The sequence below is a fragment of the Streptomyces kunmingensis genome (genome assembly GCF_039533535.1).
Classification (GTDB): Bacteria; Actinomycetota; Actinomycetes; order Streptomycetales; family Streptomycetaceae; genus Streptomyces; species Streptomyces kunmingensis.
Map to the genome: position 1 here is coordinate 451451 of NZ_BAAATS010000028.1, position 56744 is coordinate 508194.

At 69.6% G+C, this 56744-nt stretch carries 50 protein-coding genes and 5 pseudogenes (2 of these 55 running past the window's edge); 30 read left to right on the forward strand and 25 right to left on the reverse strand.

Annotation, left to right across the window (positions count from 1 at the left end; genetic code table 11):
• On the forward strand, window positions 1-504 hold the 3' portion of the coding sequence (locus ABD366_RS33035) for a GNAT family N-acetyltransferase (RefSeq protein ID WP_324770823.1). It extends 384 nt beyond the left edge of the window; 504 of the gene's 888 nt are visible here — the last part of the coding sequence; the start codon falls outside the window, past its left edge; its stop codon occupies window positions 502-504.
• A 38-nt stretch (window positions 505-542) separates the two neighbouring features.
• Window positions 543-725, forward strand: a pseudogene (locus ABD366_RS33040) (transposase); the annotation flags it as partial.
• On the opposite strand, the gene ABD366_RS33045 reads toward ABD366_RS33040, so the two are convergent.
• Window positions 703-1305 (reverse strand): TetR/AcrR family transcriptional regulator, encoded by a 603-nt coding sequence (locus tag ABD366_RS33045; RefSeq protein WP_324770822.1) that lies wholly within the window; start codon window positions 1303-1305, stop codon window positions 703-705. The pseudogene ABD366_RS33040 and the gene ABD366_RS33045 sit on opposite strands and share 23 nt — an antisense overlap.
• 118 nt (window positions 1306-1423) lie before the next feature.
• Between ABD366_RS33045 and ABD366_RS33050 the strand changes: the two genes are divergently transcribed.
• Window positions 1424-2176 (forward strand): SDR family NAD(P)-dependent oxidoreductase, encoded by a 753-nt coding sequence (locus ABD366_RS33050; protein ID WP_324771035.1) that lies wholly within the window; start codon window positions 1424-1426, stop codon window positions 2174-2176.
• 12 nt (window positions 2177-2188) lie between these two features.
• A complete protein-coding gene (locus tag ABD366_RS33055) occupies window positions 2189-2938 on the forward strand; it encodes an SDR family oxidoreductase (protein ID WP_324770821.1) in 750 nt (249 codons plus the stop codon).
• Window positions 2939-3009: 71 nt separating this feature from the next.
• Here the strand turns inward: ABD366_RS33055 and ABD366_RS33060 are convergent, their stop codons facing one another.
• The gene (locus ABD366_RS33060; protein ID WP_324770820.1) at window positions 3010-3465 is read right to left on the reverse strand and encodes a hypothetical protein; all 456 of its coding nucleotides are present in this window, start codon (window positions 3463-3465) and stop codon (window positions 3010-3012) included.
• Between the two features lie 371 nt (window positions 3466-3836).
• On the opposite strand from ABD366_RS33060, the pseudogene lepB reads away from it, so the two are divergent.
• Together lepB and ABD366_RS33070 are read left to right on the forward strand one after the other, a co-directional pair.
• A pseudogene (gene lepB / locus ABD366_RS33065) lies at window positions 3837-4550 on the forward strand (signal peptidase I); the annotation flags it as partial.
• Window positions 4551-5402: 852 nt separating this feature from the next.
• Window positions 5403-5876, forward strand: a pseudogene (locus ABD366_RS33070) (methyltransferase domain-containing protein); the annotation flags it as partial.
• A 99-nt stretch (window positions 5877-5975) separates the two neighbouring features.
• On the opposite strand, the gene ABD366_RS33075 reads toward ABD366_RS33070, so the two are convergent.
• Both ABD366_RS33075 and ABD366_RS33080 read right to left on the reverse strand, forming a co-directional pair.
• Window positions 5976-7121 (reverse strand): hypothetical protein, encoded by a 1146-nt coding sequence (locus tag ABD366_RS33075; RefSeq protein ID WP_324770818.1) that lies wholly within the window; start codon window positions 7119-7121, stop codon window positions 5976-5978.
• A 339-nt stretch (window positions 7122-7460) separates the two neighbouring features.
• Complete coding sequence (locus ABD366_RS33080) at window positions 7461-8444, reverse strand: GNAT family N-acetyltransferase (protein WP_324770817.1); 984 nt, start codon at window positions 8442-8444, stop codon at window positions 7461-7463.
• A gap of 287 nt (window positions 8445-8731) precedes the next feature.
• Here ABD366_RS33080 and ABD366_RS33085 point away from each other — a divergent pair, with 287 nt between their 5' ends.
• Window positions 8732-9337 carry a dihydrofolate reductase family protein gene (locus ABD366_RS33085; protein ID WP_324770815.1) on the forward strand — a complete coding sequence of 202 codons (606 nt, stop codon included), beginning with the start codon at window positions 8732-8734 and terminating at the stop codon, window positions 9335-9337.
• A gap of 207 nt (window positions 9338-9544) precedes the next feature.
• Here ABD366_RS33085 and ABD366_RS33090 read toward each other — a convergent pair whose 3' ends face one another.
• Entirely contained in the window at window positions 9545-10240 is a 696-nt protein-coding gene (locus tag ABD366_RS33090) for a glycoside hydrolase family 3 C-terminal domain-containing protein (protein ID WP_344443012.1), read from the reverse strand.
• Window positions 10226-11206 (reverse strand): annotated as a pseudogene (locus ABD366_RS33095) (glycoside hydrolase family 3 protein); the annotation flags it as partial. The gene ABD366_RS33090 and the pseudogene ABD366_RS33095, both read right to left, overlap by 15 nt.
• Window positions 11207-11260: 54 nt before the next feature.
• Here ABD366_RS33095 and ABD366_RS43620 point away from each other — a divergent pair.
• Window positions 11261-11458, forward strand: a complete 198-nt coding sequence (locus tag ABD366_RS43620) for a tannase/feruloyl esterase family alpha/beta hydrolase (RefSeq protein WP_425576996.1) — start codon at window positions 11261-11263, stop codon at window positions 11456-11458.
• 1221 nt (window positions 11459-12679) lie between these two features.
• Here ABD366_RS43620 and ABD366_RS33100 read toward each other — a convergent pair.
• From ABD366_RS33100 to ABD366_RS33120, 5 genes are all read right to left on the reverse strand, one after another.
• A complete protein-coding gene (locus ABD366_RS33100) occupies window positions 12680-14845 on the reverse strand; it encodes an FtsX-like permease family protein (RefSeq protein ID WP_324775139.1) in 2166 nt (721 codons plus the stop codon).
• Window positions 14842-15663, reverse strand: a complete 822-nt coding sequence (locus ABD366_RS33105) for an ABC transporter ATP-binding protein (protein WP_324775137.1) — start codon at window positions 15661-15663, stop codon at window positions 14842-14844. Before ABD366_RS33105 ends, ABD366_RS33100 begins: the two co-directional genes overlap by 4 nt.
• Window positions 15664-16048: 385 nt before the next feature.
• Window positions 16049-16429, reverse strand: coding sequence for a hypothetical protein (locus ABD366_RS33110; RefSeq protein ID WP_324775135.1), 381 nt, complete (start codon window positions 16427-16429; stop codon window positions 16049-16051).
• Between the two features lie 496 nt (window positions 16430-16925).
• Window positions 16926-18095, reverse strand: coding sequence for an alpha/beta hydrolase (locus ABD366_RS33115; protein ID WP_324775132.1), 1170 nt, complete (start codon window positions 18093-18095; stop codon window positions 16926-16928).
• Window positions 18096-18615: 520 nt separating this feature from the next.
• Window positions 18616-20595 carry a protein-arginine deiminase family protein gene (locus ABD366_RS33120; RefSeq protein ID WP_324775130.1) on the reverse strand — a complete coding sequence of 660 codons (1980 nt, stop codon included), beginning with the start codon at window positions 20593-20595 and terminating at the stop codon, window positions 18616-18618.
• A gap of 331 nt (window positions 20596-20926) precedes the next feature.
• On the opposite strand from ABD366_RS33120, the gene ABD366_RS33125 reads away from it, so the two are divergent.
• The 3 genes from ABD366_RS33125 (at window position 20927) to ABD366_RS33135 (ending at window position 22881) form a co-directional block, all read left to right on the forward strand.
• Window positions 20927-21661, forward strand: a complete 735-nt coding sequence (locus ABD366_RS33125) for a dienelactone hydrolase family protein (protein WP_324775128.1) — start codon at window positions 20927-20929, stop codon at window positions 21659-21661.
• 159 nt (window positions 21662-21820) lie between these two features.
• On the forward strand, window positions 21821-22258 hold the full coding sequence (locus ABD366_RS33130; protein ID WP_324775126.1) for an ankyrin repeat domain-containing protein: 438 nt from the start codon (window positions 21821-21823) through the stop codon (window positions 22256-22258).
• 458 nt (window positions 22259-22716) lie between these two features.
• Window positions 22717-22881, forward strand: coding sequence for a hypothetical protein (locus ABD366_RS33135; protein WP_324775124.1), 165 nt, complete (start codon window positions 22717-22719; stop codon window positions 22879-22881).
• A 668-nt stretch (window positions 22882-23549) separates the two neighbouring features.
• On the opposite strand, the gene ABD366_RS33140 is transcribed toward ABD366_RS33135, so the two are convergent.
• Window positions 23550-25001 (reverse strand): transcriptional regulator, encoded by a 1452-nt coding sequence (locus ABD366_RS33140; protein ID WP_324775122.1) that lies wholly within the window; start codon window positions 24999-25001, stop codon window positions 23550-23552.
• A gap of 266 nt (window positions 25002-25267) precedes the next feature.
• Here ABD366_RS33140 and ABD366_RS33145 point away from each other — a divergent pair, with 266 nt between their 5' ends.
• Window positions 25268-25891 carry a hypothetical protein gene (locus ABD366_RS33145; RefSeq protein WP_324775120.1) on the forward strand — a complete coding sequence of 208 codons (624 nt, stop codon included), beginning with the start codon at window positions 25268-25270 and terminating at the stop codon, window positions 25889-25891.
• 260 nt (window positions 25892-26151) lie between these two features.
• Here the strand turns inward: ABD366_RS33145 and ABD366_RS33150 are convergent, their stop codons facing one another.
• Entirely contained in the window at window positions 26152-27648 is a 1497-nt protein-coding gene (locus ABD366_RS33150; RefSeq protein ID WP_324775118.1) for an alpha/beta fold hydrolase, read from the reverse strand.
• Window positions 27649-27793: 145 nt separating this feature from the next.
• On the opposite strand from ABD366_RS33150, the gene ABD366_RS33155 reads away from it, so the two are divergent.
• Entirely contained in the window at window positions 27794-28756 is a 963-nt protein-coding gene (locus ABD366_RS33155) for a helix-turn-helix domain-containing protein (protein ID WP_324775147.1), read from the forward strand.
• Window positions 28757-29061: 305 nt separating this feature from the next.
• Here ABD366_RS33155 and ABD366_RS33160 read toward each other — a convergent pair whose 3' ends face one another.
• Window positions 29062-29799: an SDR family NAD(P)-dependent oxidoreductase gene (locus tag ABD366_RS33160; RefSeq protein ID WP_324775116.1), complete on the reverse strand. Its 738-nt coding sequence runs from the start codon at window positions 29797-29799 to the stop codon at window positions 29062-29064.
• 84 nt (window positions 29800-29883) lie between these two features.
• On the opposite strand from ABD366_RS33160, the gene ABD366_RS33165 reads away from it, so the two are divergent.
• From ABD366_RS33165 to ABD366_RS33175, 3 genes are all read left to right on the forward strand, one after another.
• Window positions 29884-30525, forward strand: coding sequence for a TetR/AcrR family transcriptional regulator (locus ABD366_RS33165; protein ID WP_324775114.1), 642 nt, complete (start codon window positions 29884-29886; stop codon window positions 30523-30525).
• Window positions 30526-30859: 334 nt separating this feature from the next.
• Window positions 30860-31171 (forward strand): hypothetical protein, encoded by a 312-nt coding sequence (locus ABD366_RS33170; RefSeq protein WP_324775111.1) that lies wholly within the window; start codon window positions 30860-30862, stop codon window positions 31169-31171.
• Between the two features lie 485 nt (window positions 31172-31656).
• Window positions 31657-31815: a hypothetical protein gene (locus ABD366_RS33175; RefSeq protein ID WP_324775109.1), complete on the forward strand. Its 159-nt coding sequence runs from the start codon at window positions 31657-31659 to the stop codon at window positions 31813-31815.
• Window positions 31816-32053: 238 nt separating this feature from the next.
• Here the strand turns inward: ABD366_RS33175 and ABD366_RS33180 are convergent, their stop codons facing one another.
• From ABD366_RS33180 to ABD366_RS33200, 5 genes are all read right to left on the reverse strand, one after another.
• Entirely contained in the window at window positions 32054-32953 is a 900-nt protein-coding gene (locus tag ABD366_RS33180; protein ID WP_324775107.1) for a lasso peptide biosynthesis B2 protein, read from the reverse strand.
• Window positions 32950-34860 carry an albusnodin/ikarugamycin family macrolactam cyclase gene (locus ABD366_RS33185; protein WP_324775105.1) on the reverse strand — a complete coding sequence of 637 codons (1911 nt, stop codon included), beginning with the start codon at window positions 34858-34860 and terminating at the stop codon, window positions 32950-32952. Before ABD366_RS33185 ends, ABD366_RS33180 begins: the two co-directional genes overlap by 4 nt.
• Window positions 34861-34877: 17 nt before the next feature.
• The gene (locus ABD366_RS33190) at window positions 34878-35081 is read right to left on the reverse strand and encodes a lasso RiPP family leader peptide-containing protein (RefSeq protein ID WP_324775103.1); all 204 of its coding nucleotides are present in this window, start codon (window positions 35079-35081) and stop codon (window positions 34878-34880) included.
• Window positions 35082-35477: 396 nt separating this feature from the next.
• Complete coding sequence (locus ABD366_RS33195) at window positions 35478-36671, reverse strand: ROK family transcriptional regulator (RefSeq protein WP_324775101.1); 1194 nt, start codon at window positions 36669-36671, stop codon at window positions 35478-35480.
• Window positions 36672-37084: 413 nt separating this feature from the next.
• On the reverse strand, window positions 37085-37909 hold the full coding sequence (locus ABD366_RS33200; protein ID WP_324775099.1) for an MBL fold metallo-hydrolase: 825 nt from the start codon (window positions 37907-37909) through the stop codon (window positions 37085-37087).
• 339 nt (window positions 37910-38248) lie between these two features.
• On the opposite strand from ABD366_RS33200, the gene ABD366_RS33205 reads away from it, so the two are divergent.
• From ABD366_RS33205 to ABD366_RS33250, 10 genes and pseudogenes are all read left to right on the forward strand, one after another.
• Window positions 38249-38569 (forward strand): VOC family protein, encoded by a 321-nt coding sequence (locus tag ABD366_RS33205; protein WP_324775097.1) that lies wholly within the window; start codon window positions 38249-38251, stop codon window positions 38567-38569.
• A gap of 19 nt (window positions 38570-38588) precedes the next feature.
• Window positions 38589-39011, forward strand: coding sequence for a hypothetical protein (locus ABD366_RS33210; RefSeq protein WP_324775095.1), 423 nt, complete (start codon window positions 38589-38591; stop codon window positions 39009-39011).
• The gene (locus ABD366_RS33215) at window positions 39008-39265 is read left to right on the forward strand and encodes a DUF7660 family protein (protein ID WP_324775093.1); all 258 of its coding nucleotides are present in this window, start codon (window positions 39008-39010) and stop codon (window positions 39263-39265) included. The genes ABD366_RS33210 and ABD366_RS33215 overlap by 4 nt, the downstream gene beginning before the upstream one ends.
• Window positions 39266-39339: 74 nt before the next feature.
• Entirely contained in the window at window positions 39340-40119 is a 780-nt protein-coding gene (locus ABD366_RS33220) for an aminoglycoside phosphotransferase family protein (RefSeq protein WP_324775091.1), read from the forward strand.
• A gap of 42 nt (window positions 40120-40161) precedes the next feature.
• Window positions 40162-40329: pseudogene (locus ABD366_RS33225) on the forward strand (IS5/IS1182 family transposase); the annotation flags it as partial.
• Between the two features lie 196 nt (window positions 40330-40525).
• A complete protein-coding gene (locus ABD366_RS33230) occupies window positions 40526-40939 on the forward strand; it encodes a hypothetical protein (RefSeq protein WP_324775145.1) in 414 nt (137 codons plus the stop codon).
• A gap of 736 nt (window positions 40940-41675) precedes the next feature.
• Window positions 41676-42860 (forward strand): damage-control phosphatase ARMT1 family protein, encoded by a 1185-nt coding sequence (locus ABD366_RS33235; protein ID WP_411293867.1) that lies wholly within the window; start codon window positions 41676-41678, stop codon window positions 42858-42860.
• A 180-nt stretch (window positions 42861-43040) separates the two neighbouring features.
• The gene (locus ABD366_RS33240; protein ID WP_324775089.1) at window positions 43041-43829 is read left to right on the forward strand and encodes an alpha/beta fold hydrolase; all 789 of its coding nucleotides are present in this window, start codon (window positions 43041-43043) and stop codon (window positions 43827-43829) included.
• A gap of 175 nt (window positions 43830-44004) precedes the next feature.
• Complete coding sequence (locus ABD366_RS33245; protein ID WP_324775087.1) at window positions 44005-44625, forward strand: dihydrofolate reductase family protein; 621 nt, start codon at window positions 44005-44007, stop codon at window positions 44623-44625.
• Between the two features lie 216 nt (window positions 44626-44841).
• Complete coding sequence (locus ABD366_RS33250; RefSeq protein WP_324775085.1) at window positions 44842-45021, forward strand: hypothetical protein; 180 nt, start codon at window positions 44842-44844, stop codon at window positions 45019-45021.
• On the opposite strand, the gene ABD366_RS33255 is transcribed toward ABD366_RS33250, so the two are convergent.
• The 6 genes from ABD366_RS33255 to ABD366_RS33280 form a co-directional block, all read right to left on the reverse strand.
• Window positions 45005-46309 carry an MFS transporter gene (locus tag ABD366_RS33255; RefSeq protein WP_324775083.1) on the reverse strand — a complete coding sequence of 435 codons (1305 nt, stop codon included), beginning with the start codon at window positions 46307-46309 and terminating at the stop codon, window positions 45005-45007. The genes ABD366_RS33250 and ABD366_RS33255 overlap by 17 nt on opposite strands.
• A 42-nt stretch (window positions 46310-46351) precedes the next feature.
• The gene (locus tag ABD366_RS33260; RefSeq protein WP_324775081.1) at window positions 46352-47815 is read right to left on the reverse strand and encodes an MmgE/PrpD family protein; all 1464 of its coding nucleotides are present in this window, start codon (window positions 47813-47815) and stop codon (window positions 46352-46354) included.
• Complete coding sequence (locus ABD366_RS33265) at window positions 47815-48678, reverse strand: cyclase family protein (RefSeq protein ID WP_324775079.1); 864 nt, start codon at window positions 48676-48678, stop codon at window positions 47815-47817. Before ABD366_RS33265 ends, ABD366_RS33260 begins: the two co-directional genes overlap by 1 nt.
• Before the next feature lie 103 nt (window positions 48679-48781).
• Entirely contained in the window at window positions 48782-49642 is an 861-nt protein-coding gene (locus ABD366_RS33270) for an HpcH/HpaI aldolase/citrate lyase family protein (protein ID WP_324775077.1), read from the reverse strand.
• Complete coding sequence (locus ABD366_RS33275) at window positions 49639-50856, reverse strand: CaiB/BaiF CoA transferase family protein (RefSeq protein ID WP_324775075.1); 1218 nt, start codon at window positions 50854-50856, stop codon at window positions 49639-49641. Before ABD366_RS33275 ends, ABD366_RS33270 begins: the two co-directional genes overlap by 4 nt.
• A 16-nt stretch (window positions 50857-50872) precedes the next feature.
• A complete protein-coding gene (locus tag ABD366_RS33280; protein ID WP_324775073.1) occupies window positions 50873-51682 on the reverse strand; it encodes an IclR family transcriptional regulator in 810 nt (269 codons plus the stop codon).
• 246 nt (window positions 51683-51928) lie between these two features.
• On the opposite strand from ABD366_RS33280, the gene ABD366_RS33285 reads away from it, so the two are divergent.
• The 4 genes from ABD366_RS33285 to ABD366_RS33300 form a co-directional block, all read left to right on the forward strand.
• Window positions 51929-53371, forward strand: coding sequence for an MmgE/PrpD family protein (locus ABD366_RS33285; RefSeq protein ID WP_344443001.1), 1443 nt, complete (start codon window positions 51929-51931; stop codon window positions 53369-53371).
• Window positions 53368-54003 carry an aspartate/glutamate racemase family protein gene (locus ABD366_RS33290; protein ID WP_324767838.1) on the forward strand — a complete coding sequence of 212 codons (636 nt, stop codon included), beginning with the start codon at window positions 53368-53370 and terminating at the stop codon, window positions 54001-54003. Before ABD366_RS33285 ends, ABD366_RS33290 begins: the two co-directional genes overlap by 4 nt.
• Complete coding sequence (locus ABD366_RS33295) at window positions 54000-55421, forward strand: FAD-dependent oxidoreductase (protein ID WP_324767837.1); 1422 nt, start codon at window positions 54000-54002, stop codon at window positions 55419-55421. The genes ABD366_RS33290 and ABD366_RS33295 overlap by 4 nt, the downstream gene beginning before the upstream one ends.
• Window positions 55422-55506: 85 nt before the next feature.
• A protein-coding gene (locus tag ABD366_RS33300; RefSeq protein WP_324767836.1) for a dihydroorotase crosses the window boundary here: on the forward strand, window positions 55507-56744 show its 5' portion. 229 nt of this gene lie beyond the right edge of the window; only the first 1238 of its 1467 coding nucleotides appear in the window; the start codon lies at window positions 55507-55509; its stop codon lies beyond the right edge, outside the window.

The following is a 56744-nucleotide window of genomic DNA, read 5'->3' on the forward strand; positions in this document are numbered from 1 at the left end:
TGGCGGACGCATCTCTACCGTCTGGGCACGCTCACCCCGCCGCAGCCGCGCCCGGAGGGCCGGGGCCGCATGACGAGCGGGCTGGATCGTGAGCAAGTCGTGCGCTGGTGCCGCGAGTTCTGCGTCGATGTCGGGGAGCAGCCCTCCATCGACTTGATAGACGCCGGATCCTGGGACGACTCACGCTTCGGCGACAGGCACTTCACGTTCTGGGAAACCCCGGACGGCACCCCCGTCGCGATGGCGGCCGCGACCTCGGTCGTCGGCGGCATGGTCCGGGTGGACCCCGTCTACACCCCGGCTCACCTGCGCGGGCGCGGCTACGCGGGCGCCGTCACGGTCGAAGCGAGCCGGGCCGCGCTGGACGCAGGCGCAACGGACGTCGTCCTGTACACGGACCCGGCCAACCCCACCAGCAACGCCCTATACCAACGCATCGGGTACACCCACATCGCCGACTTCGCCGGATACAAGTTCACCACCGGCGCACCACAGGTCGGGTAAGAGAGCGATCGCTCCGTTGATGGAAGGCTTGGTGGAAGGCCCGTTGTGCGGTCCGCTCCGGAGCGGAGGGCACGCTCAACAGATTCGCCCACCGGCACGGCATGTGGCGCTGCCGCTACCGAGGACAGTCGAAAGCCCATCTGCGTCACGTGTTCACGGCCATCGCCGTGAACACCGAACGCCTCGGCAACCTCAACCTCAGCGCGCCCGCAGGCTGTTGATCGCGGCGTCGACCGCGGACAGGGCCGCCTCCTTGTCGAGGCCTGCCCGCGATACGAGCGAGAGTCCTTGGACGACGTAGAGCAGGAGCTGGGCCTGGGCCTCGGGGGTGGCGCTGTCGGTGACTTCCCCGGTGGTCTGGGCCCGGCGCAGTGCTTCGGTGGCGATGTCGGTGAAGCGGCGGTACGAGCGGGTGACGATCTCCGTGGCTTCGCTGTCCCCGGGGACGAGTTCGGCGGTCGTGTTGCCGATCAGGCAGCCCTGCGGCACGCCCATGTCGGAGATGAGTTCGTCCAGCCGCGCCGGGTGGGTCAGGATCTCGCGCAGCGCCGGCAGGAGCGGGGCGGTGTCGAGCGCGGCCGTCAGGTGCCGTTCGTACACGTCCCAGTAGAGCTTGACGGCGTCCAGGTAGAAGCGGCGCTTGTCGCCGAATGCGCCGTAGAGGCTGCCGCGTTCGACGGCCAGCGCGTCGACCAGGTCCTGGATCGACGTCGCCCCGTATCCCCGGGACCAGAACAGTTCGAGTGCGCGCTCCAGCGTCTTGTCCTTGTCGAACTCACGGGGGCGTCCGGTTCGTGTCACGTGGCCAAGACTACGACTTCTTGACTCGACGTTCAAGAAGTCGTAGCTTCCGTGCTGTTACTTCTTGAACGGACGCACAGAAGTCGGCCGCTCGCTGGTCGGCACGAAGGGCAAAGCCATGGAATTTGCAGGTAAGACGGCGCTCATCACCGGATCCGGCGCGATCGGAGGACTCGGGCATGCGACGGCCGGGGTGCTGGCCGCAGGCGGAGCCGACCTGGTCCTGACCGGCACCGATCCGGAGCGCGGCGCCCGGGTCGTGGAAGACCTCCGCGCGGCCGGTGGCGGGTCCGCTGCCGGGACGGTGCGCTTCGTCGCAGCCGATCTGGCCGATGCGGAGGCTGTGCGAAGGCTGGCCGAGGACGCCGGAGCCGTCGATATTTTGATCAACAACGCGAGCGTGATGGCGTTCTCCCCGACCACCGGGCAGGACCTCGCGGGCTATGACGCGGCCTTCGCGGTGAATGCGCGTGCCCCGTTCCTGCTCACCGCCCTGCTGGCGGAGAAGATGGCCGCGGGCGGCGGCGGCAGCATCGTCAACGTCAGCTCCACCGCGGCCGGCCTCGGCATGCCGGGCATGGCCGTCTACGGCGCCACCAAGGCGGCGCTCGAATCGCTGACCCGCACATGGGCGGCGGAGTTCGCCGCATCGAACGTGCGGGTCAACGCCGTCTCCCCGGGCCCGATGCGCACCTCGAAGGTGGTCGCGGCGATGGGCCCGGACATGGGCGGCATGGGCCTGTCCACCGCGCTCAAGCGCACCTCCGACCCGGCCGAGGTGGCCCAAGTGATCGCTTTTCTCGCCAGTGACCGAGCCAGCTACATGACCGGAGCGATCGTCGCCGCCGACGGTGGCCGTTCCGCAATCTGAGGAGACAGAACAATGGATCGTCTTGCGGGAAAACACGCACTGATCACAGGCGGGACAAGCGGCATCGGCCTGGAAACGGCCCGCCAGTTCCTCGCCGAGGGAGCGACTGTCGCCATCACCGGCCGCTCACAGGAAAGGCTGGACGAGGCGGCCCGGCAGTTGGAGGGCCCGCTCCTGACCATCGCCAGCGACGCCGGCGACGTGCCCGGCCAGGCGACGCTCGCCGCGCGGCTGCGCGAGGAGTGGCCGAAGCTCGACATTCTGATGAGCAACGCCGCCGACATCACCCACCTCCCCATCGAGGCATGGACCGAGGAGGCGTTCGACAGGATTCTCACAACCAACCTCAAGTCGCCGTTCTTCCTGATCAGAGACCTGCTGCCACTCTTCTCGCAGCAGTCCTCGGTCATCCTCGTCGGCTCGGTCTCCGCGTACATCGGACACGAGAACGCGACGGTCTACGGCGCGGCCAAGGCGGGCCTGCTCTCCTATACGCGCGGGCTGACCTACGAGCTGAGGGACCGGGGCATCCGCGTCAACGGACTGAGTCCGGGCCCGACGATCACCAACGCGTTCGCGCCCCTCGGCCCCGAGCACCAGGCAGCCCTGTACGAGGAACTCCGGCAGACCGTGCCTCTGCATCGCCTGGGAACCGCCACCGAGCTGGCGAAGGCGGCGGTCTATCTCGCCTCGGACGAGTCCGCCTATACCGCGGGGACCGTGCTGCGCGTCGACGGAGGCATCGGACAGCTCGCGTACTGATGGACACGATCCGGCCTACCCGCTGCTACTGACCGTCAGCGCTGTGCGCCGCTGAACGCCAACCGCTGTGCTCAGACCATCCCCTGGGGCAGTCGTCCGTTTCGATCCTTGCTGCGGTTGACGAGGAGCCGGATGGAGCAGACAACGGCGCAGGCCAGACCCGCGTAGAGCAGAAGGGAACTCCAGAACCACACCACTTCAGTGCTGTAGCCACTGCTCCACTGACAGCTGATGGACGGCGGGAAACTCTTCACGTCAACTGATGTGAGCGTGTAGTCCCGGCCCGCGTCCATGTACACGCCATCGCCGGTCTCGTCCGCGCACACGTCGAGTGGGTTCGTGAAGGCAAGCCCGTAAACGGATCCGGCCCCGTAGGCGGCGATCGCTGCCACGCTGCCGATCACAGCCCAGCGGACCAGCCGCGAGGGCTTCCTCCTGGACACCCACAGGGCATACGGGATCGCGCCCACGGCGAAGAGAAAGATCGTGATCACCGGCGGACCGAACAACGCGAACAAAGACACCATGGACGCTGACGCTACGTCGAATGGACATGCCCTTGCAGCCAGTCCCAGCACACACCGATCAGGACGACTAAATGGGCGTTCGATGAGAATTTGAAGGCATTGACTGGGCTTCAGGCGCGGCTCCGCTCCGCTCCGAGAACCTGTCCGTGAACCATTGATCGTGTACTTATGTCGCCGGCCCCATTCTTGAGTCCTCCATGTCCGCCAGCCCTGCCCAGGGCCATGGCCCTGGCACGGAGTGAAAACGGGGAGTGGGGGACATGACGATCGGCGCATGGTCAGGGGCAGGGCAGGGGCCCGGGGAACAGCCCGAACCATCCGATGACGCGACGAGACCGGCGGTCACGGAGCACGCGCCCGAGGGCCACGGCATGATGACGTCTTCCGCCGGCGAGGGGGCGAGCGAAGGCAGGGCGAGGAGGAGGCAGAAGAAGCCCCGCTCCTTCTGGAAGGAGGTGCCGCTCCTCATCGTCATCGCGCTCGTCCTTGCTCTGGTGATCAAAACGTTTCTGGTCCAGGCGTTCTCGATCCCCTCGGGCTCGATGGAGAACACGCTGCGGATCAGCGACCGCGTGCTGGTCGACAAGCTGACCCCGTGGTTCGGATCGGAGCCCGAGCGCGGCGAAGTCATCGTCTTCCACGACCCGGACAAGTGGCTGGGAGGCGAACCGACGGCGGAGCCGAACGCGGTACAGCAGGTCCTGAGCCGGGTCGGTCTGATGCCGTCGGCGAACGAGAAGGACCTCATCAAGCGCGTCATCGGCGTCGGCGGCGACACCATCGAGTGCAAGGGCACCGGCCCGCTCAAGGTCAACGGCAAGGCGCTTCACGAACCGTATATTTATCCGGGGGGCACGCCTTGTACCGACAGCGGGCAGCCCGGAAGCCAGTTCAAGGTGACAGTCCCCGAAGACACGGTCTGGGTAATGGGCGATCACCGGCAGGACTCGGCCGACTCCCGGTACCACCAGAACGACAAGAATCACGGCTTCGTGCCTGTGAACAACGTGGTGGGGCGCGCCATCGTGGTGGCCTGGCCGTTCAACCACTGGCGGACGCTGCCCGTACCCAACACTTTCGATCAGTAAGGAATTTTGGCCCGCACCAGGTGATGGTGACCAGATGAGTGGTGGGGGCGAGGAGTGCTACAGACAGCCAGGCCCGCCGCCTGAATCGAGTACGCCTCCCGGAAGAGCTCCAGCCGGATGTCAGGTGCCGGGCCCAACGGCGGCCGGTGCGAACGCCCCGTTGAACGCCGTCAACCAGCGAGCCGAATTGCGGCTGTTGGTAGCTCGCCCATGGACTTCAAGAGCGTCGAGGGCTTCGGGTCTTGTCGATCGGGCAGAGAATTTGGTCAGCAGGGCACCGCCTCGAGCCGACGCCCGGATGTCGCCGACCGCACGGTGACGGTTGCAGCGGCCTCCTTCAGGATCTTGGTACTCTCCGCGCATCTATGGCGAGGCGGGGGAGATCGTGGGAGCAGAGCCGTCGAGTCCTGAGACCCGCCGGTTCAGAGGATTTGGCTCCGGAGCCCTCTTCGGTGGGCTGACCGCGGTGGTGACCACTGCTGCCATTGGTAAGGCATGGGCCGCTTGTGCCATCGGCGGCAACGCGGCGGCCAACAGCTTGACGTTGCTGTTTCTTGCGCCTCTTATATGGATCGCCGCCGCGGTTCCGTGGGTGATCCTCCACAGCACCCTCGGGAAGCGTCACCGCAGGACAGCCCAGATTGCAGGGCTCGTCTCCACCCTGTGGCTCGCCTGGTTCCTTGTAACGTGGCTCGGCATGCCGGACTCCTACCCCGCCGCGTTGTGCCCCGCGAACGTTCCACCCTGGTGGCCGAGCTTCATCCCGGCATGACTCCAGCGAAGCCCTCCATGCCTGTGCCCACGCGGCATGACGCGGCGTAAGGGTCAAGCACTTTGTCCATGGCGGCGGGCAACGTGTTGTACGGGTCCATCGGGTCCGCCTATCCGGCGACGCGGCGCACCGAGCCGCGGATCGCCGCGAGGATCTGGGAGGCTCTCGGAGACGCCCGGACGGTACTGAACGTCGGGGGCCGGCACCGGCTCCTACGAACCCGCCGACCGCGAGGTCACGGCAGTGGAACCGTCGGCGAAGGTGAGGGCCCGGCGTCCCGCAGGTGCGGCGCCGCGGCCGCCGGGGCGGAGCGCCTGCCGTTCGCCGACCAGTCCTTCGACGCCGGCACGACCGGTTGGCTTGAGCGGTTCTGGCCCACTCGCGACTACCTCCCTGAATTCGCCGACCTTCTCTACCTCGACGAGCAGGTGCACCGCGCGGGATCGGTATGGACCCGAGTCGGTCCGCAGGCCGAGCAGCGGGCGGTGGACAGCCTCCGCGACGACCTTCCCTCGGGCCGGTGGGCCGAGTGCAACCGGGACCTCGTCGCCCCGGGACGGAAGCAGCATCCGGACCGCGCGGCCAGGCGGGGTGGATCCGTTCTCGCATGTCCTTGCGCGGGCCGTCGTGGCTTCAGGGCAGGAATCGCTTCACCGCTCGCGAAAGTCCTTGGCGGTGGGGTACACGACGTGGGTGCATCCGCGGCGGGTGGTGATGTCGTCGACATAGGCGCGGAAGAGGGAGCTGAGCGCCTTCTCTCCCAGGACGTCGGCGTAGATGTGGTCGGCAACGAGGGTGTGCAGGGCGGGCTTGCCGTCACAGATGGAGGAAGCCCACCAGGCGCCGGATGCGCCTCCCGCCGTCCCCGGCTTGAGCAGGACGGTGTCGGGGCCGCTGTCGTAGCCCACAGAATGGGTTTCGGCGCCGAAGTAGGACACGGTGCGCAGCCACCAGGGCGAGTACGTGAGTGCGCCTTCGACGTAGTCGTGCTGGTCGGCGTCCAGGTCGACCGCGATGGCTTTGACCTGGCGGGGGCCGACAGCCAGCAGGCAGCTTTCCACGGGGGTCGTGGTGCGGGCCGGGTGCGCCAGAGCGCGGTCGGGCAGTCGGCCCTGTCCTTCCTTGGCCAGCCGGCCGGCCCAGCGGCAGGAGCCGGCGGCTGAGGACAGTGAGCGCAGTGCCGTGCGATTGGGTGCCATCGACTCGGGCAGGGACGGCAGTTGTGTCTTGCAGCCGGTCCGTCGGGTGAGCTGCTGCGTCGCCGCGCGGGCGATACGGGCCAGGCGCTGACGGTCCTCGGCGGAGACGTCTGTGTACCGGGCCACGGCGGTGACGTGCAGCAGCTTCGGCGCCGTACGGGCGCTGCCGGGGCGGCATACGGCGCGGATGGTGGTGCGGAAGTTCGTGTAGGAGCCCAGTGAGCCGTCGCCCAGCGGCCACTCCTCAAGCTCCCGGTCTGCGGCCGCGGTGACGTCGTCCTTCAGGCGGTAGCCATTGGTCGTGCTGAGGAACGGGGACGCCTGGTCGCCGATCAAGTTCAGCGGCTCGGAGTCGTCGCTGCTCTTGACGATCAGCCGGAACAGGTCCGTGCTCTTGTGGGAGTTGACCTCCTTGTAGATGGTGCAGGCGCTGGGAAGCTTCCGTGCATCGAGCCGGTACTCGTCGTCTTGGTCGGACCGCGCTCGGACCATGCCGCCCTGCAGATCCATCACGTCCGTGCCCGACACCAGGTGATCGCACGCGGCGGCAATGTCGCGTTCACTGCCTGCCCGGTCGCGGACGTCGTCGACGGTCAACCAGCCTGCATACAGGCTCAGTCCGATTCCGCCCCAGGCCGTAGCCCGCCACAACCCGCGCCAGCCGGCACCCATCACGCTCTCCCCCTCAACCCAGTTCACGGCAGCCGCCGCATCGTGCACTGAGGGTAGAGGGAACCGTAACTGCGCACCTAGGCGGCCCGTGTGGCCGCTGGGGCATGGTTTGCCAGTCGGGGCAGCCGTCCGCCAGTGTTGCGCCTGGTCAAGCAGGGTGAGTTGAACGGTGGCTTCGTAGCGGACGGCGCGGCGCGTGGCGTGTTGCGAGGAACTGTCAGATTCGTGGACCGACCGGACAGCCCCAGCCCGACGACCGGTCGATCAAGCGAGCGGCTTGCGGTATCGGACGTACTCGTTCCGTCGACGGAACCCCACATGCTCGTAAAGATCATAGGACCGGTGCGGATTTGCCGTGCCCGTGTACAGCCTGGCGGTTGTTGCACCCTGCTTGCGAAGGCTGCGCAGCCCGTCCAGCAGCAGGGCCCGGCCGATTCCCAGGCGTCGCCTGTCCGTTCGGACACTCAGCTCTTCGACCTCGCCCACGGTGTGGTCGTGACGGCGGATGGAGCAGAGGGCCACGCCGAGCATGTCCTGCCCGTTCCAGGCAGCCCTCCAGCATGCCGGGTCGGCAGTGTCGACGAAGTCCTGGAAGGGCCACTTCTGGGTGAAACCGGTGTCCGCATACGAGTCGACGACCGTCTTCCAGGCCGCACGGTAGTGACTGGCCCGGATCGGCCCCGTCCGTACCCCAGCCGGCAGTTCGCTGCCCGGCTCGGGCAACTGCCGCAGATCGCCCAGCTCCAGCTCGACCAGGCTGAAGACACGTCGGTAGCCGGCCGCGAGCAGAAGCGCCGTGGCGTCCTGCTCGGAAGCCGTGGCGTTCGCGCCGATCACTGCCGTCCGCGCCGTCCCATGTTCTTCGACGAGCCGGCGGATCCGCTCTTCGGCCCAGCTGAGCATGGCGGAGCCGATGCCCTGGTGGCGGTGCTCGGGCAAGAGGTAGCCGCGGTGCAGGTAGAGCCATGTATCGTCCCGCTCCTGCCACCACCGGATCGTCGCGTAGCCGACGACGCTCCCGTCGCGCACCACCAGGATCTGGTTCTTGGACGGCTCGTCCAGCTCGGCAGAGGCTTCGGCGATCTCGGCCGTTGTCGGGAGCCCTTCCACAACCGAACGGGCGTCGACCCGGTCCCGTTCGACACATCCCAGTCGCACCGCGGCCATGGGACCGTGATCCTCGTCGTCCCGATACGGCCGGAACCCGAAGCCGGCTGGGAGGTCCTGTCCTGGCGTGTCATCCGACATGGTCGGATGATCTCGAACTTCGAGGTATGTCGGCCACCTCATGTCCGCCACCTTGTTCGTGCTTCATGCTGCGGCGGCGCATGCTGCGGTGGACAAGGACGAGGCAACCGTCTGCTGGGCCACGTCCGCCGCGTCGGCGATGACCACCGTCATCTGCCGCACGGGATCCCCTTGGCGACCTGATCGGCTGCGAAGTCTTGGGTTTTCTCGTTACTCCACAGCGCGGCCGATGAGTTTGTGGCTCCCGGCCGGTCCAAGCTCGTGACACCTCAGGAAAGGACGTCGTCATGTCGGAGCTTCTCGTCGACTTCATCACCTCCCTCGACGGTTACGCATCAGGAGAGGGATGGCCCGGGTTCTGGGGCCTCGAGGGTCCGGAGTACCTCGCATGGCTCGGCGAGCAACCCGAGGCCACCTACCTGATGGGAGCGAACACCTACCGCCTGATGTCGGGCTTCGCCGCGGGAGAGGTCCCGAGTGGCCAGGACGAGTTCAGGCCTGAGGAGGAGGCGTCCGTCGACGAGCTCACGCAAGCGTCCAAGGTGGTGTTCTCCTCCTCACTCAAGGAGCCGCTGACGTGGGCCAACTCCACGCTCGTGCGCGACGACGCCGTCGAGGCGGTCCGCGCCATGAAGACGAGCGGCTCGGGGCTCCTCAGCACGATCGGGAGCCTCAGCCTGTGCCGGTCCCTGCTCCGTGCCGGACTCGTCGACCGCTTCCGGGTCGTGATGTTCCCGGTGATCACCGGGGCCACGGGCGAAGAACGCATCTATGACGGCTATCCGGACGTTGCCCTCGAGATGATCGAGCACCGCACCTTCGACGGCCGTATCCAGCTGGTCGAGTACAAGCCCCGCGTGCTCGAGCACCCGCCGCTCGGCGACCCTGCGTGACGTCGCTCCGTCCGCCGGTCGCGGGAGACGGAGTTCATCTCGCACCCGGAGGCGACCCGTGTGCGCGGGCGCGATTCCCAACCAGGTTCCGGCCTACTACGACCCCGGGATCCCCCGCCTTCGGGCAGGCCGACCGCTGATCTTCACTGGCCTGCCCGACGGTGCCGAGCCGTCAACGATGCGATGGACGCAGCAAGTAGCTACAGGTCAGCGAAGGTTGCTGTCTGCGAATTTTGGGTCCCTCGTGGATGCGCGGTAATGCAGGCCATAACCGCGCTCGTACAGCGGGTGCGCTGTGTCGTCAGGCATGTCGCCGAGCTGTGCCTCCACCTCCTTCTGTGAGGAGGGCAGCTCGAAGGGAAGGGTGCCGCCCGGGCTGCGCTTGCCGAAGACGGTGTCGAGGAGCACGGCATCGGAGACCCCGAAGTCGGCCAGTACGGCGTCGGCGGTGCGGGCCACGTCGGTCAGGACCAGCGGTCGGTCCAGCTTGGGGGTCGCGACGGTCCGTGTACCGCTGCGCGCGGCCTTCTGCAGGGCCTGGTAGGCGGGCTCGGAACCAGTGAACTCCAGACCTGTGAGGTCGGAACCGCTTCTGGGATCGGCAAGCCGCACCAGCGCCAGGTCGGCCTCGGCAGAATCGTCGACCACGTTCAGGCCCCGGGCTTTCGCCTCGTCGGCGGAGATTCCGTACAGATACACGTCGCGGACCTTGCCCCGACTCGCGGGCAGGGTCCGGTCGCTGTTCTTGAGCAGGGTCAGGGAGTTGGCCTGTGCCTGGTTCCCCACACTTTGGAAGGAGGCGTTGCCGACGAGACGGCCGGCGGCGTGCTCATCCACGTACGGATTCTCGAAAAGCCCGAGTTGGAACTTCTGCTCCAGGACTCGCCGTGCCGCCTCGTCCACGCGCCTTTCGGTGACGAGCTTGTGCTGGACGGCCTGGACCACGTAAGAGGGCTCATCGCTTCCTCCGATCTGGTCGACGCCCGCGTTCAGGGTGAGCGCAGTGCGCTGCAGGACGGTCCGGCTCTCCACTCCCCAGGGCGTGCCGACGCCCCAAGGTCCGATGAAGGAAGCCGGGGGCCTGGTGTTCTGGCACTGCTCGGGGCAGTCTCCGGTGATGCCCCAGTCGGAGACGATGACTCCGTCGAAGCCGTAGGTACCGCGCAGCAGGTCTTTGAGCAGGTACGAGTTGAAGCCGGCGCCCACCTGGTCCAGCTTGTGACCCTTGTAGGTGAGGTCTTTGAGGATGGAGTACGTGGGCATGATGCCGGCGGTGTTGGCGGCGAACGCGCCCTTGAAGGGTGTGATGTGGTCCTGGAAGTTCTTGCCCGGGAAGGCGGCGTAGCGGCCGTAGTAGTAGTGGCTGTCGTAGCCGTTGGCCTGGGCGCCGTAGCCCACCCAGTGCTTGTTGACGGTGGCGACGCTGTCCGTCTTCAGCCCTCTGGAGCCGCCCTGTATGCCCTTGACGTATGCGTTGACCTGCTTTCCGGCGGCCTCGGAGTCGGAGCCGAAGGTGCCGTTGATCCGGGTCCAGCGGAGCTCGGTGGCGATGTCGGCCTGGGGTGACAACCCTTCGGTGATTCCGACGGCCCGGTACTCACGACGGACGATGTCGCCCAGTTTTTCCGTGAGTTCGGGACTGTCCGCCGCGGCGATGCCGATGGCATCGGGCATGGCTGTCGTACCGGATCCGGCGACGGTCTGGCCCTCGGTCACCGAGAAACCGTTGCGGGGATCGGTGGAGATCACCACGGGTATCCCGAGGCGCTGCTTCTCGGCGGTCGCCTGCACGCTGTTGTTGGCCGCGGCGACCTTTGCCGGTGCCTTGGACAGGCGTGTGATGGCGGTGGTGACATGCCGGTCGCCGACGAGTTTCGTCGTCGCGGCCGTGTCTTAGCCGTCGCCCGATGCCGGGAGGGTGCCATGGACCAGGAGTCCGGCCTTCTCCTCCTCTACCGGCTGTTCATGGTTCCAGGCGGTGGGCATGTCACCGGAGGTCCGGGTCCCAATTCCTTCGACGCGTTGTCCGCCGTCAGGAGCTGGGTCGAGCGGGGGACTGCTCCGGAAAGATGGTTGCCACCAAATACGAGGCGGACCGTCCTGAGAACGAGGTCTCGATGACGCGGCCCCTTTGTCCTTATCCTCAAGTGGCCCGTTACGACGGGTCTGGGCCGACCTCGGAAGCGGGCAATTTCCGGTGCGCGGACGACTGGGCCGATTTTGCCGCCGACGTGGCACGAGAGAAGCGGTAATCGAGGCGGTCACGCACCGCGGCCGGGCGCGGCCGGCCCCGGCCCCCGGATGCCGCCGCGCCCCCACGCCGCGGCCGTCGCGGCGGACGAGGAGCCGACGCAGGTGTGTGACCGTGCTCAGCCACATCGACGCCGAGCGCGGCGCTTCCACCGCCGGGGCATGGCGCCGGGTGCGTAACACGCGAAGCTCCTGTGCCGTCGACCGGGTGCGCGACGCCGCAAATCGACAGAGCAGCAGCCCCGTTGGCCGCCTCTCCTGCCGGACCGTGCCTGCCTCACACGCTGGTCGAGTGGGTCACGATGCCCATCGTCGCCCGAGAGAGGGGCCGCCGCTGCGAGATCCCGACGCACCAGCCCGCACTCCTCGCCCTGGTGTACCTGCGCAAGTACGACACCCCCGCTCACATCGCCGCCGGATCAAGCACCTGTGTCGGCACCGCCCATACCTGCACGACAGCCGTCCTCGACCTTCCCGGCGATCAGACGCCGCGCCTGCCCAAGGTTCCGCGCGAGAGCGACCCGGACTACGATCCAGCCGCCCCCAGGAACCGTCATCTCGCGGGCGGCTCTCGCGGCGTGATCAGACTTGCACGGTGGGCCGGACGACGATCTCGCTGACGTCGACGCCGTCGGGCTGCTCGATCGCGTAACCGATTCGCCTACATCGGTTGGGCCGTCGCTGTTGCGACGACGGCGTGAGCCCGGCCACCGACGCTTGGCCTCGTCGGCGCCGCACCCGGTCCTGGACCCGATCCGAGGACCCGGTCTTCGTCACGAAAGGACACGGATCATCGGTGTCTACACCCACCCGCCCGACGGTGCCACGCTGAGCAGCGCCGACGATTTGGGGCGGTGATTTCGCGAGCCTCTGCGACCGCACCCGCCTGGTCACAGGACAGACACCGGATCGCAGCGGAACCCGACTACGGCCGCGGTCTTCTGAAGACCTGGACCTACGGTGCCTGACGTGTCCGGGACGTGCTGCCCTGCTTCTCCCACCACACGGCCGCCCACGCCCGCGACCCAGGCCTCGACCGCGCTGCCGACCGAGGTGGGCACGGGCTGCTCGCCCGTGCCCCGCCGCCGTCGGCTACTCCTGCAGACCCGCCAGGGCACCGGGTCGTGTGCGCAGCACAGCCGCCGTAGTGAGCAGTGTCGCCACCAGGGTCAGGGCTCCCGCCCCGGCGGCCACCACGACCAGGATCCACGGGGACCCGCCGGGCACAGGCCTGCCAAGGACGCTCAGGCTCAGCGGTATCAGGGTCGCGGCGGCGACCAGGAGACCGAGCACGATGCCTGCCAGCGCCACCAGCACCGCCTCGACGGACGTCATCTGCAGGATCTGGCGCCGGGTGGCGCCGATGAGCCGTTGCAGCATGAACTCCCTGCGCCGCTCGGTCGTCGCCAGGATCTGCGTGTTGACCCTGTCGCCGGTCAGGGCGGCCAGGCCACCGCTCGCCGCGCGGAACGCCGTCGTACGCTCCAGGCCCTGTGGTGTGACGCCCTGCAGGGACACCTCGTTGGGCTGCGGGCCGGTGTCCTCACCCGCGCTCGGCCGCATCGGCTCGTCCGGTTCGATGTATCCGGTCGTCGGGATCTGCGCGGAGGCCGCGGCGACTCCCGGCTGTGCGCGGATCGTGTCGACGAGGCCGAGGGGGAGGCCGCCGGAGGCCGAGGTCACCACGGCGTCGGCGCGCAGATTCTCCTCGAACGCCCGCTGGACGCCGTCGGACTGGGTCGTCTGCATGTAGAGCAGCCCGACCGCCAGACCGCTCGCCAGCATCACCGGCATCACGGCGGAGGCGAGACGGGCCGTGCGTGCCCGCGCGTTGTGAGCGGCGAGTTCACCCGCGAGCCCGGACATCTTCCCGACAGGCCGGCGCACCACGGCGATCAGGCCGCGGACGACGACGGGGCCGAGAAGACCGAACCCGGCGGCCCACACCATCGCCGCCGGGGTGGCGACACCGGCCGCGTCCGGACCGGCCGAGCCGGCGGTGCCCCAGGCCAGGGCCGCGCCCCCGGCCAGGCACGACAAGCCGGCGATCAACCGGAATCCGCTGAACCAGCGGCGCTGCAACGTCGCTTCGGTCAGTGCCTCCACCGGCCGGGTGCGGGCCGCGGCCTGCGCCGCGATGTACGCCGAACCGATCGCGGTGAGCAGCGCCGTGGCCACCCCGGCGATCACCGGCACGAAACCGGCCCGGAAGGCGATCGCGTCGGGCACGACACCCGCGTCCGCGAACGCGCTCAGCAGCCAGCGCCCGAACCAGGGCCCGGGGACGATCGCGAGGCCGGTGGCGACGACCGCCAGCACCAGGGTCTCGCCGAGGACGAGGCGGCGCAGCTGGCCCGGTGTCGTACCGATCGTGCGCAGCAGCGCCATTTCGCGCCGGCGCTGCTGGATCGACAGGCCCAGCGTGCCGGCCACCACGAACACGGTGACCATCGCCGACAGCCCGCCGAACGCGGCGGCCAGCGGGATCAGATCGCCGCCGTCGGCCACCACGCCGGGATCCTCGGCGCGGCCGCGATCGTCCCCGGTCAGCACGGTGACCGGGGAGCCGTCGACGACCTTGCGGACGGCGGCCGCGATGTCCTGCGTGTTAGCGCCGGCGGCTGGGAAGACGCCGATGCTGTCGGTCTCACCGACACGGCCTGCGGCCCGCGCGGCCTCGGCATCCGCCAGGAACACGTCGCCATCGTCGCCAGGGCCGCCGGCCAGGCCCGAGACCTGATAGCTCCGCTCGGCGCCTTGGACCAGGAGCCGTATCCGCTCGCCGGTCCTCACCCCCGTACGCCCCGCGATCGCCGTGCCGAGCACGATCTGGTCGTCCGCGGCGGGGACGGTGCCGTCGGTGAGCTTGTACGGGGAGAGCCGGGCGGAGGACCATCCGTGGCCGGTGACCTTGTCGTCCGTATCACCCTCGTCGCCCTTGGCGAGGGCGGCAGGGAAGGACAAGTCCTGGACAGTCGACTTCACCCCTGGCACCTTCGCGATCCGATCCGCCAACGCGGTGTCCATGCGCAGGCGTTCGGGGAAGGCGAGCTCGGCTTGTGTGTACGCGTAACGCTGATCACCGGTGACGACGATCGGGGCCGCGGCGAGCCGGTGCGGCGGCGCCGCATTGTGTATGCCGGTCTCCAACAGGCCCCCGGCGCCGATGACGATGACGGCACCAAGAAACAGGGCCACGAACGAGGCGATGAAACCGGTCAGGTGAAAGCGCAGGGTACTCAGCGCGAGCCTGATCATCGGCGTACCCCGTCCCCGCTCTGCCGGAGCGCGAACGACTCGCTCCAGGTCCCCAGTTGCTGCATCTGCTCCGTGACCTGCTCGACACTCGGCCGATCGAGCGCGCCGATCAGTCTCCCGTCCGCGAGAAAGACGACCCTGTCCGCGTAGGCGGCGGCCACCGGATCGTGCGTGACCATCACGATCGTCTGCCCCGCCACATCCACCGACTGCCGCAACAACGTCAGGACCTCGGCGGCCGTCCGGGTGTCCAAGGCACCCGTCGGCTCGTCACCGAAAATCACCGCGGGCCGCGTGACGAGCGCCCGCGCAAGGGCGACGCGCTGCTGCTGGCCACCGGAAAGCTCACCAGGCCGGCTACGCCGCTTGCCGGACAGACCGACCTGCTCCAGAACCTCGTCGACGACGCCCTTCTCGGGGCGGGTGCCGGCCAGGCGCAGCGGGAGCGTGATGTTGTCCACCACGTTCAGCGCCGGCATGAGGTTGAACGCCTGGAACACGAAGCCGATGCGTTCGCGGCGGAATGTGGTCAGGGCCTTCTCGCGCAGCGAGGCGAGATCCACGCCGTCCAGGTGCACCGCACCCGACGTCGGCCGGTCAAGACCCGCCGCACAGTGCAGGAACGTGGACTTACCCGATCCGGAGGGGCCCATGACGGCGGTGAAGGTCCCCCTCTCCAGGCCGATACTGACATCGTCGAGGGCCGTCACCCGGTTCTTCGCCCCGCCATAGACCCTGCTGACGCAGCCGAGCCGGACGACCGGCTCGGCCTGCGGATCCTGTGTCCCGTTCACCGGCGTTCGGTCTGGATTCTTCATGACATCCATGCTGGTCGCAGGCGTGCGGCGCCGACAGCGGCGACCGGTTGAACCGGGGGTCCACCAGTCGGTTGACCCGCGTGGGGGCGTCGTTGCTTCTTCAGGGGTGTGCCGGCATGGGCTTCAGTACAGGTTGCGGGATGTGGGCTGAGGTTCTAGGAGCGGGGGAGGACATGACAGGTCCTGGACGCGGTCCGGTTAAAACCCGCCGACAACGCCGCGGCCGTCACCGCCGGTCAGCTGCGGGCCGCGGTTCGCGGTCACCGCGTCAAGGTCGTCGGGCAACCCAGAGGCGGGGCAGGGCAGTTGGGGAATGACGTAGGTGCTACTGGGAAGGGAAGAGGAAGTTTCTCCTCTGTCGTTCCGGCGGGCTGATTGTGGAGGGTCACCAGCAGGGGGTGCCGTCGTCCTCGCGCCAGGACACGTCCGTTACGTACATCGGTGAGGTGAAGTAACTGCCCGAGTGCGGGGAGGCGCAGGACGTGAACTCCTGCGCGCCCTCTCCGTCCGCGATGCGCACGTACGTCATCGTGATGTCGCGGGAGGTGTTGTTGTAGAAGATGCTCGCTGCGGCACTGCCCGACCACTCGGTCCCGGTATTCAGCGACGGCGTCTGGTCGGTCTTCTCGTACCAGTAATCGGCCCAGGTGCAGAACGAACCCTCCGGACAGTTACCGGAGGACCAGGCCGAAGCGGTCGGCGCGGAGACCATGACACCGAGGAAAGCTGCGGGTATGGCTGCCAGGGCAAGGGCCTTCAGGCGCATGGAGCACTCCATTCCGTAGGGGACGCTGGCACGCTAGAGGCGCGGAAGTTGAAAGGTCAAGTGTTGAAATTCGGCCACGGTGTGAGTGGACGTGACGACCCAGTTTTTTGAGCCTGAGACAGCGCCGGACGCGGCACCGCCCGGCTCCTGGGGCTGCTGACCGCGCCGCTCTCGCGCACCAGAGTGCTGTGCCGGCTGATGAGAGTGCCCCTGCCGAAAGTCGTGACGCCGCGGGTGCTGAGCGTGGACGACCGCGATGTACGCCGATGCGTGCGGCACGCTGCTCGCCGACGGCGAAACCCGGCTGCCGATCACCCCGGGGGAGGGCCGCGACGCCGAGTCGCTCGCCGCATGGCTGCGTGAAGTGCCGGGCGTCCGCATCGTGTGCCGGGACGGCTCGCTGATCCACCGTCAGGGCATCACCGACGGCACTCCGGACGCCGTACAGGTCAGCGACCGCTTCCAATCGTGTCGTGGCAGGACCTCTTCCGACGGTTCACTTTCCGTCGTCGAGGTGTCGGCGGAAGAAGTCGACGGCGTATTCGGTCCCCAGCCGGCGCTGCTGCTTCTCTGTCAACTGGACGGCGTCACCGTCGGCGGCGGCGACCTCGCCGCTCATCGGCGACCACCGGGTGTTGAAGTAGTTGTGGTTCGCGCCGGGCGGCGCATACGTGAGGAACTCCTCGGAGTCGCCCGCCGTCGCCTCTCCGGCGAAGGCGAACGCCTCCGTGCCGACCTGCCCGTCGCAGGTGCCGCGCACCACGGCCATCGGCGTCCCGGTCAGCGTGTACGCCGACATGTCCTCGGTCATCACGTTGTACGCGGGCGCCAGCGCCAGCACGGCCCCGACCCGGACGCCGTCCGGCCACTGCGAACGGTGGCTGTCGGCGGCCTGCCAGGTGACGCCGGCGCCTCCGCGCGAGTGCCCGAGGGTGCCCACCCGGGACAGGTCGACGTGAGCGGCGAGGCGGACGCCTACCGGTTTGCCCGTGTCCCGGTCCCTGAACCGGCCGGCGAGCGGGCCGCCGCCCGTGCTGTTCAGCCGCTGCCACAGGGCGAGGTGCCTGTTGATCAGGCCGGCCCGCGCGGAGGCGTTCTCGTCTCCGGAGACCGACGAGGCGTTGATGCCGTTGGCGCTGACCGAGACGACGACGAAGCCCTGTGCGGCGAGGTTCTCGCCGAGGTAGTCGTAGCCGCGGTCGCTGGCGATCGGTGCGGTGCCCGGGGCACAGGGCCAGGCGAACAGCTTCTGGCCGGCCGCCTCGTAGGCGTCCCAGTCCTGGGCCTGCTGCGCCGCGGCACGAGCGGTCTCCGCCTCCCGGTCCGCGCAGGTCTCGTGCCATCCGTGCAGGACGACCACGAGCGGGTACGGCCCGGCGCCGAGGTCACGGGGATAGTGCACGGACGCGGCGAGTTCGACGGGCTCGCCGGTCTCCGGCAGCCGGTAGGCACGGTCGCCGAGATCGTAGGAGACCGTGGCGACGGGGTGCTGGCGCGGTGTCGTGATCCCGGCCGTGTGCCCTGCCCCCGTGCCCGACATGGAGGTGGCATGCGCGGCGCCGCCGGCAAGGATCTGCGGGACGGTGAGGGCGAGGGCGGAGACGGCGAACGCACAGGTGGGGAGCAGGCGGCGCCGACCGGTGGCGGAGTGGGCGTACGACTTCAAGGTGGTGCCTCACAGGGGAGGGAGGGAACAGGACACGGATGAGATGCGAGGGGTGATGGGCGACAGGTGCTGGGGTCCGGCTTCTAGACCGCCCGCTGGTGGTTCGTGGTGGGGGTGCGTCGACATGAACGCACCGATCATGAGCGGGAGCTGCGGCGCGCAGTCGAGGGCGGAAGCCGGAGCAGGCTCAGCCGCGTCTTCAAGGCAGTCGCACAACTGCACCACTCCGGCGCGGCGTTGTTGCGAACATCGGCCTGTCGCTGGACGAGCGAAGCCAAGCGAAGTCAAGCGAGGCGAAGCGTGACCAGCGTGTATACGGAGCCGACCAAAGGGACCGCGAAGCGGGGGCGGACCCGCTGTGCTCCGGCCTTCTACCGCGGGCAAGGCGCACTCACGCGGCGGCGCCAGCCGCGTACCCACTATCGCGAAGGCCGCGTCGACGAAGGCCCGCACGAGCGCAATCGCCTCGGACGGCCCGTCGGACGACGCGACGGACCGGCTGTCGCGCCGAATTGACGGGTCAGTGCCGCCGCCACCAGCGGTTGCTGGGGCCGAAGACGTCCCTGAGAGTGTTGGTCGCGCAGTGGATCTCGCCCTCGCTGACGTGCGAGCTGATGAGGTCGTCCACGTAGGTCACCTGGTAACCGGTGCCGCGGAACGCCTTGGTGATCGCTTCGGCGAAGACGTCCTTGCCGTTCAGGACCGGGCCGTAGGGCTTGGGGGCGACGTAGCGGCCGCCGTTGAGCACGAGGCCGTTGACGGTTCCGGGGATCTCGGCCACCGCGTCGCGCATCCCTGCCAGCTCCCTCTGCCTGGCTTCCTTTTCCGGGCCGTCTTCCATGTCTGCGATCTCGGTCCGAAGCATTCCGTAGTCCATCGAGCGGGCCGTGAACAGGGCGGGGACGCGGACGATCTCTGCGTCGGTGAGACCCGCCTTCGCCTTCAGCAGGGCGAGGTTGGTGTCGATCCGCTCGGCGGCGCGCTCGTTGGTCCCGATGAACTGGGTGTCGGCCAGGAAGGCGTCGACGCTGCGCTGGTCGAGCCGCGTGTCGTACGGCCATTCCAGCTCGGGCAGTCCACCGTGCAGGAGGTCGCCGCCATGTCCCTTCTTGGCTACGTCGCGCAGGAGGGCGAGGCCGGCACGCGGGTCGGCGACCACGGCCCGCCAACCGAGCCGGCTGCCGGGCACCGGCAGGAACTGCACGAACTCGTCGACGTGACCGACGGTCAGCCATGAGGTGTCGAGGGAGATCGGGTCCTGCACGCCCTGGGCGCGCAGGAAGGAGAGCATTTCCGGGGCGGGCCCGGTCGCGCTCGGGGCCGAGCCGTCGCCGCCGATGACGACGCGGCCGTGCGGGTTGCCGGGGCTCGGCGGGACCGTCTCCAGGTTGCCCATCGAGTCGTAGCCGCTTTTCTCGTTCACGTCGGGGACGTGGGTGATGTGGACGGCGGCCACGTCGGGTCCGGCGAGCTCGGTGAAGGCGGTGCGTGCGGCGACTCGGCGGTCGTCGTTGACCGAGGTGATCAGTACGCGCATACCGTGCGGACGGCCGTCCGGTCCGGGGACGGCGGTGTAGGCGGGCTCGAAGATGTCCTGGGCCCAGGCGTCGCCCTGGGTGTCGAGGGCGCGGGAGGGGCCCTGCACCCCGCCGGCCGGCAGTGCGGCGTCCAGCTCCTCGACGAACGCCTGGGTGTAGGTGTCGCTCTCGTCGGTCCGGGCCCGCAGCACCTCTTGGACGGGGGCGGTGTTGAGCTGGGTGAGGACGGGGGCCTGGCGCAGCTTCAGCGCCGCCGAGGCGCTCGCGCCGTTCGCGGTGACGGTGAGCGTGACACTGGTGCGGCCGCTCCACACGGCGGCGTCCCGGACCACGTCGCGGCCCTCGACGCCGATCTCCACGCCGTGCCGCACTTCCTCCGCGGTGAGCCTGGTCCGTGGGCCGACCGCCTCCCAGCCGTAGGGTGCGGAGCTTTTCGGACGGTGGATGAAAAGCCGTATCCGGTCGGCGTCCCGGGCGGGAACGCTGAGACGGCCGTCCGCGGAGGCGGGGGCGCCGGGCCAGGCCCGGGTGCGCAATTGGGCCAGGTCGGCTTCGTCGGCGCGTCCGTTGACCACGTCGTCGGCGGCGTCGTTGCACGCGGCAAGGGCGCGGTCGGCCGCGTTCTGTTTCCAACGGTGGGAGCGAACCGCTTCGGCCCACTCCGCCTCGGCCTTCCCCTGATCGGGCTCCTGCTCCAACTGCTCACGCTTCTCCTGCAACGCGTCGTCGTTGGCGGCCTCGCGGTCCGCGGCCTTCTCGACGAGGGCGCGGGCCCGGTCCCGGCAGACGCCCGCGTCGTCGTCGATGTTCGGGAGGAACAGCAACTCGGGCCCGGCGTCGGCCGGCTGGTCCGTCTGAAATCCGGCGACAGGGGCGGCGGCCGCGGCGGCCGGGAGAGAAAGACCAAGGACGCCGGTGGTCACGGCGCCGGTCAGCAGGATGCTACGGCTGAGGTGTCTCATGCGGCGCACGATGGCAGTCATCTTTCAGTTTCCCGTCAGTGCCCTGTCAGCATCCTGTTAAGGCCGCATGGTGATTTCGCGTTTCATCCACCAGAGGCATCCGCGCGGGCTGAAGCGCCGGCGTCGGCTCGTAGCCGGTGGGCTAGGCTGTGCGGCTATGAATACCGGGACGGCCTTGCGCCACACACGGATCGGTGACCCGGGGCTCTTCTGAGCGCCGTACGGGCCGGCTCGGGCCCGCTGTTTGACCAAGGCTTCTGCGCTGCCGCGCGGGCTCCGCCTCCGTCGTGTTGATCACAGGTTCTGCACATCAACCACGACAGGAGCATTCATGCCCACCAAGACGCTGCGGATTCCCACCGCAGACGGCCAGGCCGACGCCTTCGCTGCCTTCCCCGACCGTGGCGAGCGGCACCCAGGAGTGCTGATGTACGCGGACGGCTTCGGCATCCGGCCTGTGCTGCGGGAGATGGCCCGCGAACTCGCCGGGCACGGCTATTACGTTCTCGTCCCCAACTCGTACTACCGGCACGGCCCGGCACCGCTGATCGAGCTTCCGGAGTACATCGGAGCAGAGGTCCGGCCCGCGGTCTTCGCCCAGTTGATGCCCCTGATCGAGGCGCACACCTCCGAACGAGTCCTGAGCGACGCCGACGCCTATCTCAGGTTCCTCACCACTCAGCCCGAGGTCGGCGCCGGACCGGTTGCGGTGACCGGCTACTGCATAGGAGGCCTCTACGCGATGCACACCGCCACGGCCCACCCCGACCGGGTGGCGGCCGTCGCCGCGTTCCACGGCCCCGTGGGCGTCGATGGGGCCGATCTCTTCTCCGAACTCACCGCTCAGGTCCACCTCGGCCACGCCGAAGGTGACGTGACACCTGAGGCTCTCGGCGAGCTCAACCAGGCTCTGGACGCGGCAGGTGTCGGCTACACCTCCGAGATCTACCCCGGCACCGTCCACGGCTTCACCATGTCCGACACCGACGCTTTCAACGCCTCCGGGCTGAAGCGCCACTGGGACCGCCTGCTCCCCCTTCTGGACCGCACCCTGGCCAACAACTGAGGCTCCGGCCCGGAAACCAAGCCTGAAGCGACCGCGACCGGGCCGTGGCCACGAGGTAAGCCAGACGGGCCGGCCGCTACGCAGCCACGGCTGATCGCGGTGCTCAACGGTTGGATATGAGTGGTGCCGGCGCACCCGCGATCGCTAGCCTCACCGGCCATGAAGCAGCGTCGGCAGAAGAAGCTTTCCCGCCGTCTCTTCGAGGCGATCCTGGCCGGTGACGCCATAGGCACGAAGGTCTTGTTGCGCAGCGGAGCAAGTCCACAACGGCGGGACAACGACGGCAGCACTCCGCTGTATCAGGCAGCGGTGCAGGGCGAAGCCGAGGTAGCCCGGCTCCTGTTGGAAGCCGGTGCTTCCCCCGACACGGAAAGCAGCGGCCCCGGCTCGGAGGGCACGCCCCTGTGTGCGGCCGCCTGCTGGGGACACACCGAGGCGGTCCAGCAACTGCTTGGACACGGAGCCGATCCCAACCTCCGTGAAGACCATGGCGCAGGGCGGTCGCCCCTGGAGTGGGCAGAGAACGGCCCTCACCCTGGCACTGCCGCCATCCTCAGGGCGGCCGGGGCGCAGCCGACGGTTCCTCTGGCTCCGTAGCCGGCTTGACCTCAATACCACCTGTCGCAACAGGCATCCAGCAGTCCGTGTCGCGGCCGAGCCAGTGCAAACAACACTGGCCGGGCCAGTGCGAACAACACCAGACAACAAGTCAACAGGGCGGTTCTGCGCAGGCGATCAGCGTCCGGGGCGAGGGCGGCAGCGCGGCAGGACGGAAGAAGGGGCGGGGGAGTTGGGCCCGATCAGGGCTGTCCCCGGCGACCCGCTCACTCCTGTCACTCCTGCCGCCCCATTCATTTCGTCATGCTCGGGGTACAAGAGCAGGGGGATGACTCACCGGTGCCCGTCGCCGGTGCGGGTACGCACCACTCACCCACGCGGGGTGCCTGCGCTTCGCCGTTGGCCTCGAAGCGCAGGCCCCCTGGGCCCCACCCTGGGCGCGGAGTTCTTGGCGGCAACCAGCGGTGACATGGCCGCCTTCGGCAGCGCCGGTCGACTTGTCGGCTTCGGAGTACGCCGAGGGGAAGTTGTACGACGTGCCGCTGGCCGGACAGGGCACCGGCATCGGCATCGGCATGGGCATGGGCAAGCTGATCCGGTGGACCATCGAGTGCAGCATTGGCCGTCTCATGATCCCGTCCCGCCCGCGTCCTCAGCGATGAATTGCAGTTCAGGGTGGGCCGGGTCGGGCCTCGGCGTCCCCGGCGGCAGCACCGGGCGCAGTGCCTCGGACACCTGACGTAAGGCCTCATCCGAGAACTCCGCGATGGTGGCGGTCGCCTGGAGGACCACGCCGCCCGCGGTCAGGGGCACGCCCGAGTGGAACGCTCCGGATGCCCGAACCCCACGGCCCCAGAATCATACGGTCGTTCACCCTCGCACCTCCTCGGTCCACGCCGCAGTGCCGGTGACGGTGGCGCCCAGGCAGTTGTAGGGTCGCGCCCATGGTCGACGTTGCCCCCACGAATCCGCGGGACGAAGCGGCTCAGGGCCGCGCAGCCCTCTGGCTCGCTCCTGAAAACCTGCGCTGGCTGGCGCAACACGGCTGCTGTCCGGATGACGCGTCGCAGGAAGTGACGGACCGTTGTGGGCGTCTCCGGTTCCGGGCGGGCGCTGCTCTGCACAAGCACGGCCAGAGCCACTGAGATGGGGGCCGCCCTCCGGGCCCCTCCGCGGCACTGGCTGGCCGATCGCCACCGGCGCCTGATCGTTGACCGCCTCGACATCTTCGGGGCCCGCTGGGAACTCACCGGCGCCCAAGCCGCATTGCAACTCCGCGCACTGATCACGAACGAACGGAGACTTCGAGGACTACTCGTAGGACGACGTCTCAGCTGTACGGCCCCCACCTGCGGTCGAGGGTGTCGTACACGTACCGGGGTAGGCCCTTGATGGAACTGGTGCGGAACGGGCGGCCGTCGTCGTCGATGCGCACGGTGCCCTTGCGGCCCTGGGAGGACCAGTCCAGCTCCAGGTACCACCGGCAGTCGCACGAACTGGTCCCGGCCGTGACCAGCAGCACCTCTGGGTCTTCTGCCGAGACACGATAGGGCATACGCACGGCCGGGATCGGCGTGCCGGAGTCGTTCCCGGCGACCGCGCGAGCGAGTGGGCGGTCCTTGTCCAGGTCCACGGCGAAGTACCGGGGGGTGAGCGCGCCGCCGCAGCCGTGGTCCATGGCGTAGGCATTGCCCTCGGCCGGCGTCGTACGGCCGACCACGCGCACGCGCAGCGCCTCCAGCACGACGGCCGTGTCGCTGCGCCCCTGCACCGACAGCTGCACGAGCGTCTCGCCGCCGTGCACCGCGCTCTGCGTCGCCGCCCAGGGTGCCGCGTCCTGCGGGGCAGGGGGAGGGGGGACCTGGCTCGGCGGCTTGGCGATGACATAGTCGTGACCGCAACCCAGTTTCCAGGCCTGGGAGTTGACGGACCAGGCGAGCGGCAATTCGGCGCGCTGTTCGTTGCGGGGCGGGGCGGATGTCGCGCCGGGCGGACGAGAGGTGCGCGGCTTCTTCTTCGGGGTGGGGGAGCCGGAAGGCCGCTGGGAGGTGGAGGTGGGGATGGCGCTCGGGCTGAGTGAGGCGCCCCGTCCCTCCGGCGGATGGGCCTCGGCCGTACCGGCGACCCGGTCAGGGCCATCGACGGACGCCCGCCGCTCGTCGTCGGGCAGCGCGGAGAAGGCCCCGAGCATCGCCAGCACGCCACAGACGGAGGCCAGCCCGACCGCGAGACGTCTGCGGCGGTACCAAGGGCGGCGCGGGGGCGAGAGGGGGCCGGGCGGTCTGAAGGCAGCGTCCGTCCCGACGACCGGGCTGACGGTGGCCTTCGGCGCCGTGTCCGCCGGTGTGGAGACCGAGCCGCCATCAGCCTTCGACGCCGTGCCCGTTTCGGTGACGCCCTCCGCCACTGGGCCCGAAACGCCCGCCGCGTCGTTCACCTCTTCTGCCGCCGCAGCGTCGGGCGCGCTCTCCGCCGGCCCCGCCGGCCCCGCCGCCTCCACCGTACGAGGCCGGCGACGGGCCGCTACTGCCAGAAGCCAACGGCGGTGGAGTTCAAGGCGTTGCTCCGAGGTCGCCCCGCACAGGGCCGCGAAGCGCTCCACGGGGGCGAAGTCGAGGGGCACCGCGTCGCCCGCGCAATAGCGGTGCAGCGTCGAGGTGTTCATGCCCAGGCGGCGGGCCAGCGAGCCGTAGCTCCGGTCCGTACGCTCCTTCAGCGCCCGCAGCAGCGCCGCGAACCCCGCCACTTCGTCAACGCCGTCGCCGTTGTCTTGTGCCGACACAGGCCCCCCGTCCTCCTTCGAAGCCACCCTGCCCGGGACGGCATCCCAGGCACCCCATATACCTGCACGTCAGACGGGCTGGGATGGTTCCACCGTGCTCGATCGGCCGTCGGCTGTTGCGTCCGGCCGCCGCGACCGCCGATGCTCTTGGTGCCGCACCGACCGGGCCCGCACCGACCAGCCGGCCTCACCGCGGCATCCACGGCCACGCACTCACACAGCCACGCACTCACACAGCCACGCACTCATCCACGGGGGGAACACCCATGTCCATGCGCATCCGAACGAGCGCTTGCACCGCACTCACCGTCGCCGCCCTCGCGGCGGGCACGGTCCTCACGGCACCGGTCGCCGGCGCCGCGCCGAAGGCCGCCGCGCCCAAGTTCCTGTCGGCGTCCCAGCTGCCGCCGCACCCGACGTCGTCCTGGACCGCCGGACCGGTCACCGAAGGGTTCCCGGAGGGACTCGGGCTCTGCGTGAGCACGGAGGGCGTGCTCGACTACGACTACCGGAACCAGGAGTTCCGGACCGACCTAAACACCGGTGCCGTGCAGTTGACCGTAGTGACGGGCACAGCCGCCCAGGCCAACGCCCTGGCGAAGCACTACGACGACCTGATCCGCACCTGCGCCGACCGCATCGAGGAGTCCACGCCGGAAGTCGAGGCCGAAGGCCGGGACTACGGCAAGCTGCCCGTCGAGGAGGGCGCCCGCGTCCGCGGCCTGCACACCGAGACGTCCTGGGGCGCCACTGACATCGCCCTGCTGTCGGTCGGGCGGGACGGCAGGACCGTCACCGTCGTGAAATGGGGACAGATGGGCGACTTCGGGGACGCGCCCGTAGCGGCCTTCAAGAAGACCACGACCACGGCCGTCAACAAGCTGTACTGACCGGGCAGCCACCGGAAAAAGCGGGGCCGTCCTCCCGCCACGGGGGTGCGGAAGGACGGCCCGTATCGGTCATGCCCCAGGACGTGGACCGTCGAGCCGAGGCAGTAGCTGCCCGCCGAGGGCGACGCGGCCGGGTCCACTTGAGCAACGCCATCTGGCACAAGTCCAGCTACAGCTACAGCTACAGCTACAGCTACGGCAGTTCGGAACGGGGGAGGGGGCCCGGAGCTCCAGCACGTCGATCTCGAACATGCGCCGAGTCACCCGCGCCCGAGCCGTTCCAGCACCCGCCCCATCGCCTCCCGCACGGCCCGGCGCGCGTCATCGGTGTGGTCGAGGCCTTCGAAGCCGTGGTGTCCGTCGGGCACATCGAGCACCTCGAGCGGGGCACCGCCCGCCTCGGCCGCCGTGACGAACTCGGCCACTGTTGCCGCGATCGCGGAGGTTTCCAGGCCCGCCCGGACAAGAACGAACGGCACATCACTGCCGCGCGCCACCACCTCCGCAGGCCGGAACCGAGGGTCGTTCACGCCCCAGCCCGGGAGCGGCGACATGATCGGGTAGCAGGCGGCCAGGCAGCGCAGCCACGTAGGCGGCTCGCTCAGCCACGGGGCCGTCATCGGCCCGCTGCCGGAGAAGAACCAGAGCGCTATCCGTTCCGCGTCGACGCGGGGGTCGGCGCGCACCTGGGCCACCGCGGCGGCCAGGTCCCCGGCGGCCGTCGGATAGGCGCTGACGTCGTGCAGTGCGTGGTCGAGCGTCACCCCGATCACGCCCCGGTCCGCGGCGTAGCGCCCGTAGGAGACGAACGTCGTCCAGTCCCGCGGGGTGGGTCTGACCCCGGCGGGCACCGGACCGCCGTGCACGAACACGATCGCGGGCCGCGGCGCCGCCTCCACGCCCTCGGGTACGTACAGATCGATCGTGCCGTGGCGTTCGCGCGGAATGTGCGGTACGTCGAAGAGGAAGGGGCGCATATAGCCGGGATGCTCCGGTTCCTCCTCCGGTGTCATGAGGCCGGTCCCCTCTCCCGCGGCGGCCGCGAGCAGCACGTCGGCGAGTTCCCCGGGGCACGACAGCATCGGCCAATGCCCGGTGGGCAGTTCGAAGAAGGTGACATCGGGCCTGGCCAGGGCCTTGAGTACGGGATCGCCGAAGTTCATCAGCATGCGGACGGCGGCGATGGTCGCGCCGCTCTCCGTGCAGAGCACAGCGGTGCTCGGAAGGGGATCCGGCCCGCCGGTCAGCCGCAGCGGCTGAACCAGCGTGCCGAGCGGCTGGGCCGTGGCGGAGGCGGTCAGCAGGTCGAGGTCGTCGTCGGACAGGCCCGCCGTGCTTCCCCAGTGCTGCCACTCCTTCCGCGTGGGCGGCGGCAGTTCACCTGTCCTGTCACCGGCTGCGGTGAGCCGTTCGCGGACCTCGTGGTTGGCGAGGGACGTCAGCGCCGGTGCACCGTCCTGTGCGGGAGCAGTGTCGACGTAGACGATCCGTGCGACCCGGTTCGCGCGCCGGTCGGCCGCGCCCACGGCCGGGTGCATGCCGTAGTCGTGCCCCACCAGGACGATGTCCCGCTCGCCCGCTGCCGCGCCGATCGCGTCGACGGTCTCGACCACACGGGCGATGTGTGTCTCCAGATCGGCTGCCGGGCCAAGGTCCACGATGTGTGTGTTCGCTCCCCGGGCGGTGAGAAGCTCAGCCGTGGCCCGCCACACCCGCGGGCCGGTGAACAGCCCAGGAACCAGCACGAATTCCGTCATTCTCCACACTCCTCGGGACTGTGTCATCGGCGGCCGGTCCAGCCGCCCGCCGCGGTGGCCGTTAGATTAGGAACTCCCCCTGAGGGAGGTTCAATTGCCGCTGACGATCAACCCCGATCCCGATCCCGACCCCGACCCCGGTTTCGTGCCTGCGTCCGGCTCCGCGTCGACGACCGACGGTCTGTGGACCATCGGCGAGCTCGCCGAGCAAGCGGGCACCACCGTGAAGACCGTCCGTTTCTACTCCGACAAGGGCCTGTTGCCACAGCGGGGGCGCAGTGTCGGCGGACACCGCCGCTACGCCCCCGACGCCCTGGAGCGACTCGCGTTCATCCGCTCCCTGCGCAACCTGGGTCTACCCGTCCCGGAGGTGCGCCGCATCGTCGACGAACAGGCCGGTTCGCAGGGAGTGCTGGAGGACGCCGTGGCGGGACAGCTGCGCACGCTCGGCTCGCGAATGAGCGCGCTGCGCTGGCAGGAGTCCGCACTGCGGCTGGTCCAGGAATCCGCCCCGGCAGAGCGCGCGGAACGGCTGCGGCTCGTGGGGGCGCTGGGCACACCGCCGAACACGGCGCCGCTGGCCGGCTTCTGGCGGGCCTGGCTGCCGCCGCGGATGCCATCGAAGGCGCGGGCCGCCTTCCTCGACGCCGCTGTTCCGCAGCCGCCCGACGCTCCGTCACCGGCGCAGGTGCTCGCCTTCGCCCAGCTGTGCGCCCTGGTATCGCGCCCTTGCCCGACCGGCCCGGCGGCACACCCCACCCAGCCTGCCGCGCACCGTGCCGCGGGCGCGCGGGAGTCCGCGCTGCTCTACGCCGGGCTCGCGGAGGCCTACGACCTGGCCGCCCTGAGGATGCGCGCGGACGCGACCCCCGAAGCGGGCGACGCACTCGACTGCTTCGTGGCGACGTATGCGAACGTGCACCGCTGCCGCGACACACCGTCGTTCCGCCGCGAACTGGCCCGGCAACTGTCGGCCGACCCACGGCTCGACGGCTACTGGGAGCTGGTGGCGGTTCTGCACACGCCGCAGGGCGGCCACCCGGAACCGACCCCGGGCACCGCGCACGACTGGCTGCTTGCGGCACTGGACACGCCACTCGCGGCCTGACCGGCCTGGCGTACGCGCATCCAGGGCGCTTGCGTGTCCACGCCTCTTGCCGAGGCCCTCGGTGCAAATGGCAGAGGGCGGCATATCCAGTGTGCATTCTTGTGGCGGTCGGGGCAGCACGCCGGGCACGTCATCCGAGAAGGCCGCGGCCTCCGTCTCGCTGCTGCGGACGCGGGGGCTTGTACGACGCACACGCGCGGGGGCTTGTACGACGCACACGCGCGGGGGCTCGTACGACGCACACGCGCGGCCGGGAGTGCGCCCCATCGCTTCGAGGGAACCGGATGTGGCGCGCCGGCCGTCGTTCAGGCCCGGGTGTAGCCGCCGTCGGCGAAGAGTTCGGCGCCGGTGACGAACGACGAGGCGTCCGAAGCCAGGAAGAGGGCGGCCTCGGCGATTTCCTCGGCGTCGGCCAGCCGCCCCAGTGGCACGGTGGCCTCGGCGAACCGGTCGGCGTCCGGCCCGGCGGCGCCCAGCAGGCCAGGGGTTCGCGTGGGTCCCGGGCTGAGCACGTTGACCCGGAATCGGCGCTCCCGCGACTGCCGGGCCCAGTTGTGCACGAGGTTGCTCAACGCCGCCTTCGAGGCGCTGTAGACCTCGAGTTGCTCATTGGGCCGCACGCTGTTGCTCGAGCCGATGACCAGGATGGAGGCGTTCTCCGCCAGCAGCGGAAGCGCCTTCTGAACGGTGAACAGGGGCCCCTTGACGTTGACGGCGAGCGTCAGGTCGACGTTTGCCTCGGTGTGGCCGCCGAGCGCGGCGTCCGCGACGATTCCCGCGTTGGCCACCAGCACGTCGATGCGCCCGGCCTCCTCGCGGACGCGCTCGTATAGCGCGTCCAGTTCGGCCAGGACCGAAACGTCAGCTCGTACGCCGGTGGCCGCCGGGCCCATCTCCTTGACTGCCGCTTCGAGGCGGTCGGTGTCCCGGCCGGTCACGAAGACCCGCGCGCCCTCGAGGACGAAGCGGTGGGCGATGGCCAGCCCGATCCCGCTGGTCCCTCCGGTGATCACGGCCACCTTGTCCTGCAGCACCCCTGGCATGTCGGACCCCTCTGGTTGTGGAATGGATCGTCCATAACGTAGGCGGTAATGGACGATCGAGTCAAGAATGGTTAGGCTGAAACGATGCCGAGACCACGCGCATTCGACGAACGCCAAGTCCTGGAACGGGCCCGGGAGCAGTTCTGGGCGACCGGATACGCGGGAACCCGGATGGACGACATCGCCCGGGCGACCGGCCTGGGCAAGGGCAGCCTGTACGGCGCGTTCGGTGACAAGGGCAAGCTGTTCCACCGTGTGTTCGGCGACTGGTGCACCGCAGTCGTCGAGGTGGCCGAAGGGCGGCTGACAGGTGGCCCGGACGCGGAGGCCTGGGAACGGCTGGCGGGATACGTGCACCTGATGGCGGAGAACACCGCTTCCGACACCGAGCGCCGCGGGTGCCTGCTGGCCAAGGGTGCGGCGGAACTGTCCCAGCTCGACCCGACGGTCGCAGGGCGGTCGGCCGAGACCATGACGGCGCTGCTGACCCTGCTGCGGACGGAGATCAGCGCCGCCCAGCGTCACGGCGACATCGACAGCGCTGCGGACCCGGAGCGATTGGCGGCACTGCTGCTGACGGTGGTCCGCGGGATCGAGGCGGTCGGCAAGGCGGGCCTCGCCCCGGAGACGGTGCGGGACATCGCAGACACCGCACTGGCGGTCCTGCCCGGGCCCGAGGGGCAGAAGCGCCGCGCAACGGGGCGCCGTCCGGCCGGTGAGAGCTGACTTGGTGCCGGAGAGGGCCCATACGGCGGCGGTCGTCCGGTGACGTGCTGCAACCTCGGACGCCCGGCGGCCCCCGGCCTTTCCTACGAGCCCGGCGGCGAAGCTGGATGCGCTCACCTAGGAGCGGCTCGAACCGCTCCCACCTCGCTCGACCCACACACGGCTCACCTGGCTCAGGGAGAACCTCGCCGGACGGTACCTGCCTCAGCCCTACGAGCAACTCGCAGCGGCCTACCGCGTCCTTGGCCACGACAGCGAAGCCCGCAGAGTTCTGCGCGCCAAACACCGTCACCACCGTTCGGCTCTGCCGTGGCCGGCAAAGATCTGGGACTGGTTGCAGGGCGTTGTCGCAGGCTACGGATACCGGCCGGCCCTCGCCGGTGGGTGGTTCGTCGTACTTGCGCTCCTCGGCACGCTCGTCTTCAGTGTCTACGAGCCCCATCGCTCCGAGCCGGGACGAGGCCCGGCCATCAACGCCACCGTCTGCACGCTCGACCTGTGGCCGCCCATCATCGACTTCGGGCAGGAGAAGGCGTTCGCATCGGCGAGCGGGCAGCAATGGTTCGCCTATGTCCTCATCGCCTCGGGATGGGTACTCGCCACCACGCTTGTCGAAGGTCTCACCCGTGTGCCGAGGCGCTCTTGAGGCGTGATTTGCGTCACATTTAAGCGAGTGTGGGGTGCTGGCTCGTACGCGAAAACGGCGTCGGCGCCAGGCATGCGCCGCGTTATTCGATGAGGGCGAGGGGTGTTCACTCTCCGTCTGCCTTCGAATCGGGTGCTGGGCGGGCCCCGGTGGGGGCTGGGGTGAAGGAAGGCCCGCTGACGGTTGGGCAGTGCGAGACGGGCTGCCTCTGTGGTGTTCACTGAGGTGGAGTCAGGCGCGGAGAGCGGTCTCAATTTTCGGTTCACGTCGCGACGTCATCCATCACTCGTTGTAAATAGGTGAATTGAAGCGGGACGCGGAGTGGATCCCCTCGGACTGGGGCTCATGAGGCGCATGGGGGCGCGACAAAGGCCATTGTCTTGCGGCAGGTTGACGGGAACACTGTTCTTCACGCGGAGTCGCTGCCGCATTCCCGAATTACCGGGAACCGGTGTCGACGCGTGGAGAAGGTGAGGTGAAGTCAAATGGCTATGAAGATGACGATGACCACCCGCTGTTCGGTCTCTGTGCACTGGCAGCACGTGCGAGTGGTCATCATCGTCATGGTCCTCGTGCTCCTGAGTGTGATGACTCACGGAGACGGTGACACGACACTGGTCGACGCGCTGTTGCCGCGCGTCTGAGGGGCGAGCAGGTCCCTCCCACGGGGGCGGTTGCCGGGAGACCGGTGACCGCCCCTTCACTTTGTCAGGCTAGCGCACAAAGTCTGGTCGAAGAAAGGGAATCCGCTCGCATTCTTCCCGGCGTTCTTGGAACTATCCGGTAGGGGCCCCTGGCAGGCGTCAGGCGTGTGCGAATTGAACACGGCAGCGGGAAGAGGTTGCGGAGGGCCCCGTTCCAGCGGCCGGTTTGTCCAACCAATCAGCTCACGCCGAGAACACGGCGGAATTCGGTGTGGCCGTACTCGTCAGGCGAGGCGATGGCGACTCCCTGCGCCTCCACCCACGCGTGGAATCGGTAGGGGTCGTCGGCCGTGCCGATGCACCACTCCACCCGCCGGCCGGTTATGGCCAGGACCCCGAGCGTGGCCAGGGACAACTCCAGGCAGGCGGCGCGTCCGGGGTACCACCGGGTGGCCCGCCGCACCGCCGCGAGGGAGGCTGAGGCCTGCTCCGGCGTGGCCTCCCGCCGGCACCAGGTGCGTGCGGTCCAGCTCACCGTACGGGAGACGGTTCTCAACGGCAGCCGGATCAGCAGCAGGGCACCGAGGAGTGCGACCAGGCCGAGTACCGCGGTCACGGCGCCGTGAAGGGAGCGGTCGCCTGCATTCCGCACCGGTTCGGCGGCCATGGTCATCTGGGCTGCGATCAGGGGCACTTCGGTGACGGGCGGAACCTCGCCCTGCGACGGGGCGTGCCCGTGCCAGGCGGATCCGCGACCATCCGGACGCGGGCCCGCGGTCGCCGGTGCCCGCTCTGCCGTGAGGGGCGCAGCGTCGGCCGCCGGGTACCGGTATGTGCGTTGTCCCGCCGCGGGGGGTGTCCGGCTCGGGGCGTGCGCGGTGAGGAGGCCACGGCTGATCAGGTCGTCGGCGAGGCGGCGGGCGTCCTCGCGGATCCGGTCGTGCTGCAGGTCCGGGTAACGGCCGGCCAGCACCAGCACCGCGGAGTCGAAGTTCCCGCTGCGGTGCCATTCCTGCCAGAGGGTGTGAGCCATGGAGTTCATGGCGAAGCAGTGGCCGGACCGCACGTCCAGCAGCACGCTGCCACCGTGCGCTGAGGTGCTCTCGCGGACGTACTCGGACACGCTCAGCCGCGTCATGGCCACTCCTGTCCGCTGTTGCCGGCCGTCAGCCACAGGTCCGAGCCGAGCAGGCGGTTGAGCGCTGGGAAGGGTGCGGGCAGACCCGCGACGGCCCGTTCGACCGAGGCGATCACCCGCGAGGGTTCGATGATTCCGAGTTCGGCCAGCGGGGATCGCAGGAGCCGTGCCCTGATCTGTGCCGCTGAGCGGCGGACGCCGCGGTAGTTCTCGGCCGCGTAGTCGCCCTTGGTCCTGCGCCGCAGTACGGGGTCGGGGACCAGGCCGGTCAGGGCGGCTGCCAGCAGCGGCTTGGCGGTGAACGGGTCGATCCGGTGCGGCAACGGGAGGCGGGTGCAGGCCCGTACGACCTCGCTGTCCAGGAAAGGAGCGTGCGGCCAGATGCCGAACGCGCGGGCCGTGGAGGTGAACTGAGCCTGTACGGCGGCGGAGATGCGCAGTTCGCACAGGACTGCCCGGGTGCCCGGTGTCGCGGGCGCTGAAGGGGATGCGGGGCCGGCCGACCGGGCACGAGCTTCGGCCAGTTCGGCCAGTTCGGCCAGGTGCCCGCGTGCTCTGGTGGTCAGCCAGGCCGTCTCCGGGCCCGGGGCCGGCCACCAGGCAACCGCGTCCGCCCACTGCGGCGGGTGGTCCAGGGGTTCGTCGAGACGGGAGGCGAGTTCGCCCATCGCCTGGTGCAGGGGAGTGCGTGCAAGGCGTCTGGCCCGCAGGATGACGTCTGCGGGCGAGAGTTGACGTATGCGGGCCAGCGCGCGCCCGTCGCTCAGGAGTCGGCGCAGTCCGGCTGTGGCCGCGATGTCACCGAGGTAGGAGGGGGGTGCGGCCAGTAGTGCGTCGCCGCCCTCGCCGGTCAGGTGAATGCCGGGGCCGCCGCGCGCGATGTGGTCCAGTCGCAGCCGTTGTCGGGCGCCGATGACTGCCGCCGGGTCGGGCTGGTCCGCAGAGCCGTACCCGGGCAGGCCGCTGTAGGGCAGGGAGTCCTCACTGCCACGGGTCACGGCGAGCCGGATCGATGGGGCCTGCTCTGCGTGGGCCAGGGCGTGGGCGAGATCGCCGGCGGGTGCGTCGGGGTGGTGGTAGACGAAGGCGTCCAGGGGCGGCCGGCCGGTTGTGCGGGCGGCCAAAAAGGCCAGGGAGGTGGAGTCCAGGCCGCCGCTGAAGTCCGACGTGACGCGTGGGGCGCTGTCGGTGCGCAGGGTGACGGCGCGTGTGAGGGCTGACCGCAACTGGGCTGCGCTGTCCTCGAACCGCGTGCCGGGGTCGGGAGCGAGGTCCTCGTACGCCCAATGGGTGCAGCGGCCGGAGGGAGCGACTTTCAGGGCTTGGCCGCCACCGAGCCGGCGGATTCCGTCGTACCCCGTGCGCCCTTCCGTGAGTTCGGGAACCGCGGGGCAGAAAATGTGTGCGGCGAGCGCCGCCGTGTCGGGTCGGCCGACTGCTCCGGACAGGGCCGCCGCGGTCCTCGCCCGGGTGGACAGGACCGTGTTCTGGCCGTGGCGCCCGTAGTAGAGGGGAAACTGCCCCGCCGGGTCGGCGTACGCGGTGAGGGCACCGTCGTCCTGGAGCACGAGGAGCAGGTAGGCGCCGGGCCATCGGGTCAGCCGTTCCCAGCGGCCGTCCTGCGCAGCCCGCCGCAGGTCATGACGCATCGTCACTTCGTCGGCTAGACACTGGCCGACGGCGGCCAGCCGGACGCGTGCGCACTGTACGGTGCGGACCTCGCCGGGGTGCCAGGGCCCCCAGGACCAGAGCAGGGGTTCACCCGGCCACAGGCGGGTGGCTCCACTCGGCGCCGGGGCTGGTGCCGGCGACAGCAGTCCCGCGATGGTGGGCCCGTCGGGAGAGGGAAGGACAGGAGACGGGCAGCGCAGGTCCGTGGCTGCGGCGGAGGCCGCGGGTCGGGGCATGACAGCTGTCCGCAATATCAGTAGTAGTACTGGGCATTGGCATCGGCACTCCCGCTGGGGGAACTGCCCAGCGTCACCTCACGGACATGACCCAGGTCGACCACCATCGGCGGTTCGTAGGCGGCCGGTTCCTCGGGGGACGGCACGGCCCCAACCTTCACCGCTTGTCGCGGATATCCGAAATCCTCGTACGGGGATACGGCGATGGGCTCGTAGGTCATGAGGCCGCCTCGGGTCAGGGGCATCAGCTGCCCCGGAAAAGGATCGCAACGGGAAAGACGTGTGCGCCGGCCATCCCGGCGTCGTCAGGGCCCCAAAGTGTAGCGATTCTCCAGCCGCTCCAGGTGCCGAACCGGCCCGCGATCGCAGGTGCTCCGGCCTGGCAGTTCCCGCCCTTGTTTCCCAGCGGCAGAAAAGTTTCCGCTCCCGCCGACGGGTCCGCCAACGGGTGGTTGACTCTTTCGGTCAACGACGCTCACTCATTTGAACGAGCACGGCGGTGACATCGGGCCCGCGGCGTCATATCGAAGAAGGGAGAGGCTTGTGCGGCACGTTGACCATCGAGCATCTCCATTAGCGCCCCTGGCGCCTGAGATACGAGTTCGAAAGTCGGATGTCTAGGTGGTGTTGGCCGCGTGCTCCATGCCACGAAGTCCCAGGATCAAAGCGCCCTGGGCTTCGGCCCGGGTGTCCAGTTCGCTGAGGTCGAGGACGAACTCGGAGTCCTCGGCGACCGCGCCGGGCAGCGCGAAACGGCGCAAGGACTCCCTGCAGCCGTCCAGCAGCAGCGGACTCTGGGCGAGCTGCCCGCCGATGACGACAAGGTCGGGGTTGAGCAGGTTGCACAGCTGTGCCAGGGACTGCCCCAGGCGCCGGCCGGCGTCGTGGATCACCCGCATGCAGACCGCGTCCTGTGCCTGGGCGGCTCCGATGACCTGCTCCAGCGTCTCCGGTGCGGGCACGCTGTTGCGGGTCCGTGCGGCACGGACCTGCGCGATCAGCGCGTCGGCGCCTATCACCGTCTCCAGGCAGCCGCGTCCACCGCACTGGCAGACCGCGCCGTGCGGGTCCACGGTGAGGTGACCCAGTTCCCCTGCCATGCCGCCGTGGCCCCGCAGCACGCTGTTGTGCACGATGATGCCGGCGCCGACACCCGTCGACGCCTTCACGTAGACCACCGTTTCGGCGTGTTCCCGTGAGCCGTAGGTCTGTTCGGCCAGCGCGCCGAGGTTGGCGTCGTTGTCGATGAAAGCGCGCACGCCCAGCCACGTGCCCAGGTCTTTCGCCGGGTCGTCGCCCGCCCGCCAGGGCGGCAGGATCGGCGGGGTGAAGCCGCCGGTGCGCGGGTTGATCATCCGCGGTACGGCGATGCCGAGGGAGAACACGTCGGAGCGGCGCCGCCCCGTTCCTTCGATCGCCTCATCGATCATCTGCCTGACCTCAGGCAGAGCCCGGGACCAACCCCTGCTGACGCCCTCCGAGCTGCCCAGCGAGGTCACTTGGCCGAATGGCATGTCGAGTCTGCGGGCGACCACGGTCATGTGGTTGAACCCGAGGTGCACGCCCACGCCGACGGCGGTCACAGCTGAGAGGCAGACCTTGCCGCGCTCCTTGGCGGTGGGTACGAGGCCGACCCCCCCGAGTTCGCGGACCGCGGCCGACACGGTGGCCTGCGAGAGCAAGGTGCGGTGCGCGATATCGGCCTGGGTGCCGGACCTGATCGCCACGGCGAGAAGGACCTTCCTGCGGTTGGCCGCCCGGGTGGGGCTGGCCGCAGGCAGCCGGCCGAAGAGATCGTCCTCGTTCGCCATTGGCCCCCCAACCCCGGTACCCGCATCTCGATTTTTAGATCGAAGAGGAAATAATATCAGCCGAGCCTTCAATTCGAACCGGCTTCGGCTTCAAATAGTTCGGTGTCAGTGAGGTGACGGGTGGGGCTTCTGAGCGCCCCGTTGTGAGTCGGCGATCTCTCTGGCGGTCCGCAATTGGCTGAAATTGTCTGGAGAAAGTCGTTGGCGTGGGCGCTTTTGGTCAGGATGCTCATCTATTGATCGAACGAGGCCCCAGTCGTGCAGGGTGGCCATCGCCGGCTCACCGACCCAGCGGATCTTGGCGGGAGTGGTGTTGTGCAGACGCTTCCATCGCCTCGGCCAGGGGCGGCGGTCAGCGGCGCCCTCCTGAAAACGGCGCACAGACTGGGTCGTCTGGTGGTGAAAGGGGACCTTTAGTCAGACTTCCCCTCACGCTCGCTTCCCCGGGCGAGGCGTCGGGCCTGCCCTTCGTGAATGTCGCTTGCCCACTCCCAGCCGGGCTTGGGCGATACGACCCGTGGGTCGCTGGACACCCGGGCGTCACGGAGGTCCTCCACGTACGCTCGATCCAGTTTGATCCTTGCGCGTACCTCCTCGTCCCTGGCGACGGATCCGTGGCCTGGGATGAGGACATCGACGTCGTCCGCTACGCCCTCGAGCCGTCCCAGTCCGACGAGGTAGCCCTCGATCGGGTTATCGGTGTCCTCGAACATGGGAACGAAGACGTCGGAGAGCATGTCGCCGGCGACGAGAACTCGGCTTTCTTCGATCAGCAGCGCCGCATGGCCCGGGGCATGCGCCGTATGCTCGATGATCCGCACTTTGGGGCCGTCCCAAGGAAGCCGCGCGGTTCCAGCAGGCAGACCAGTGATGAGGCCGTACAAGTCCAGCGGTGTGTCCTCGGCGATCTCCGGCGGCAGCCCCTCGGTGACGCCGGCCTTCCAGTCCGCGTTCGACAACACGTCCTGCATGAAGGCCGCGCACCGGGCTGTGCCGTATCGAGGCGCTTCGCCAAGCTCGGCGTGCCAGAGCACATGATCCCAGTCAGGATGCGTCGAGAAGCCCGCCACCACGGACTGGCCCAGTTCACGAAGGTCGTTCGCCAGGCAGGTCATTTCGGCGCCGGTGATCCCGGCGTCTACGAGTAGCACGCCGTCCCTGCCCTGCACGACAACGGAGTTGTTCCCGAGCAACTCACTCTGGTGGATCAGCACACCCTCGGCGACCTGCTTCAGCATGGGCCCTCCCGCTCGATGTCTGCGGCCGCGTCTGGGACCGGCACCGGGTCGTCGGTCCTACTCGAGGTTCGAACTCCCTGCCCGGTTTGCAGCGTCACCCTGCCAGAGGGTCTGACGCGCATCAACACAACCGGACGGGGGCTGCGGCGGCGACTCTCCACGACGAGACCGCCGCGAGCTGGGCGTAGGGCCGGGCGTTGCGGAGGTGGGTGAGCCTGGTCTCAACTCCTCTGGGGAGAACCGGGCTACCTCCTCCGATGAGTTTCGGTCACGGGAGTGGTCATTCTTCCGAAACGACTCCGAGGAGCGATCCGAGTGGATCTGTACAGCGTCATGTGCGTGAGTGACCGGACCAAGGCACTGGAGTGGTTCGAGGTGTTCTTCGGGCGCCCAGCAGACGAGATCATCGGCGAGGAGTACCTGTGGCGGGTCGGTGAGAACGCGTGGGTCGTCGTTGACGATCGAGACGTGCGCGCAGAGCGAGTAGGCGGAGCCATGATCACGCTCGGCGTGCACGACCTCGACGACATCCTGGCCCGCCTCGCCGCACACGGTATCGACCACGAACCGGTCGAGACCTACAGCAACGGCGTACGCCACGTCGTCGTGCTGGACCCCGACGGGAACAGCCTCTCGCTCGCCGAGGCACCCACCCAGTGAGCCTCTTTCAACCTGTGCGGTGCTGGATCACGCTGCATCTGATCTGCTCGAATTGAGGCTGGAGAATGCTCAGTCGCAGGAAACGCTGGACAACCGGGGGCCGGCTGCAGAGATGATTCGGATCATGACGGGGTGGGTGTGGCCGGGCAGCGGTGAAGATCCGACGCCGGAGAACGTTCAGTACGCGTGGCCGGCGACTGCGGCGGCGTTGCCGATCGGTACGGCCGTGACCGGCAGGGTCATTGGACGGCAGCCCTTCGGTGTCTTTGTTCTGATCGAGGGCGTCCCCGATGCGGTGGGCTTGGCCGAGGTCCTACGAACCCCGGCGGGAACCGTCCCGCCTCCAGTGGGCCGCATGATCAGCGGGCGAGTGGTCGGGCACGCAGATCACCATTGCCAGGTCAGGATCACGCTCGACAGCTGGGACGACGCCGCGGCATGACGACACCCCTGACACCCGACGATGCACTGCACGATCGGGACGCCCTCGTAGCCTTCCTGCAGAGCCTGCGGGCAGATCACGCAGCGAACGGAACGGCCTGGGAGAACCCGACGCTGGAGAGTTTCCTGGCGGCTCTGGAAGCCTGGGTGTCGGACGCTCCGGGCTGGTACGCGAACCACGGCCAGGAGCTGCCAGCCGGCGGCGACTGGACGTTCATGGCCAGGGCTCTGAGCGCTGCGCGGCTTTACGAATGAATCGCCACCCGCCCTCGCGCCCTGCAGCGAAAAGCCCACAGCGCCTGCTGCGGTAGCCGGGCTACGCTGGCCGGGTGATTGAGGACGGCGCCACTGACCACGGCAGTGTCACGACAGTGCGACGGATCGGAGCGACGATCCGTCGGCCGGCGGGTGAGTGGACACCTGCTGTACACGCCCTCCTGAGGCATCTGGAGGCGGTGGGATTCAGCCGGGCTCCCCGTGCGTTGGGCACCGACGGCACTGACGAGGTGCTGTCGATGCTCTTTGGCGAGCCCGCGTTCACACCCTGGCCGGAAGCTCTGCGCTCCGCACGCGGAGTTGCTGAGCTGGGCCGCTGGCTGCGGGAGTATCACGATGCCGTCCGGACCTTCCGGCCGCCGTCCGATGCCTACTGGCAGGGCCAGGAAGAAGCGTGGCAGCCAGGCATGGTGATCCGGCACGGAGATCTCGGACCGTGGAACTCGATCTGGGACGGTGGCCAGCTCATAGGCTTCATCGATTGGGACTTCGCGGCACCCGGGCATGCCATTGACGACTTGGCCCAACTGGCCTGGTACAGCGTCCCGCTGCGGCCCGTGGAACAGCAGCGACGAGCATCGATCACCGGCTCCAGCACCCTGCGGGCCCGCCTTCATGCCCTCTGTGCTGCATACGGGGAACAGCCTGTAGCTGTGATTGAGGCGCTGGATGCCCTTCAGTCCCGCGAGGCCGCGCGAATCGAACGCCTCGGCAGGCAGGGCACCGAGCCATGGGCGGCCTTTCTTGCCCGCGGTGACGCGGCTGAGATGCTGGCCGAGCAGCGCTGGATCCACTCGGAGAGCCAGGCGCTCTTGGGCACTGGGCGCCAATGACAACCCCCTCCGGCCGTAGACCACGGATGAGATGATCTTGATGTGGCTGGTGTGATCACGGCGTCGGAGCAGTCCTGGACAGCCCCGATCACCGGGCTGAGCCCGCGCTGCCTCGACAAGTTGATGACCGTCGTGCGGCGCCAGGTCCCGAACGAGCCGCGGCGCGGACGGCCCTGGAGTCTGCCACTGGAAGACCGGGTGCTGCTGGTCGGGGGTGCGGCCGGGGGCTAGAGGCGCTCGGTTGATCGGCCGACGTGGCACAGCGGCCGAACTTTGTGGGCTGTCGCCCAGGGGGAGTCAACTCGCGCATTCTGTCGTAGGGTTCAGCGGATCATCCGCTGAACCCTGGGGCAGGGGGAAGTCAGTGCGGCTCAAGCTCTGGCCTCGTTCGTCGGCCGGCTGGACCATGGGCGTATTCGGCGTGCTCGCCGCCGTGATGGGCATCGTGGGCCTGACCTCGCCCGGCGCCCTGATCAAGATGATGGGCTTCGCGGCCGTGCCGGACGCGGGCCGCGGTGACGGCGACCACACGGTGGTGTTCCTGACGGCCTCGTCCATGGCCGCGCTGAACATGGGTGTCTACTACGTGCTCGCCGCCGCGAGCGATTGGACCGCGTTCTTCCGCTGGACCGTCCCGTTCCGTCTGGTGACCTGCACGGTGTTCACCCTGGCCGTGCTCGGCGACCGCGCTCCCGCGGGGTTCATCGGGGTGGGTCTGTGGGAGGGACTCGGCGCCGTGGCTACCGCTGTCGCGCTGCGCGCCGACAAGCGTCGCGCCGTGCGGTCCCCCGAGAGCCCGGCCGCGGCCACGGCTGTCTGATCGAGAGAGCACGGAGCAGGACCGGGAACCGATACCCGGGAAGAGTTGAACGACCGGTCGGCAGAGCGGGTGGATATGTTCACCGCTCGGCACGGTGCTCGCCCTGCTGGGAAGCGCGCGGCGGATGTCGCGGCGGACGACCCGGTCAGCCTCCGAACGCGTACGGCCGGCGCCTGATGGGATGGACCGGGCGATGTCCCATTACACGTCCAGCAGCACCGTCGTTACCAGACCGTCCCGCCACGGTGGGCCCATCACCACGCCCGCCCCATGCGCATGCGACTCCGGCTCAGGCTTCGTCACTGGCAGATCCGCCCCGGCAATCCTTCTCCGCGGCCGACAGCTCGGCACACGCCTTCGTGACGGTCTCCCGCGTGATCTCCGACCGAGACAGGACCTCCTGAGTCGACTCCAGCCTGAGCACCAACTCCGCAGCTGCGACGCGTTCCGGTCGACTCCGAGTCCGACGGTTAGGAGCCGATCAACGCGAGCGGCAAGCCCTAGGCCAGCAAGGTCACCCCGCTGAAGGTCGCGGAGGGCGTCGGATTCGAGGACTTCGCGTTCACTCAGGACATGAACGGGCTGCCGAAGATCCACCCGATCGTCACCTCGCCCGTGTTGTCACACCGCTTGGTCACACTGGGGGTGTACGTCTGTACGTCTGTACGTCTGTACGTCTGTACGTCTGCGTGCGAACCGGATCGCCGATCAGGCGCTGCCCCCGAAGGAGAAGGACTTGGAAGCCGTGCAACCCGACGACGCCGAAGCGCCCGTCATCCGAGGCGACGAACGTGGATCCTTCGCCTGGAGCGTGCTGGCCGAGCGGCATCCGGCCCTCATCCAGAAGGTTCGCGACGCCTTCCCTTACGGGCCGGAGCAGCACCGGGCACTGGACGCACTGCTGGAGCATGCCGCTCACGGCGTGATCGAACCTCTCCCACCCGGCGCACATGATGCGTCGCAATGGCAGGTCTGGGGACGCGACCACTTCGGCAAGTCCTGGTTCGACGTGCCGTTCCTGTGGGCGGAGAGCTACTTCTACCGCCGACTCCTCGAGGCCGTCGGCTATTTCCGGCCGGGACCCTGGCAGGGCATCGACCCCTTCCGGCCGTTCAAACAGGCGGAACTGCACACCGCGGAGGCCGACGCGGAACTCGCAGCTCTCGACCGGCTCGCCCCGCTGCCCGCGGACGACCAGGCACAGGCGCTGCTCCTCAGTTCGCTGTGGGGCAACCGTGCGGACCTCGGCTTCCGTATCTCGGCCGGAGGCGAAGGCGTGGCGGGTGACTCCCGTATCGTCGCGGACGACTCCGCGCTGCTGTGGTCCCTGCTGACCGCCGGAGCCCCGGCCAGCGTGTGCCTGGTGGCGGACAACGCGGGCCGCGAACTCCTGCCCGACCTGGTCCTCATCGACCATTTGCTTCGCAACCGGCACGCCGAGCGAGTGATCCTGCACGTCAAGCCGTACCCGTACTACGTGTCCGATGCCACCACCAGCGACGTGATCGACTGTCTCCGCCGTCTGCGGGCGGCCCATGGTGCGGCGTCGGAGGCCGGTGAGCGTCTGTGGGCCGCGATGACCACCGATCGGCTCATCGTCCGCGCCCATGCCTTCTCCTGCGCCCCGCTTCCATACGCGGACATGCCTGACGACCTGCGCGCCGACTTCGGCGGTGCCGCGGTGACGTTGTTCAAGGGCGACCTCAACTACCGGCGTCTGGTCGGCGACCGACTCTGGCAGCCGACCGACTCCTTCGCCGGGCGCACCGCATACTTCCCGGGACCGGTGGCCGCACTGCGCACCCTCAAGTCCGATGTCGTCGTCGGGCTCGACGCGTCCACGGAGGCGGCGCTCGTGGCCGAGTACGAGCAGAAGTGGCGTACGAGCGGCACTCACGCGCTCATCCAAGTCCGGCGTTGAGACCTTGCTCCGCTGTCGCGCCGGCGTGGGTGAACTTCACGGGCGCCGGCGGCGCCCTGCGATCCCTTCTCACGCGCCGCCTTCGTGGAAGGCGATGGCCGCTGCGCCCGGGGCCACGAAGTCATGGCTCGACTAGAGTGCGGCGGCAGTGTTGGCCGGTGGCGAGGGGCAGGTACGACGATGGCGGTGTTCCGCACGGACGACGGCATACGGATCGCGTACGAGGTGTACGACGGTGGGTCGCGCCTGCCGCTGGTCCTGTTGCACCACGGCTTCATCGCCTCCGGGCGGACCAACTGGGAGATGCCGGGCATCGTTGACGCGCTGACCAGGACGGGTCGGCGCGTCGCCACCATCGACGCACGCGGCCACGGTTCCTCGGACAAGCCACACGATCCCGCCCTCTATGGCGAGGCCAGGATGGCGCGAGACGTGATGGCCCTGATCGACCTGTTGGACGAGCCCGTCTACGACCTGGTCGGCTACTCGATGGGCGCGATCGTCACCCTGCTCACCGCGGGCCGCGACCGGCGGGTGCGACGCCTGGTCGTGGGTGGGGTGGGCGCCGGTGTGGTGGAGTGCGGGGGCGTCGACACCAGGGTGATCGGTGGGCAGGCGCTCCAGCACGCCCTGCGCACGGACGACCCCGGGTCGGTCACCGATCCGACGGCTGCCGGGTTCCGCGCGTTCGTGGACGCGGTCGGCGGCGATCGACCGGCCCTGGCCGCGCAGGCCGCCGCGGCCCACGCCGAGCCCATCGCGCTGCAAGCGATCTCTGTGCCGGCGTTGGTCATCGCCGGCCGCGAAGACCCCCTGGCCGTCCGTCCGGAAACACTGGCGACGGCGCTCCCGCGAGGGACCTTGCGCCTGGTGGACGGCGACCACCTCGGCGCACTGCGTGACCCGGAGTTCACCAGCGGGCTCGTCGAGTTCCTGAGCGGGGATTCGGTGCTGCCGGCCACAGCCTGACGGCCGGTTCAGTTGCCATGAGGGCAGCTCCGACAGAGCCACGTCCATGAGGTCCGCATCCCGCACATAAAAGGGTGCGCGGCCGCCAACTGGATCTCCTTCGCCGACTGCGATGAGTTCGGCGTGGTAGGCCGGTCTACCCGCTGACACCACTTGAAGCGGAAGGTTCACTGCGATGGCGAAGCTCATCTCCAGCCTTTTCATCTCGGCCGACGGGGTGGCGGAGATCGACCCGGACTGGCACTTCCCGTACTTCGACGCGAACATGGCCCGTGCCGTCACCGAGGACTACGACACCTCTGACGTGCTGCTCATCGGCCGCGAGACCTACGACAGCTTCGCCGGCGCGTGGCCCGGACGCGAGGCCGCGGGCGGGGAGGACGCGCCGTTCGCGAAGCAGTTGGGGGACGTGCGCAAGGTCGTTGTCTCGCGACAGCCGCGGTCGTTCACTTGGCGCAACTCCGAGCTGATCGGGGGCGAACTTGTCGATGCCGTCACCGCGCTCAAGGCCGACACCGGCGTCCGTGGCATTCTCGTTCCCGGGTCGCTCTCGGTCGTGCAGCAGTTGCTCGCTGCTGGGCTGATCGACGAACTGCGCCTGTTGGTGCACCCGGTGGCGGCACGCAAGGGCCGCAGGTTGTTCGACGAGGGCAATGCGCCGTATCACCTGCGCGTGACGGCGAGCGAAGTGTTCCCGACCGGTGTGATCCGCGTGATCTACGAGCCCACCGAGCCGCCCGCCGAGGCCGGTTATGACGAGGCCAAGGGGAAGATCGGCGGTGACCAATCCTCGTGATGCCGTGTGCCGTGTGTCGTGTGCGGCCGGTGGTCTGGTGGTCTTCGACAGGCGGACCGTGAACGGTCCGCACTGGAGCTTCTCGCGCAGGGCGCCGCGGCTCTGACCGAGCCTGACGCCGGTACGCGGACCGCGTCGACCGCGGAAGCCGGCGACGCACACGGGACCCGGCTCCGTTCGCCCGCCGGCTCCGTATGGCCTCGTACGGTCCGCCGTGTGGTGGCGTACTTCGATGGGCTCCGCATCATTGCAACGCTCAAGGAGGAATTCGCCACCGCTCCGGACATGCGCGGCGCGGAGCCCGCTTTTCTGCACCTCTCCCCGCGCCGCCCCACAGCGCGCGCCGAGGCCGGCGCGGGCTGCGGGGCGGCGCGCTCCGTCACCGTGCCTCGGTGACCAGGCCGGCTCGGGTATCGACAGGTGGCCGCTGCCGCGCGCCCCGCTTCGGCAGGACGAGCATCGAGCCCGCGCCGATCACGGCGAGCACCGTCATCACCACGAAGCCGCTGGAGTAACTGCCGGTCAGGCTCACGATGTAGCCCATCGTGGAGGGCGCGATGATGCCGGACAATGCGAACGCCGCGTCGGCGAAACCGGCTGCGACGCCGGGCTGGGAGGGCGCCGCGTCGATGGCGGCGACCCACCAGATGCCTCCGGTGACGAAGCCGAGTCCGACGCCGATCGAGATGAAGGTCACCGAGACGGTCAGGGACGGCGCGCTGAAGATCGGGATCAGCGAGGCGCCGGAGAGCAGGAGCGCGATGCCCATGATGGTGAGGCGGCTGCGCTCGCTGCCGGTGCGCGCGAAGACCCGGTCGGTGATGACCCCGCCGATGAGGGCACCGACGATGCCTGCCGCCCAGGGCGCCACGGTGAACAGGCCGACCTGGGTGATGCTGAGGTCGTACGCCGATGACAGGTAGTCCGGCAGCCAGTACATGAAGCCCCAGAACATGAAGCCCCAGGCGAAATAGCCGACGGCGATGATCCACAGGTTCCGGTTGGTGAGGATCGGGCGCCACTGGACGCGCACCGTGGAGGACCGTTCCTCCTCGAGCTGCCCCGCGGCGATGTACGCCCGCTCCGCCTCCGACACCTTGGGATGGTCGTCGGGGGTGTTCTTGAGCAGCGCGTAGGCGAGGGCGAACCAGAGCAAGCCGACACCAGCGAGCACCCAGAACATGCCCTGCCAGGTCAGGACCGCTATCAGCTGTGACACCAGCGGTCCGCCGATCAGCAGCGAGCCGGACACGGCCACACCGCCGACCATGGCGAGCGCGATCCCGCGTTCCTTCTGCGGCAGCCAGCGGCTGACCGTACGGCTGGCCGCGGGGAAGCCCGGCCCTTCGCCCGCGCCGAGGATGATCCGCGTGACGAACAGCCCGATGAAGGAGCCGGCGACAGGGGTCACCGCGGTGACCACCGACCAGATGGCCACGCCCACGAGCAGGATGCGCCGTGCTCCGTAGCGGTCCACGAGGGGGCCCGCCATGAAGGCGAACACCATGTAGCCGATGGAGAAGGCACTGCTGATCAGCCCGTACTGGGACTTGCTGATGCCGAATGCCTCGGTGAGCGGGTCGACCGCGTAGCTGATGGCGCTGCGGTCGATGTAGTTGATCACGATGAGGGCGACGATCAGTCCGAGCGTCAGCCACCGGACGTGGGAACGCGAGGAGCTCATGGGTTCACCTCGGAAGAGTGATGGGGAGTCTGCTGCGCTGCCTCATGTGCCGGCCGTCACCGCGGACAGCGTGCGGGTCAGCCCCGTGGTGTCCGCGGCCGCGGCGATGTTCCACACCTCGTCGGCCAGCGCTCGCACCAGGGGTTCGGCACCGGCGCCAAGAGCGTTGGCGAGGAACTTCGCGGTGAGTTCGGAGGCGTCGAGGGGGTCCTGCGGGCTTCCCCTGTTGACCATGACCCGTTCGGTCACGGTGGATCCGTCGTCGAGCTCGGCGGTGAGGACGGCCGGGAACTGGTGGGGGAAGACGGCCGTGCACTCCTCGTCCGCGACGCAGGTCACGCGTGCGGCGAGGTCGAGGCGTGCGGGGTCCGCCGCTGCCTCGTCGGTGAAGTCCGCGTGGAACACGCCGAGTCCGTGGCCCGGCGCGTCGGGTTCGGCGAGCAGCCCGGCGGCCACCGTGTACGGGCCGCTGAACGCCGCGTGGTAGCCGGAGCGCGGGTGCGCTTTCTCGGCCGCGGGCTCCGCGATGGTGCGCAGGACGGGTGCGGGCACACCGAGCGTCAGCCGGGCGACGTGCCCCGGGTCGACGCCGCGACGGCGCAGCCGCATGGCGGCGTCGACTCCCGCGTGGGTGAAGTGGTTGCAGGGGTACGGCTTGATGAAGAGCCTGGCCAGCTCCCAGCGCTCGCCGAGTCCTTCGGTGACCGCCGCCACCACGGTGGCCTCGTCGAAGCGGTCGCCGCAGAACGCCTGGAAGAAACCGAATCGGCCTTCGAGGACGGTGGGCGGCCCGGTGAGGCCGAGCCGGGCCATGTCGGCCGCGACCACACCCGCGTGCGCTGCCCAGCCGCAGTGCACCCGTTTGACGGTGCCGCCCGTGCGGTTGGCCTCGATGATGCCGGAACCCATGCTCGCCGCGATGCCGATCGCCGAGCAGACGCCGTCGGCGTCCAGGCCGCGGAGCATCGCGGCGGCCACGGCGGCGCCGATCGCGCCGCAGATGGCGGTGGCGTGCAACCCCCGGTCGAAGAAGACCGAGTTGCCGAGTTTCTCGTCGTACTGGGCCATGCCGAGCCGGCAGGTGACCTCGATGCCGACGGCGGCGGCGTCGAGGAGTTGCGCCCCGGTGGCGCCGACCGCCTCGGCGGTGGCGAGGGCGGCGGGCAGGACCGACGCGGAGGGGTGCAGCACGGACGGCAGGTGGGTGTCGTCGAAGTCCAGGCTGTGCGCGAGCGTGCCGTTGACCAGCGCCGCCGAGGGGGCGGGCAGCCGGGTCGTGGAGCCGATGACGGTGGCGGCGGGGGCGCCGCCCCACTCCTCGACGAGTTCGCGCACCGCGGCGCCGGGCCGTTCGGACAGCGCGGCGATGCTGTTGCCGAGCAGGTCGAGCAGATGCCCTGTGACCTTCTGCCTTTGCTCGGCGCCGAGTTCGCCGTCCCGGGTGGCGACGGCGAACGCCGCGAGCCGCTGGGCGGGGGTGGCCGTGGCCGTGGAGGCGCCGGTCATCAGGCCACCACCGCGACGGGGCGGATGGGGGAGCCGGTGCCGCCGACGATCCGGAGCGGGGCGACGACGAAGAGGAAGGCGTGCTGGCCGGTGGCGGCGAGGTCCTCGAGCACGAGGTGTTCCATGATGTAGATGCCGTGCTCGACGAGCAGCAGCCGGTGGACGGGCAGGACGCTGTGGCCCGCGCCCGCCGGGATCTGCTCGCAGGCGGTGGTGTCGCTGCCGACGGCCTTCACGCCGCGTGCCGCGAGCCAGGCGCCCGCGTCCTCGGTGATGCCGGGGACGCCGGAGTCCTTGCCGAGGTAGGCGGTCGGATCGTCGAAGTTCCGGGCCCAGCCGGTGCGCACCACGGCGACGTCGCCCTGACGGGGCTCGGCGCCGCCGAGTTCGGCGGCGCGCTCCAGGTCGGCGGCGGTGACGCCGTAGCCGCCCGGCAGGGTGTCGACCCCGTGCGCGGCGGCGACGTCGAGCAGGACACCGCGGGTGACCATGGCGGGGGTCTGTTCGGCGCCGTGCTGCGAGAAGGATCCGCCGGTCTGCGCCTCGGCGGCGTCCACCCCGCCGTGCAGCTTGCCGTTGTGGCTGACGTGGGAGAGCGCGTCGATGTGCGTGCCGACATGGCCCCCGGTCACGATGACCTCGTTGGAGGCGGAACCGCCGTCGGGGCGGACCATGTCGCCGTGGCGGCGGGCCAGGGTCATGCGGAAGCCGGGGTGGTTGGGCGAGCATGGCATCCCGGTGAACAGCGGCTGGCCCAGTTCGACGATGCGCGGGTCGGCCGGCAGGGCGTCGAGCAGGGCGTTGCCCGACGGCTGGGGGAGGGGGGTCGGCTGGGTCGTTCGGGGTGACTGGGACGGTGTCATGACCTGCCTTGCCTAAGGAGAGGGGGAGTTGAGGGGCGTGGTGTGAGGGCGGCCCGACGGGGTTCGCGTGGAATCGGGGCCGACCGGTGGGGTTCGCGTGCGGTCAGTTCGCGCGGTCCAGCACCCAGTGGGCGCGGGCCACGACCGCGGGGTCGATCAGCCGGCCGCGGTCGTCGAGCCAGGCGGCGCTGCCCGCCTCTTGGGCCTGACGCAGCGAGTCGACCAACCGGTGGGCCTCTTCGACCTCTTCGGGCCGGGGTGTGAAGGCCTGATTGACCACCGGCACCTGTTTCGGGTGGACGACGGAGCGACCGAAGAAGCCCTGGTCCGAGCCGCGTTCGGTACTGGCGGCCAGTCCGGCGAGGTCCGTCACGTCGGTCCACACGCTCTGTACCGGGCCGGTGAGCCCCGCCGCGCGTGCCGCGTTGACGAGGCGGGCGCGCGCCCAGTCGAGTGCCGCGTCACTGCGCACCCTCAGGTCGGCGCCGAGGTCGGCCTCGCCGAGGGAGAGGAGTGCCACCTGCGGTGCCGCCGTGGCGAGTTCGTAGGCGCGCTCCACTCCGAGCGCCGTCTCGAACAACAGGTGCAGGGGAGCGTTCACGTGCCGCAGCACGGTGTCGATCTCCTCGGCGCTCTCGCACTTGGCGAGGCGCAGGCCCTGCACGGGGGCGCCGGCGAGCGCGGTCAGGTCGTCCTGCCCGTGAGGCAGTTGAACCTGGTTGATGCGGAGCCACAGTTGTTTGGGCCAGGTCTTGTCCACGGCCCGGACGGCGGCCGCGCGTGCTTCGTCCTTGCGGTCGGCCGGTACGGAGTCCTCCAGGTCGAGGACGACGGCGTCGGCTTCGCCGCGCATCGCCTTGTCGAGGAGGTCGGGGCGGGTGGCGGGGACGTAGAGCCAGGACCGTACGCCGGTGGGGTGTGTGGGGGTGAGGGGTACGGGGGTGGGGTGTACCGGGGTGCTCATACGATGCCGCGTTCGGTGAGAGCGGCGATCTCGTCGGCGGTGACGCCGTACGCGCCGAGCACCTCTGCGGTGTCGCGGCTCTTGCGCCGGCCGGACCAGCGGACCGCGCCCGGGGTGTCGTCGAGCCGGAACGGCACGTTCTGGAACCGGATGGGGCCGAGTTCCTCGTCGTCCACCTCGGTGATCGTCTCCAGGGCCTGGAACTGCGGGTCCTCGAAGATGTCGCTCATGTCGTAGATGGGCGCGACGGCTGCCTGCGCCTCCTCGAACGCGGCGACGACCTCGGCGCGGGTGCGCTGGGCGATCCAGGAGCCGACCGCTTCGTCGAGCTCGTCCGCGTGCCGGGCGCGCTCGGCACCCGAGCCGAACCACGGCTCGTCGATGAACTCGGGGCGTCCGACCAGGCGCATCACGCGTTCCGCGATGGACTGCGCACTGGTGGAGACGGCGACCCACGAGTCGTCCTTGGTGCGGTAGGTGTTGCGCGGAGCGTTGTTCGCCGACCTGTTGCCGGTACGCGGCTGGAGCTCGCCGAGCTGGTCGTAGGTGATGGCCTGCGGTCCGAGCAGGGTGACCATCGGTTCGATGATCGCCAGGTCGAGTACCTGGCCGCGTCCCGTGCGGTTCCTGGCGTGCAGCGCGGTCATGATGCCGAACGCGGCGGTGAGCGCGGAGACACCGTCGGCGAGTCCGAAGGGGGGCAGGGTCGGGGGCCCGTCGGGCTGGCCCGTGATGGCGGCGAAGCCGCTCATCGCCTCGGCCAGCGTGCCGAAACCGGGGCGTTTGGAGTAGGGGCCGAGCTGCCCGAACCCGGTGACGCGGGCCAGCACGAGACGCGGGTTGATCTCGGCCAGCGTCTCGTAGCCGAGGCCCCAGCGCTCCAGCGTGCCGGGGCGGAAGTTCTCGATGACGACGTCCGCGTCCGCGACCATGCGGCGGAAGATGTCCTGGCCTTCGGCGCTGCCGAGGTAGAGGGTGATCGCCTTCTTGTTGCGCGCGAGCATCTTCCACCACAGGCCCACACCGTCCTTGCTGGCGCCGTGGTGGCGCACGGGGTCGCCCTTGGGGTGTTCGATCTTGACGACGTCGGCGCCGAAGTCGGCGAGCAGGGTGGCGGCGAGGGGGCCGGCGAACAGCGTGGCGATGTCCAGCACCTTGATGCCGTCGAGGGCCGCCGCGCTGTCCGCCTGGTGTGCGGGTGCGGTGTCGGTCATGGGGGTCCTTCCGTCATCACGGGGGAGGGGCCGGGAGGGAGGCCGTCGGCCGGCCGGGGCCGGTGGCCTTCCAGCCCAGGAGTGTGGAGAGGTCGTGTGCCGCCTCGACCACGTGGGGCGCGCACGCGCCGACGAACTGGGGGGTGAAGCGGGAGCGCGGGCCGCACACCGACACCGAGCCGCGGACGTTGCCGTCGAGGCCGAACACGGGCGCGGCCACCGATCCGGCGTCCGCCTGACGTTCGCCCTGGGAACTCGCGTAGCCGAGGTCCCGGATCGCGGTCAGCTCGGTGCGGAGCGTCTCCTCGTCGGTGATGGTCTTGTCGGTGAGAGCGGAGAGTTCCGCGGCGAGGATCTCCTCGCGCCGCGGCTGCGGCAGGAAGGCGAGGAGGCACTTGCCGGAACTGCCCGCGTGCAAGGGGAACCTGCGGCCCAGTTCCACGGTCATCTTCACCTCGTGGGTGCTGACGATCTGGTCGATGTAGGCGCGGCCACCGGGCACCAGGGCCGTGAGCGTCACGGTCTCGTGCGTCTGCCGGTGCAGCCGCCGCAGGGTGTCCGTGGCGACGGCCCGCAGGTCGAACTCGCGCAGGGCGCGGGCGCCGAGCGCCGCGGTGGTCGGACCGAGGCGGTACAGCCGTGACTCCTGGTCGAGCTCGACCATGCCGCGGGCGACGAGGGTTTGGAGGATGCGGTGCACCACCGCCTTGCTCAGGCCGAGTTCGCGTGCGATCCAGGACACCCCGAGGTCGTCGGGTCCGTCGGTGAACAGCAGGAGCACGTCGATGACTCGGCCTGCGGTCTCGGTTCCGGGTTGGGTCGTCATGGGCTCATTCTTGCCTGTTCCCTGAGGTCGTGATCCGGGGGATCCCCGCGGATCGACCTCTATCCGTACCGCTCAATGGAACACCAGAAAAACATCGACTCGGGACCTGGTCAAGGGTTGATCCCTGGTAAATATCGAGGTTACGTGGATGTAGCCGGAAGGTATTGACGTTCTTTCGGCGGCGCTGGAAGGATCGAATAACTGAAGCGTTCCGCTGTGTGGAACAACACGGAAGGAGGTGGCCCAGTGCCTGCCGGACCGACCGACGCACACCTGGCAAGGGCACGCGACCCCAAGGCCGAGGCACGGGAGCGGACCGGCGACCTCGCGCACTGGGCCGCCCGGCTGTCCTGGACCGACGTGCCGTCCGACGTGCGTGAACGACTCTGTCTGGTCCTGCTCGACACCTTCGCGGTGACGCTCGCGGGGGCCCGCACCCAGGGCCAGCGGCAGATCCGTGCCGCCTGGCCGCAGCCTCTCGGCGACGCGCCGCTGTTCGGCGCCGGTGTCCTGACGCAGGTGGACACCGCCGCGTACCTGAACGCGACGGCTCTGGTGTGCAGCGAGCTCGACGAGGGCGGAAAGTACGCCAAGGGCCACCCCGCGGGGCACGCGTTCCCCGCGATCCTCGCCCTGGCCGCCTCGCTGGGATCCCCGGGCGAACGCACCGCGCGGGCCCTGCTCGTGGGGTACGAGGTCGCCGCGCGCCACGGCCGCGCCACCGCCCTGCGCCAGGGCGTCCACCCGCACGGGAACTGGGGCGTGACCGGTGCCGCGGCAGGCTGCGCGGTCCTGCTCGGCCTGCCCGCGGAGCGGATCGCGGCGGCCATCGACACGGCGGCGGGACTGCCGGTCGCAGGACACTTCGACTCCGCGCTCGACGGCCACCGCGTCCGGGACGCCTGGATGGGCGCCGCGGCCGTGTCCGGTCTCGCCGCGGCCCGGCTCGCCGCGGCCGGCGTGGTGCGCAACACCGGCACCGCCGCCTTGTCGCTCGGCACGCTGCTCGGCGCCTTCGACGCCGACGCGCTCACCGAAGGGCTGGGCGACGACTGGCAGATCCTGCACAACTACTTCAAGCGCCACGCGTCGTGCTCGTACACCCACCCGGCCGCCGACCTCGCCCTCCAGCTGCGCCACCAGCATCTGGGCGCCCTGACGAACGCCCAGATCGGCGCTGCCGTGGCCGAACTGCGCGTGGACACGCACGCGTTGGCCGCACCACTGAACCGCACCGGATGGGACAACGGCCTGGGCGCGATGTTCTCCATCCCGTACGCCGTGGCCACGGCGCTCCTTGACGGCGTGGTGGCCCCGGCCACGGCGGACGCGACCGGAGCCGACCGCCCCGACCTCTTCGCGCTCGCCGGCAAGGTGTCCGTCGCCGAGGACCCGGAGCTGACCCGACGACTGCCGCACGAGCGCGCCACCCGGCTGACGGCGGTACTGGTGGACGGCCGGCGCGTGGAGCTCGACGCACCGCACCCCGTCGGCGACAGCGACCACCATCCGTTCACCGCGCGGACGCTGCCCGCGATGCTCGGCGCGCTGCTGGGCGATCCCGCCACGGTGGACCGCTTGCGGAGCACCGTCGACGACCTGTTCACGACCGACGACGTAGGACCGTCGCTGCGGGCTCTCGCCCCCCTCACCACCCGTACGGCCGCAGTACTTGGAGGCAGTGCATGAAGATCCTCTCCGTCACTCCGATCCGGGTGGGCGCCGACGAACTGACCCGGCGTCAGGACCGCTACCGGCGGCTCGCACCCCCGGGCGTGGAATGTGTCCTCGAGGAGATCGGCGCCGACGCGCCCGACCGGTTCGCGACGGCGGACGACATCGCCGCCTCGACCGCCGCGGTCAGCAAAGCCCTGGCGGCAGCGCCGGACGACGGCTTCGCCTTCCGGATGCCGGACTGCGTGCTCGACCCCGCCGTTCCCGTGACACCGGACGGTACCGAGATCCAGACTGTCGGCATGCTGCGGCTGAGCGCCGCGCACCTGGTCGCGACCGGACGTACCTTCGGCGCGGTCACCCGCAACCGGGCCATCGGCGACGCACTCGCCCATCGGATCGAGGAGTACGGGTTCGGGCCCTGGTTCGCCGGTGTCACGGTGCTCGACCTGGACTTCGACGCCATCTCCGACACCGCGCGGTGGAACGACGCCGTGCGCGGCGCGCTCGACGGCTTCGCGGCACGGGGCGTGCGGGCCGTGATCAACGGCTGCTCCGCCGTCGACACCGACACACCGCACACGGTGGAGCTCGTCGACCCGGCGGCCCTGGCCCTGCGCCTGCTGGCAGCGGGAGGCCGGGCATGAGCGGCGAGCAGCCGGGCGAATGGGCCGTCGACCTCGTGGTCGCGGGCGCGGGCGGCGGCCTCGCCGGTGCGCTCAAGGCCGCCGAGGACGGCCTGAGCGTGCTCGTGGTCGACCCCGACGAACAGTTCCTGCGCGGCAACAACACCTCGATGTCCACCGCGATGATCCCTGGCGCCGGCTCCCGCTGGCAGCGTGCGCAGGGCGTCGAGGACAGCCCGGAGCGTTTCCTCGCCGACATCACCGAGAAGACCCACGGCACGGCGGACCCGGTACTCGCAGGCGCCCTCGCGAAGATCAGCGCGCCGCTGGTGGAGTGGCTGGCGGACGGCGCGGGGGTGCCGCTCCAACTGGTACGTGACTTCAGCTACCCGGGGCACAGCGCCGACCGGCTGCACACCGTGCAGGGGCGGCACGGCTCGACGCTCCTGCGGCACCTGTACGAACGGGTGCGGCGTTCGCCCTCGATCGACCTGCTGATCCCGGCACGCCTCGTGGACGTCGAGCGGGACGCACACGGCCGGGTCACCGGTGCGGTCGTCGAGGATCCGGGCGGCCACCGGGAGACCATCGCCACCAGGGCCGTGCTGCTGGCGACCAACGGCTACGGCGCCGCCCGGGATCTGGTCGAGGGGCATCTGCCCGAGATCGCGGCGGCCGACTACCACGGCGGGCAGTTCTCCACCGGCGACGGTCTGGCCATCGGGCTGCGGCACGGCGCGCGGTCCGCCTTCATGGACGCCTACCAAGGCCACGCGGCGCTCGCGCGCCGGTCACGCACGCTGGTGGGCTGGGCCACCGTCATGCACGGCGCGATCATGGTCGACGCGGGCGGCGAACGGTTCGGGGACGAGACCACCGGCTACTCCGAGTACGCGGCGGCCCTCGCCGCCCGCCCGGACGCACGCGGCTGGATCGTCCTGGACCGCCGCGTCCACGACCTGTGCCTGTCGTTCTCCGACTTCCGGCAGACGGTGGAAGCGGGCGCCCTGGTGTGGGCCGAGGACCTGGACGTGCTCGCCGAGCGCACCGGATGCGACCCGAAGGCCCTCCAGGAATCGGTCTCCGAGCAAGTCGCGCTGGCCACCGGGGAGGGCGGGCACGACCGGTTCGGCCGCACGTTCTTCGAGGAGCCGCTGCGCGGGCCGTACGCGGCCGTGGAGGTGATCCCCGCCCTGTTCCACACCCAGGGCGGCCTCGTGGTCGACGGCGAGGCACGCGTACTGGACGGGCAGGGGGCGCCGATCGGCGGTCTCTTCGCCTCGGGAGGGGCGGCGCACGGCATTTCCGGGCGGGGCGCCAACGGATACCTGGCAGGCAACGGCCTGCTGCCTGCGCTCGGCCTCGCCTGGCAGGCGGCCACCACCCTGTCCGCCGACACAGCCACCCCAGGCACCACCAGAAACACGGCTACCAGCTAGAACAAGCACAGCACCGAGAGCACCGAGAGCATCTAGAGCACCAGAAGCACCTAGAGCATCAAGAACCGAGAAGGGCACGGACACCATGACCGAGCTGGATCTGCTGATCAAGAACGTCCGCCTGGTGAAGCACGACGCTTCGTCCATCCCCACCACGGACATCGGCATCAAGGACGGCGTGTTCCACCGCATCGCCCCGGACATCCCGGCGTCCGACGCGGCCGAGGTGGTGGACGGCAAAGGCCTGCTCGCCTTCCCCGGCGTCGTCGACGCGCACCAGCACTGGGGTATCTACAATCCGCTGTCCGACGACACGGCCACCGAGAGCAAGGCATGTGCCCAAGGCGGTGTGACGACAGCCCTCACGTACATGCGGACCGGGCAGTACTACATGAACCGCGGCGGCAGCTACAACGAGGTCTTCCCGCTGGTGCTGGAGGCCGCCGAAGGCCGCTCGCACGTGGACTACGGCTTCCACCTCGCGCCGATGGAGAAGGCGCACATCAAGGAGATCCCCGAGCTGATCGCCCGCTTCGGCGTCACCTCGTTCAAGATCTTCATGTTCTACGGCAGCCACGGCCTGCACGGACGCTCCGCCGACCAGAACGAGTTCCTGATGATCCCGCCCGGGGAGCGGTACGACCTGGCGCACTTCGAGTTCGTGATGCGCGGAGTGCAGGCGGCGCGCCAGGCGCACCCGGACCTCGCCGACGCCATCTCGCTCTCCCTGCACTGCGAGACGGCCGAGATCATGACGGCGTACACCAGGCTGGTCGAGGAGGAGGGCAAGCTCGACGGCCTCGCCGCGTACAGCGCCTCGCGCCCGCCGCACTCGGAGGGACTCGCCGTCACCATCGCGAGCTACCTCGCGGCCGAGACCGAACTGCCGAACATCAACCTGCTGCACCTGTCGTCACGCAAGGCGATCGAGTCGGCGATGCTGATGGCGAAGACCTTCCCGCAGGTCAACTTCCGTCGTGAGGTGACGATCGGCCACCTGCTGGCCAACATCGAGACGGCGTCCGGCATAGGCGGCAAGGTCAACCCGCCGCTGCGCCCGCAGGAGGACGTGGACGCACTGTGGGAGCACCTGGTGGCGGGCAACATCGACTGGGTCGTCAGCGACCACGCGTGCTGCAAGGAGGAGACGAAGTTCGGCGACCCGAAGAGCGACGTCTTCCAGGCCAAGTCCGGGTTCGGCGGCACCGAGTACCTCCTGCCCGGCCTCGCCGGTGCGGCGCCCGCCCACGGCCTGCCGTTGCAGAAGGTCGCGGAGCTGACCGCCTGGACGCCGGCGCAGCGCTTCGGCCTGCCCACGAAGGG

Bases quoted from the DNA above. Each gene is read 5' to 3' on its own strand.
- ABD366_RS33190 (WP_324775103.1), bottom strand. From the start codon at position 35,081: ATGACCTACGAGCCCATCGCCGTATCCCCGTACGAGGATTTCGGATAT.
- ABD366_RS33085 (WP_324770815.1), top strand. From the start codon at position 8,732: ATGTCGGAGCTTCTCGTCGACTTCATCACCTCCCTCGACGGTTACGCA.
- ABD366_RS33160 (WP_324775116.1), bottom strand. From the start codon at position 29,799: ATGCCAGGGGTGCTGCAGGACAAGGTGGCCGTGATCACCGGAGGGACC.
- ABD366_RS33150 (WP_324775118.1), bottom strand. From the start codon at position 27,648: ATGACGGAATTCGTGCTGGTTCCTGGGCTGTTCACCGGCCCGCGGGTG.
- ABD366_RS33195 (WP_324775101.1), bottom strand. From the start codon at position 36,671: ATGGCGAACGAGGACGATCTCTTCGGCCGGCTGCCTGCGGCCAGCCCC.
- ABD366_RS33275 (WP_324775075.1), bottom strand. From the start codon at position 50,856: ATGACCGACACCGCACCCGCACACCAGGCGGACAGCGCGGCGGCCCTC.
- ABD366_RS33255 (WP_324775083.1), bottom strand. From the start codon at position 46,309: ATGAGCTCCTCGCGTTCCCACGTCCGGTGGCTGACGCTCGGACTGATC.
- ABD366_RS33050 (WP_324771035.1), top strand. From the start codon at position 1,424: ATGGAATTTGCAGGTAAGACGGCGCTCATCACCGGATCCGGCGCGATC.
- ABD366_RS33055 (WP_324770821.1), top strand. From the start codon at position 2,189: ATGGATCGTCTTGCGGGAAAACACGCACTGATCACAGGCGGGACAAGC.
- ABD366_RS33105 (WP_324775137.1), bottom strand. From the start codon at position 15,663: ATGAAGAATCCAGACCGAACGCCGGTGAACGGGACACAGGATCCGCAG.
- ABD366_RS33215 (WP_324775093.1), top strand. From the start codon at position 39,008: ATGACGACACCCCTGACACCCGACGATGCACTGCACGATCGGGACGCC.
- ABD366_RS33120 (WP_324775130.1), bottom strand. From the start codon at position 20,595: ATGAGACACCTCAGCCGTAGCATCCTGCTGACCGGCGCCGTGACCACC.
- ABD366_RS33100 (WP_324775139.1), bottom strand. From the start codon at position 14,845: ATGATCAGGCTCGCGCTGAGTACCCTGCGCTTTCACCTGACCGGTTTC.
- ABD366_RS33060 (WP_324770820.1), bottom strand. From the start codon at position 3,465: ATGGTGTCTTTGTTCGCGTTGTTCGGTCCGCCGGTGATCACGATCTTT.
- ABD366_RS33175 (WP_324775109.1), top strand. From the start codon at position 31,657: ATGGCTATGAAGATGACGATGACCACCCGCTGTTCGGTCTCTGTGCAC.
- ABD366_RS33145 (WP_324775120.1), top strand. From the start codon at position 25,268: ATGTCCATGCGCATCCGAACGAGCGCTTGCACCGCACTCACCGTCGCC.
- ABD366_RS33295 (WP_324767837.1), top strand. From the start codon at position 54,000: ATGAGCGGCGAGCAGCCGGGCGAATGGGCCGTCGACCTCGTGGTCGCG.
- ABD366_RS33265 (WP_324775079.1), bottom strand. From the start codon at position 48,678: ATGACACCGTCCCAGTCACCCCGAACGACCCAGCCGACCCCCCTCCCC.
- ABD366_RS33245 (WP_324775087.1), top strand. From the start codon at position 44,005: ATGGCGAAGCTCATCTCCAGCCTTTTCATCTCGGCCGACGGGGTGGCG.
- ABD366_RS33165 (WP_324775114.1), top strand. From the start codon at position 29,884: ATGCCGAGACCACGCGCATTCGACGAACGCCAAGTCCTGGAACGGGCC.
- ABD366_RS33280 (WP_324775073.1), bottom strand. From the start codon at position 51,682: ATGACGACCCAACCCGGAACCGAGACCGCAGGCCGAGTCATCGACGTG.
- ABD366_RS33240 (WP_324775089.1), top strand. From the start codon at position 43,041: ATGGCGGTGTTCCGCACGGACGACGGCATACGGATCGCGTACGAGGTG.
- ABD366_RS43620 (WP_425576996.1), top strand. From the start codon at position 11,261: ATGGACCAGGAGTCCGGCCTTCTCCTCCTCTACCGGCTGTTCATGGTT.
- ABD366_RS33180 (WP_324775107.1), bottom strand. From the start codon at position 32,953: ATGACGCGGCTGAGCGTGTCCGAGTACGTCCGCGAGAGCACCTCAGCG.
- ABD366_RS33185 (WP_324775105.1), bottom strand. From the start codon at position 34,860: ATGCCCCGACCCGCGGCCTCCGCCGCAGCCACGGACCTGCGCTGCCCG.
- ABD366_RS33130 (WP_324775126.1), top strand. From the start codon at position 21,821: ATGAAGCAGCGTCGGCAGAAGAAGCTTTCCCGCCGTCTCTTCGAGGCG.
- ABD366_RS33230 (WP_324775145.1), top strand. From the start codon at position 40,526: ATGGGCGTATTCGGCGTGCTCGCCGCCGTGATGGGCATCGTGGGCCTG.
- ABD366_RS33200 (WP_324775099.1), bottom strand. From the start codon at position 37,909: ATGCTGAAGCAGGTCGCCGAGGGTGTGCTGATCCACCAGAGTGAGTTG.
- ABD366_RS33125 (WP_324775128.1), top strand. From the start codon at position 20,927: ATGCCCACCAAGACGCTGCGGATTCCCACCGCAGACGGCCAGGCCGAC.
- ABD366_RS33270 (WP_324775077.1), bottom strand. From the start codon at position 49,642: ATGAGCACCCCGGTACACCCCACCCCCGTACCCCTCACCCCCACACAC.
- ABD366_RS33110 (WP_324775135.1), bottom strand. From the start codon at position 16,429: ATGCGCCTGAAGGCCCTTGCCCTGGCAGCCATACCCGCAGCTTTCCTC.
- ABD366_RS33080 (WP_324770817.1), bottom strand. From the start codon at position 8,444: ATGTCGGATGACACGCCAGGACAGGACCTCCCAGCCGGCTTCGGGTTC.
- ABD366_RS33260 (WP_324775081.1), bottom strand. From the start codon at position 47,815: ATGACCGGCGCCTCCACGGCCACGGCCACCCCCGCCCAGCGGCTCGCG.
- ABD366_RS33290 (WP_324767838.1), top strand. From the start codon at position 53,368: ATGAAGATCCTCTCCGTCACTCCGATCCGGGTGGGCGCCGACGAACTG.